At 51.1% G+C, this 57,671-nt stretch carries 51 protein-coding genes and 1 other annotated feature (1 of these 52 running past the window's edge); of the genes, 46 read left to right on the top strand and 5 right to left on the bottom strand.

Features of this window, described 5'->3' with window-relative positions; genetic code table 11:
* The first annotated feature begins 496 nt into the window (after positions 1-496).
* The 9 genes from FS806_RS10835 (at position 497) to FS806_RS25720 (ending at position 11,040) form a co-directional block, all read left to right on the top strand.
* Positions 497-1,486, top strand: coding sequence for an AAA family ATPase (locus FS806_RS10835; RefSeq protein WP_144935766.1), 990 nt, complete (start codon positions 497-499; stop codon positions 1,484-1,486).
* A gap of 54 nt (positions 1,487-1,540) precedes the next feature.
* On the top strand, positions 1,541-2,473 hold the full coding sequence (locus tag FS806_RS10840) for a DUF58 domain-containing protein (protein ID WP_144935769.1): 933 nt from the start codon (positions 1,541-1,543) through the stop codon (positions 2,471-2,473).
* Positions 2,474-2,593: 120 nt separating this feature from the next.
* On the top strand, positions 2,594-4,537 hold the full coding sequence (locus FS806_RS10845; protein WP_144935773.1) for a vWA domain-containing protein: 1,944 nt from the start codon (positions 2,594-2,596) through the stop codon (positions 4,535-4,537).
* Positions 4,521-7,457, top strand: coding sequence for a VWA domain-containing protein (locus FS806_RS10850; protein ID WP_144935776.1), 2,937 nt, complete (start codon positions 4,521-4,523; stop codon positions 7,455-7,457). Before FS806_RS10845 ends, FS806_RS10850 begins: the two co-directional genes overlap by 17 nt.
* Positions 7,458-7,603: 146 nt before the next feature.
* Positions 7,604-8,086, top strand: coding sequence for a hypothetical protein (locus FS806_RS10855; RefSeq protein WP_144935779.1), 483 nt, complete (start codon positions 7,604-7,606; stop codon positions 8,084-8,086).
* Positions 8,087-8,275: 189 nt separating this feature from the next.
* Positions 8,276-10,114, top strand: coding sequence for a translational GTPase TypA (typA, locus tag FS806_RS10860; protein WP_144935782.1), 1,839 nt, complete (start codon positions 8,276-8,278; stop codon positions 10,112-10,114).
* Positions 10,115-10,138: 24 nt separating this feature from the next.
* Positions 10,139-10,417, top strand: coding sequence for a YlaH-like family protein (locus tag FS806_RS10865; RefSeq protein ID WP_144935917.1), 279 nt, complete (start codon positions 10,139-10,141; stop codon positions 10,415-10,417).
* Between the two features lie 97 nt (positions 10,418-10,514).
* Complete coding sequence (locus FS806_RS10870) at positions 10,515-10,820, top strand: hypothetical protein (RefSeq protein ID WP_144935785.1); 306 nt, start codon at positions 10,515-10,517, stop codon at positions 10,818-10,820.
* A 76-nt stretch (positions 10,821-10,896) separates the two neighbouring features.
* Entirely contained in the window at positions 10,897-11,040 is a 144-nt protein-coding gene (locus FS806_RS25720; protein WP_186328316.1) for a hypothetical protein, read from the top strand.
* Positions 11,041-11,147: 107 nt separating this feature from the next.
* On the opposite strand, the gene FS806_RS10875 is transcribed toward FS806_RS25720, so the two are convergent.
* Positions 11,148-11,678: a YhcN/YlaJ family sporulation lipoprotein gene (locus FS806_RS10875; protein WP_144935788.1), complete on the bottom strand. Its 531-nt coding sequence runs from the start codon at positions 11,676-11,678 to the stop codon at positions 11,148-11,150.
* Between the two features lie 105 nt (positions 11,679-11,783).
* Here FS806_RS10875 and FS806_RS10880 point away from each other — a divergent pair, with 105 nt between their 5' ends.
* Positions 11,784-13,115, top strand: a complete 1,332-nt coding sequence (locus FS806_RS10880; protein WP_144935791.1) for a PhoH family protein — start codon at positions 11,784-11,786, stop codon at positions 13,113-13,115.
* Positions 13,116-13,348: 233 nt separating this feature from the next.
* A complete protein-coding gene (locus tag FS806_RS10885) occupies positions 13,349-14,656 on the top strand; it encodes a sugar ABC transporter substrate-binding protein (RefSeq protein ID WP_186328317.1) in 1,308 nt (435 codons plus the stop codon).
* Positions 14,657-14,721: 65 nt separating this feature from the next.
* On the opposite strand, the gene FS806_RS10890 is transcribed toward FS806_RS10885, so the two are convergent.
* Positions 14,722-15,804: a coiled-coil domain-containing protein gene (locus FS806_RS10890; protein ID WP_144935796.1), complete on the bottom strand. Its 1,083-nt coding sequence runs from the start codon at positions 15,802-15,804 to the stop codon at positions 14,722-14,724.
* 117 nt (positions 15,805-15,921) lie between these two features.
* The gene (locus FS806_RS10895) at positions 15,922-16,872 is read right to left on the bottom strand and encodes a hypothetical protein (RefSeq protein ID WP_144935799.1); all 951 of its coding nucleotides are present in this window, start codon (positions 16,870-16,872) and stop codon (positions 15,922-15,924) included.
* Positions 16,873-16,982: 110 nt separating this feature from the next.
* Here FS806_RS10895 and FS806_RS10900 point away from each other — a divergent pair, with 110 nt between their 5' ends.
* Entirely contained in the window at positions 16,983-18,086 is a 1,104-nt protein-coding gene (locus tag FS806_RS10900) for a class I SAM-dependent methyltransferase (protein WP_144935802.1), read from the top strand.
* A 175-nt stretch (positions 18,087-18,261) separates the two neighbouring features.
* On the opposite strand, the gene FS806_RS10905 is transcribed toward FS806_RS10900, so the two are convergent.
* A complete protein-coding gene (locus FS806_RS10905; RefSeq protein WP_144935804.1) occupies positions 18,262-18,492 on the bottom strand; it encodes a DUF2626 domain-containing protein in 231 nt (76 codons plus the stop codon).
* Positions 18,493-18,815: 323 nt separating this feature from the next.
* Between FS806_RS10905 and FS806_RS10910 the strand changes: the two genes are divergently transcribed.
* The 31 genes from FS806_RS10910 to FS806_RS11060 all read left to right on the top strand — a co-directional run bounded on the left by FS806_RS10910 (position 18,816) and on the right by FS806_RS11060 (position 54,593).
* Positions 18,816-19,463, top strand: a complete 648-nt coding sequence (locus tag FS806_RS10910; protein WP_144935807.1) for an RsfA family transcriptional regulator — start codon at positions 18,816-18,818, stop codon at positions 19,461-19,463.
* Positions 19,464-20,024: 561 nt separating this feature from the next.
* Positions 20,025-20,987, top strand: a complete 963-nt coding sequence (locus FS806_RS10915; protein WP_186328318.1) for a ketopantoate reductase family protein — start codon at positions 20,025-20,027, stop codon at positions 20,985-20,987.
* An 88-nt stretch (positions 20,988-21,075) separates the two neighbouring features.
* Positions 21,076-22,701 carry a bacillithiol biosynthesis cysteine-adding enzyme BshC gene (gene bshC, locus FS806_RS10920; RefSeq protein WP_144935813.1) on the top strand — a complete coding sequence of 542 codons (1,626 nt, stop codon included), beginning with the start codon at positions 21,076-21,078 and terminating at the stop codon, positions 22,699-22,701.
* A gap of 67 nt (positions 22,702-22,768) precedes the next feature.
* Positions 22,769-24,034 (top strand): adenosylhomocysteinase, encoded by a 1,266-nt coding sequence (locus FS806_RS10925; protein ID WP_144935816.1) that lies wholly within the window; start codon positions 22,769-22,771, stop codon positions 24,032-24,034.
* 310 nt (positions 24,035-24,344) lie between these two features.
* Positions 24,345-24,782 carry a division/cell wall cluster transcriptional repressor MraZ gene (mraZ, locus tag FS806_RS10930; protein ID WP_144935819.1) on the top strand — a complete coding sequence of 146 codons (438 nt, stop codon included), beginning with the start codon at positions 24,345-24,347 and terminating at the stop codon, positions 24,780-24,782.
* 69 nt (positions 24,783-24,851) lie between these two features.
* Positions 24,852-25,802 (top strand): 16S rRNA (cytosine(1402)-N(4))-methyltransferase RsmH, encoded by a 951-nt coding sequence (rsmH, locus tag FS806_RS10935; protein ID WP_144935823.1) that lies wholly within the window; start codon positions 24,852-24,854, stop codon positions 25,800-25,802.
* Positions 25,803-25,826: 24 nt separating this feature from the next.
* Complete coding sequence (gene ftsL / locus FS806_RS10940; RefSeq protein ID WP_144935827.1) at positions 25,827-26,240, top strand: cell division protein FtsL; 414 nt, start codon at positions 25,827-25,829, stop codon at positions 26,238-26,240.
* 13 nt (positions 26,241-26,253) lie between these two features.
* Positions 26,254-28,686 (top strand): penicillin-binding transpeptidase domain-containing protein, encoded by a 2,433-nt coding sequence (locus FS806_RS10945; protein WP_186328319.1) that lies wholly within the window; start codon positions 26,254-26,256, stop codon positions 28,684-28,686.
* 115 nt (positions 28,687-28,801) lie between these two features.
* Complete coding sequence (locus tag FS806_RS10950) at positions 28,802-30,745, top strand: stage V sporulation protein D (RefSeq protein WP_144935833.1); 1,944 nt, start codon at positions 28,802-28,804, stop codon at positions 30,743-30,745.
* A 104-nt stretch (positions 30,746-30,849) separates the two neighbouring features.
* The gene (locus FS806_RS10955) at positions 30,850-32,340 is read left to right on the top strand and encodes a UDP-N-acetylmuramoyl-L-alanyl-D-glutamate--2,6-diaminopimelate ligase (RefSeq protein WP_144935836.1); all 1,491 of its coding nucleotides are present in this window, start codon (positions 30,850-30,852) and stop codon (positions 32,338-32,340) included.
* Positions 32,333-33,721 carry a UDP-N-acetylmuramoyl-tripeptide--D-alanyl-D-alanine ligase gene (locus FS806_RS10960; RefSeq protein ID WP_144935841.1) on the top strand — a complete coding sequence of 463 codons (1,389 nt, stop codon included), beginning with the start codon at positions 32,333-32,335 and terminating at the stop codon, positions 33,719-33,721. Before FS806_RS10955 ends, FS806_RS10960 begins: the two co-directional genes overlap by 8 nt.
* A 71-nt stretch (positions 33,722-33,792) precedes the next feature.
* The gene (gene mraY, locus FS806_RS10965) at positions 33,793-34,755 is read left to right on the top strand and encodes a phospho-N-acetylmuramoyl-pentapeptide-transferase (RefSeq protein ID WP_144935920.1); all 963 of its coding nucleotides are present in this window, start codon (positions 33,793-33,795) and stop codon (positions 34,753-34,755) included.
* A gap of 3 nt (positions 34,756-34,758) precedes the next feature.
* The gene (gene murD / locus FS806_RS10970) at positions 34,759-36,186 is read left to right on the top strand and encodes a UDP-N-acetylmuramoyl-L-alanine--D-glutamate ligase (protein ID WP_144935843.1); all 1,428 of its coding nucleotides are present in this window, start codon (positions 34,759-34,761) and stop codon (positions 36,184-36,186) included.
* A 55-nt stretch (positions 36,187-36,241) separates the two neighbouring features.
* Complete coding sequence (spoVE, locus tag FS806_RS10975; RefSeq protein WP_144935846.1) at positions 36,242-37,339, top strand: stage V sporulation protein E; 1,098 nt, start codon at positions 36,242-36,244, stop codon at positions 37,337-37,339.
* A 794-nt stretch (positions 37,340-38,133) separates the two neighbouring features.
* Positions 38,134-39,039: a UDP-N-acetylmuramate dehydrogenase gene (murB, locus tag FS806_RS10980; RefSeq protein WP_144935849.1), complete on the top strand. Its 906-nt coding sequence runs from the start codon at positions 38,134-38,136 to the stop codon at positions 39,037-39,039.
* Positions 39,040-39,054: 15 nt separating this feature from the next.
* Complete coding sequence (gene murA / locus FS806_RS10985; protein WP_144935852.1) at positions 39,055-40,335, top strand: UDP-N-acetylglucosamine 1-carboxyvinyltransferase; 1,281 nt, start codon at positions 39,055-39,057, stop codon at positions 40,333-40,335.
* Positions 40,332-41,210, top strand: coding sequence for a cell division protein FtsQ/DivIB (locus FS806_RS10990; protein ID WP_222126639.1), 879 nt, complete (start codon positions 40,332-40,334; stop codon positions 41,208-41,210). The genes murA and FS806_RS10990 overlap by 4 nt, the downstream gene beginning before the upstream one ends.
* A 181-nt stretch (positions 41,211-41,391) precedes the next feature.
* The gene (gene ftsA / locus FS806_RS10995) at positions 41,392-42,627 is read left to right on the top strand and encodes a cell division protein FtsA (RefSeq protein ID WP_144935859.1); all 1,236 of its coding nucleotides are present in this window, start codon (positions 41,392-41,394) and stop codon (positions 42,625-42,627) included.
* An 84-nt stretch (positions 42,628-42,711) separates the two neighbouring features.
* Positions 42,712-43,824 carry a cell division protein FtsZ gene (gene ftsZ / locus FS806_RS11000; protein WP_144935861.1) on the top strand — a complete coding sequence of 371 codons (1,113 nt, stop codon included), beginning with the start codon at positions 42,712-42,714 and terminating at the stop codon, positions 43,822-43,824.
* Between the two features lie 232 nt (positions 43,825-44,056).
* Positions 44,057-45,094 carry a sigma-E processing peptidase SpoIIGA gene (gene spoIIGA / locus FS806_RS11005; RefSeq protein WP_144935864.1) on the top strand — a complete coding sequence of 346 codons (1,038 nt, stop codon included), beginning with the start codon at positions 44,057-44,059 and terminating at the stop codon, positions 45,092-45,094.
* Positions 45,095-45,124: 30 nt separating this feature from the next.
* A complete protein-coding gene (sigE, locus tag FS806_RS11010) occupies positions 45,125-45,847 on the top strand; it encodes an RNA polymerase sporulation sigma factor SigE (RefSeq protein ID WP_144935867.1) in 723 nt (240 codons plus the stop codon).
* A 140-nt stretch (positions 45,848-45,987) separates the two neighbouring features.
* Entirely contained in the window at positions 45,988-46,770 is a 783-nt protein-coding gene (gene sigG / locus FS806_RS11015; RefSeq protein ID WP_144935870.1) for an RNA polymerase sporulation sigma factor SigG, read from the top strand.
* A 146-nt stretch (positions 46,771-46,916) separates the two neighbouring features.
* Positions 46,917-47,219 (top strand): YlmC/YmxH family sporulation protein, encoded by a 303-nt coding sequence (locus FS806_RS11020; RefSeq protein ID WP_144935873.1) that lies wholly within the window; start codon positions 46,917-46,919, stop codon positions 47,217-47,219.
* 35 nt (positions 47,220-47,254) lie between these two features.
* Entirely contained in the window at positions 47,255-48,196 is a 942-nt protein-coding gene (gene pgeF, locus FS806_RS11025) for a peptidoglycan editing factor PgeF (protein ID WP_313960580.1), read from the top strand.
* 23 nt (positions 48,197-48,219) lie between these two features.
* Positions 48,220-48,903, top strand: a complete 684-nt coding sequence (locus FS806_RS11030) for a YggS family pyridoxal phosphate-dependent enzyme (RefSeq protein ID WP_144935876.1) — start codon at positions 48,220-48,222, stop codon at positions 48,901-48,903.
* A 22-nt stretch (positions 48,904-48,925) separates the two neighbouring features.
* Entirely contained in the window at positions 48,926-49,360 is a 435-nt protein-coding gene (locus FS806_RS11035) for a cell division protein SepF (protein WP_144935878.1), read from the top strand.
* An 11-nt stretch (positions 49,361-49,371) separates the two neighbouring features.
* Positions 49,372-49,653, top strand: a complete 282-nt coding sequence (locus FS806_RS11040) for a YggT family protein (RefSeq protein ID WP_225312713.1) — start codon at positions 49,372-49,374, stop codon at positions 49,651-49,653.
* A gap of 8 nt (positions 49,654-49,661) precedes the next feature.
* Entirely contained in the window at positions 49,662-50,441 is a 780-nt protein-coding gene (locus FS806_RS11045; RefSeq protein WP_144935881.1) for a YlmH family RNA-binding protein, read from the top strand.
* Between the two features lie 98 nt (positions 50,442-50,539).
* Positions 50,540-51,019 carry a DivIVA domain-containing protein gene (locus FS806_RS11050; RefSeq protein WP_144935884.1) on the top strand — a complete coding sequence of 160 codons (480 nt, stop codon included), beginning with the start codon at positions 50,540-50,542 and terminating at the stop codon, positions 51,017-51,019.
* 152 nt (positions 51,020-51,171) lie between these two features.
* Positions 51,172-51,417 (top strand) — a binding site (T-box leader).
* A gap of 65 nt (positions 51,418-51,482) precedes the next feature.
* The gene (gene ileS / locus FS806_RS11055) at positions 51,483-54,254 is read left to right on the top strand and encodes an isoleucine--tRNA ligase (RefSeq protein WP_144935887.1); all 2,772 of its coding nucleotides are present in this window, start codon (positions 51,483-51,485) and stop codon (positions 54,252-54,254) included.
* Between the two features lie 21 nt (positions 54,255-54,275).
* Positions 54,276-54,593 carry a DUF5665 domain-containing protein gene (locus FS806_RS11060; protein WP_144935890.1) on the top strand — a complete coding sequence of 106 codons (318 nt, stop codon included), beginning with the start codon at positions 54,276-54,278 and terminating at the stop codon, positions 54,591-54,593.
* A 22-nt stretch (positions 54,594-54,615) separates the two neighbouring features.
* On the opposite strand, the gene FS806_RS11065 is transcribed toward FS806_RS11060, so the two are convergent.
* Entirely contained in the window at positions 54,616-55,350 is a 735-nt protein-coding gene (locus tag FS806_RS11065; RefSeq protein WP_144935892.1) for a TraR/DksA C4-type zinc finger protein, read from the bottom strand.
* Positions 55,351-55,460: 110 nt separating this feature from the next.
* Here FS806_RS11065 and lspA point away from each other — a divergent pair, with 110 nt between their 5' ends.
* From lspA to pyrR, 3 genes are all read left to right on the top strand, one after another.
* Positions 55,461-55,970, top strand: a complete 510-nt coding sequence (gene lspA, locus FS806_RS11070; RefSeq protein ID WP_144935895.1) for a signal peptidase II — start codon at positions 55,461-55,463, stop codon at positions 55,968-55,970.
* A gap of 118 nt (positions 55,971-56,088) precedes the next feature.
* Positions 56,089-57,009 (top strand): RluA family pseudouridine synthase, encoded by a 921-nt coding sequence (locus FS806_RS11075; RefSeq protein ID WP_225312714.1) that lies wholly within the window; start codon positions 56,089-56,091, stop codon positions 57,007-57,009.
* A gap of 413 nt (positions 57,010-57,422) precedes the next feature.
* Positions 57,423-57,671, top strand: the beginning of a protein-coding gene (gene pyrR / locus FS806_RS11080) for a bifunctional pyr operon transcriptional regulator/uracil phosphoribosyltransferase PyrR (RefSeq protein WP_370451774.1). 303 nt of this gene lie beyond the right edge of the window; the window shows 249 of its 552 coding nt (coding positions 1-249); the start codon lies at positions 57,423-57,425; its stop codon lies off the right edge, out of view.

The raw sequence follows: 57,671 nt of genomic DNA on the forward strand, positions 1-57,671 counted from the left end.
GCGCTTATTTCATAGAATTATCCTACTTTCGCCTGCATTTCTTGGGAATAAGGTCATCTAGTTCCGTTAAAATGACCAAAAGGCCCTTTTGGAACGATTAAGGTCATCTGGTTCCGTTAAAACCAAACCGTGCAGGTTTCCATGATCATAATCGTACACTATTAATCGACAGCCTTCTTTTGTACAGGTAGATTCAAGCAAATGGGCGAAAATGATCAAACTACCTTGAAAATCCATCTATTTTCATCATCTGATGGTGCCGCGGCCAGTGGTATGGGGGGGTTAATTGGAATATTTCAGGCTGTTGGAAAATCGCTTCACGGAACTTGTCTGTTCATTTGTACAATATTTCATACAAAAAGCAGGGCCTTCGCTGCATATGTACAGCTGTTTATACGATATTTCTGTGCATGCTGGAGTTGTGGCAGGAAGACCATGAATGTTTTCATACAAAATACCAGGGGGAATTCATAATACGAGCAGAGGAGGATCTGTCATGATTGAAACGAAGCAGCAGCTGGAACAATGGATGGAAACGATCAACGCCATACGTGAGCAGGTGGCTGGCGTCATCGTCGGCCAACGGGATGTGGTCGAGCAAATGCTGTGGTGTATTTTTGCCGGAGGGCATGCGCTAGTGGAGGGGATTCCCGGCTTGGGGAAGACGATGCTCGTTCGTACGATCGCCGACGCGATCGACCTGTCCTTTTCCCGTATTCAGTTTACACCGGATTTGATGCCGGCGGACATTACAGGAACGAATATCATTCAATTCGGGTTAAAAGGTGAAACGTCCTATCAATTCCAGAAGGGCCCGGTCTTCGGCAATTTGGTGCTCGCCGACGAAATTAACAGGGCCACTCCCAAAACACAAAGCGCCCTCCTCGAGGCGATGCAGGAGAAGACCGTCACGGTCGGCTCCGAAACCTACCCGCTTCCCCGCCCCTTCTTCGTTCTTGCTACACAAAACCCGCTGGAAAACGAAGGCACCTACCCGCTTCCGGAAGCCCAGTTGGACCGTTTTATGCTGAAGATTCAGGTATCCTACCCCTCCAGAGAAGAGCTTAAGGAAATTGTCGCGAGAACCACATCGGCGGCGGAGCTGCGGGCTCATAAAGTAGCAGACGGCCCGAGGGTGACCGAGATCCAGAATGGCGTCAAGGAGCTGTTGGTGGCTGACGATGTGCTCGATTATGCGGTCCGCCTCATTATGCTGACCCACCCGCAGGAGGCGGAGGCTCCCGATGCCGTCAAAAAATACGTCAGATTCGGCTCGGGTCCGCGGGGAATCCAGTCTATTATTTCAGTGGCGAAGGTCAGGGCATTGTTTGCCGGTCGGCTGCATGTTTCCCGCAACGACATTGTTCAAGTGGCCATTCCGGCTCTTCGCCATCGGCTGTTTTTGAATTTTGAAGGCCAGGCGATGGGCAAGACGACCGATGAAATTCTGGAGGCCGTTATAGAGGAAGCGGAGCGGGGACAATGAGCGAAGGATTGATCGTGTCGTTACTCGGGACGGACAGGAAGCGGAGGGAAGAACATGAATGAGGCCGGGGCAGGGAACAGTGAAGGCACGAAGAACACAGCGGCCGGTTTGGTTTCCCAGGAGGTGCTTCTTCGGCTGGAGCGTTCCTCCTTATGGGCCAAAGATCGCATACGCGGGACGATGCAGGGCAAACGCCGTTCCAAGCAGATGGGCAGTTCGCTCGATTTTGCCGATTACCGGCTGTATACTCCCGGAGACGATATCCGGCAATTGGACTGGAATGCCTACTGGAGGACAGGCAAGCCTTTCATTAAGCTGTATATGGATGAACAGGAGCTGCAGGTCAGCTTGTATGTGGACGGCTCGGCCTCGATGAAATTCGGCGCTTCCTCCAGAGGAGTCAATAAGTATCTATTTGCGCGTCAACTGGCTGCCTGTATCGGATACACGGCTTTGTGCGGCTACGACCGGGTCGGAATCGGTGTATTCAGCGACCGCTTGTACGCCCGGCTGCCGATGATGCGCGGCAAAGCATCCGCTCAGCGAATATTTGATTTTCTGGCACGGACCGAATCCCGGGAAGCGGGGGATATTGCCGCTGCCTTAAGCCATCCTTCGTCGCTGCCTGTCCGGCCCGGAATGAGCTGGGTCTTCTCCGATTTCCTGTATGAATCCGGAGTGGAGCAGGCGCTTTCCTCTCTGCTGGCCGCCGGTCAGGAGATCGCTGTCGTTCAGGTATTATCGCCGGAGGAGGTAGACCCGGAGCTGTTCGGGGATCTTCGGCTGATCGACGTGGAGTCGGGAAGCGGCAAGGAAGTGGCCATATCCGGTAAAATTATTAAGGAATATAAAGCCGCGGTCCATCAATATACGGAAGCGCTGCGCAAATATTGCCTTGAACGGGGCATTGCCTACCAGCTTGCAATAACGGATTCGCCGCTGTCTGTAACGATTACGGAGTTCAGGCGCAGCGGTTTATTGAAATAATTTGTTCGCGGACAGGGGCTGCCCTTCTGCAAATCGCTGCAGGATCAGGCTCCCTTGGTTTTGATCTGCAGATGAGGAACGGTCCGTTGTAAATCGTATTGAAGCTCGAGGTGAGCCCTTATGTTCTTTGAATCGTTGGCCGGCTTGTGGTTTGCGTTGTCTTTGCCGGCCATCATCGTCATGTATTTGTTCAAAAGAAAATATATCGATACTCCTGTGTCCAGCCATCTGCTATGGAGCCGCGTCCTCAAGGATATCGAAGCGAATCGGCCGTGGCAAAAGCTGAGAAACCGACTGCTGATGCTCATCCAGCTATTGGCGGCGGCGCTTCTTGTGCTTGCATTGATGAAACCGTTCGTCTGGTCGGAACAGGAGGCCCGCGATCATGTCGTCCTCGTTGTCGACAACTCGGCCAGCATGCAGTCGCTCATCCGGAAGCCTTCGCAGGAAGGGGGTCCATATACCCGCTTGCAAGAGGCGAAGGACCGGATAAGGGAATGGGCGAAGCAAGAGGCTCGGGGAAGCCGGTTTACCGTCATTTCCGTTGGCGGCGTTCCTGAAGTGCGGCTTTCCTCGGACGACTCTTTCGCTGCTCTCGATCAAGCCCTTGCCGGAATTGACCCGTTCTATGGCACAGCCGCTTACGAAGAGGCGCTCTCGCTGGCTGCCGCCTTGACCCGTGAGGATCCCGAAGCGGAAATTCGCCTGGTAACCGACGGACAGTGGCCGGAATCGGCTGCGGCCGTTCGTCTGGACGTTCCGTGGACGGTGGATCAGCCAACCCGGTTGGATACGGACAATATTCAGGTTGTGCAATTCGGGGTCCGGGAGGACGGTACGGGGCAACGGACCGTTACTGCGGTGGCTACGGTTAAAAATTGGGGCGCACAGGAAGCCGTATTCGACGTATCCCTGTATGCCTCCGACAGGCTCGCGGAGACGAAGCAACTGCAGCTTGCCGCAGGGGAACAAAGAACCGTCTATTTCCAAGGGCTTCCCTCGGCGGATTACTATCGGTTGGATGCCGAAGCGGATGATGTGCTGCAAGAAGACAACACCGCTTACGCCTTCCTCTCCGGCGGCCGGCATTTAACCGCGGTTCTGGCCGGCGAAGGGAACCTGTTTTTGGAAAAGGCGCTTTCGCTGGCCGGTGTGGATTTGCTCAAGGTGCAGCGGAGCGGAGCGACGTTCGCCATTCCGGAGAGCCCGTTCGACTTCGTAGTCGTTGATGCGGTCGAGAACTCCGCTATTGCGGGGGCGGAATGGCAGGAACTGCTGGCCGACAAGCCGGTCTGGTATGTTCGTACCGGCCTGGAAGGAGCGGAAACCGCGGTCGGGGTTAACGATTATTCCGTGGCTGATCATCCGGTAACTCAATACATCTCTCTTCTCGATACGCATATTGCTTCCGCTCTGGCCGGGGAGCCGCCGGTATGGGCCAAGCCCATTATCACGGCCGGCCAGCTTCCTCTCGTCTATGCCGGGGAGGAGAATGGGCAGGAACGGCTGCTGTTTGCCTTCGACCTGCATGACTCCGATCTGCCGCTGCGTTCGGAATTTCCGATTCTGGTTCAGAATGCGGTAGAGTGGCTGGGCAAATCGCGGACGTCCAGCCTTGGTCTCGCCGCCGCTTCGGAGACGAGGGAGATTCCGGTCTCCCTGAAGGCGGCTCGCGCCCAATGGATAGCCGCGGACGGCGGGCAGGGATGGGACGCAGATATAGTGGATGGCCGGGTCTCCAGCCTGCAGACGGTTCCTCCTGTTCCGGGGCTGTACCGCTTCGTGGAATGGGATGAGAACGGAACGGAGCTGCAATCGAGATGGCTGGCGTCAGTGATGGATTCGCGCGAATCCAATCTGGCGATGCAGCCCGGGCTAACCTTCGGTTCCGGCAGCCAAGAGGAGGCCGGTCCGAAGGAGAGCGGGGCGGATGCCGGTGAATCTCCGGCTGTCCGGCAGGCGGAAGGAAAAGCACCGGTACCGGTCACCTCATGGCTGATCGTTCTGGTTATAATAGTTGTTTTATTGGAATGGGGGGTGTATCAGCGTGGGAATTCAGTTTAGCACCCCTTGGCTGCTGCTGCTCCTGCTTCCGGCCGTGTACTTGTTATACCGTTTCGGACGGGGAACCGTTCGGTTGAGCGGGAACAGGAAGCGACTTGCCATTGCCCTGAGAAGCGCCGTATTGCTGCTGCTCATCCTCGCTTTGGCCGGGATGCAGATCTATTCTGTTCTGGAGCGTAAAGCGGTCGTCTTCGTCCACGACCGTTCGGACAGCATGCCGGAATCCGCGGCTCCACTGCTCGACTGGATGAAACTGGCGGCTGATGCCAAAGGCACGGAGGATGCGGTAGGGGTTGTCGCCGCCGGGCTGGAACCTGCTGTGGAGCGCAAGCCCGATTCGCGGAATCTGGAGGGCTTCCAGTGGACAAGCCAGATCAATCGGCAATTCAGCAATCTGGAAGCGGGCTTGCGAGCGGCAGGCGGATTGCTGTCCGATGAGTATACATCGAGAATCGTTCTCGTCAGCGACGGGGAGGAGAACGCCGGCGATCTCCTGCGGCAAGCAAGGCTGCTTGGCGACAAAAACGTGCCGGTTGACGTCCTGTATGTTCCCAGGGAGAACGGACTGGATGTAGCGGTAGAGAGCATCAAAGTTCCGGAAAAGCTGTATCAGGCCGAGCAGTATACGCTGGAGGTCGTTCTGTCCAGTACGGAGGCCGTACAAGGTGAATTGCGCATCTATGAGGACAACCGGGAAATTTCGATCCAGCAGGTATCGCTGGAGCGGGGAGAGAACCGGTTCGCCCTGCAGAGTCTGGCCAAGGAACCCGGCTTTCACCGTTACCGGGCGGAAATCTATGTTCCCGGGGATACCCAAGCAGCGAACAATTCGGGGGCTGCCTTCAGCAGGGTGACGGGACCGCCGAAGGTGCTGATCGTTGAAGGCGAGCCCGGAACCTCCCAGAACTTGGCCTCGGTATTGGATTCGGGCCTTATCCCCTACGACATCCTCCCGCCGGAGATGCTATCCCGGGAGTTGGCCGGATACACTTCCTATGAGAGTATTCTGTTAAATAATGTTCCTGCCACCCGGATGTCCGAGCTTCAGATGAGCATGATAGAACAGGCGGTTCGTGACTACGGCGTAGGGCTGATCATGTTTGGCGGGGAGAACAGCTTCGGCTTGGGCGGTTATTTTCATACTCCGATCGAGAAAGCCCTGCCGGTTTATATGGATTTGCAAGGGAAGCGGGAGATCCCTTCCCTGGGACTTATTCTGGTGATTGATAAATCCGGCAGCATGTCCGGCGATAAAATAACATTGGCCCAGGAAGCGGCCACCCGAACGGTCGAGCTGCTTCGGGAGAAGGATACGCTCGGCATTCTGGCGTTCGATTCGAGCAACTGGTGGGTCTCCGAGCCGGATAAACTGACGGATAAAGAGAAGGTCATCGGGGAAATCAATTCGATCCCGGCCGATGGCGGAACGGAGATTTATCCTGCGTTGGAAGAGGCCTATGCCAAGCTTAAGCAGGTGGAAGCCCAGCGTAAGCATATCATCCTGCTTACCGACGGGCAATCGGCTACGAGTCAAAGCTACGAGCAGCTCACCGCCGGGATGACGGAAGACAATATTACATTATCCACCGTAGCGATCGGCGACGGGGCGGATACCCAGTTGTTAGAGCGGCTGGCCAACCTGGCCAAGGGAAGATACTACTTTACCAATGACCAGAGCACCGTCCCCGCAATATTCAGCCGCGAAGCGGTCATGGTTTCCCGCACGTATATTGTAGATCAACCCTTCGCACCGATCGTCGGGCAAGCGGCGGACTGGAGCAGTCTGTTCCGCAATGGAGTTCCGATGGTTCAGGCCTACATTGCCGCTACTCCCAAGGAGACGGCAGAAGTGGCCCTCATGAGTCCGGAACCCGATCCGCTGCTTGCCAGATGGCAGTATGGCTCCGGCAGGACGGTTGCCTGGACGAGCGATGTGACGGGCCGTTGGGCGAAGCATTGGATAGCCTGGGAAGGCTTCCCGGAAGCAATGAGTCAAATCATTAAATGGACGTTTCCGCAGTTTAACTCCTCTCCGCTCGAGATATCCACACAATTGAGAGGCAGTCAGCTTGCGTTGGATGTGAAAAGCCTCATGCCGGATTTTCAAGGAGAGCTTAAAGCGACGATAACTGACGAGGCTCTTGAGGCGCAGGAGGTGTCCCTTCATCCGGTTATACCGGGCCAATATACCGGGCAATTTCCGGTGACCCGGCCGGGGGCGTACTTGACTAAAATTGATGTCCTTCAATCGAAGGACGGAGAAGAAGATTCCGAAGTGATCGGAAGCATAACATCGGGCTTCGTCATTCCTTATTCGCCGGAGTACCGGATAACCGCTGGGGACGGCGAACAGAAGCTGCGCCGCCTGGCCGAGCTGACCGGAGGAAGAGTGCTCTCCGTGGATAGCCCGGAGCAGGTATTTGCCGTAGAGGCGGCAAGCAAGAAGCAGTATCGCGATTTGACCTGGCCGTTACTGGCGGCGGCGCTGCTGCTGTGGCTTGCGGATATCGCCGTACGCCGTCTGTCGATTCCGTGGAGTCGTTTGGTTGGCTCCCTGGTGTTCTGGAGAGGAAGCGGCACAGGAAACACAGATCCGTCCGAATCGTCGGAAGGATCGGAGCTATTCCGCCGATTGCAGCAATCGAAGAATAAGGGCGCCGACTCCGGGAAGGAAAGGGCGGACGGCGCTGCAGCTTCCGGAGGAATGATTCGCTCCGCATTAGCTGAAGAGAAGCCGGTACCGGAGCAGCGATCGATCCCGGGGAACACTTTCGGGCATGGAACGAAGGACTCCGGAGAACCCCCGGGTCTTGCGGATTCCGGGAGGGATTCTGCGGCAGCCCGTAAGGAAGAAGCCAAGCACTCGAAGGATGACACCATGAACCGGCTGCTTGCCGCCAAAAAACGCAGAAAATTATAAATGAGTCAGAAAAAAGAATAAAGTCGGAGAAAAAGGCGGTTTCTGGAAAAATATCGCGAGTATTGGCGTGATGACTGGAAATTTTACTCTATTTCCGCTACACTGTTTGTAAGACTTGTCGCATTCTGTCAAGCGGGAGGAAGGCCATGCAAAGAAACAATTTTTCCATCGGTGTATTGTTAATAGGAATTGCCGTTGTTCTGATTTTGGGCAAACTGGGCGTTTTCAGCTTCCTGGGTTACATCTTCTGGCCGTTGATCGTACTTGCGGTCGGCCTCGGGCTGCACTTTCTGTTCTTCAGCAAAGTTTTGCCTTCCGGGGTGCTGGTTCCCGGCGGAATGCTGGTCACCTATTCGGTATTGTTTTTCCTGTGTAATTTGTTCGGCTGGCACTGGATGAAATATTTATGGCCATTCTTTATTTTCGGTGTCGCCGTCGGACTGTACGAGCTGTATCTGTTTGACCGCAACAGTCCGAGGCAGCTGTGGTTGGTTTCCATTGTGCTGGCAGTTATATCGGCTGTGTTCTTTGCGTTAATGTTTATCTTTACCGGGGGTATCTATGTTGTAGCGGCTATTTTGCTTGCAGCGGGATTGTTCATGGTGCTGCGCAGACCCAAGACCTGGTAACCGTTACCGGCATACAGCTCAGCCTTGATTTTTGCAGGGCATAAGCGTATAATAGGTATGATAATGAGGCGTCGGCGCTTAAAGGTCCGACGCTTCTTTCGTGGACGGGACGAACAACGGATTCATCCGGAACAAGCTCGGTGAATTTTTGCTTTCGTTACTCTATTCGTCAGAGAGGACAGACATTTTATGCACGCAAGAGATAAAATTAAGAACATAGCGATTATTGCACACGTAGACCACGGCAAAACAACATTAGTGGACCAATTGCTGAGGCAGTCCGGCACGTTCCGCGAGAACGAAGCGCTGCAGGAACGCGCTATGGATTCCAATGATCTGGAGCGGGAGCGGGGCATTACTATTCTTGCTAAGAATACATCCATCCATTACAAAGATTATCTAATTAATATTGTTGACACTCCGGGCCACGCCGATTTCGGCGGAGAGGTAGAGCGGATTATGAAGATGGTAGACGGAGTGCTTCTGGTTGTCGATTCGTTCGAGGGCTGTATGCCGCAGACCAAATTCGTACTTCGCAAAGCATTGGAGCATCAGCTTCAGCCGATTGTTGTCGTCAACAAAATCGATCGTCCGAACGCACGGCCGACCGAGGTGATCGACGAGGTTCTGGAGCTGTTCATTGAGCTGGAAGCGAATGACGAACAACTGGATTTCCCCGTTGTCTATGCTTCCGGGCTGCAGGGCAAATCGAGCCTGGACCCCGATGTTCAAGGCGACACGATGGAAGCTCTTTACGAAGCTATCGTCCGGCATATCCCATCGCCTACAGAAAGCGTAGAGAAGCCTCTTCAGTTCCAGGTTACATTGATGGACTATAATGAATATCTGGGCCGTATCGCCATCGGCCGCGTGAACCGGGGACAGATCCGGCAAGGCCAGCCGGTGGCGGTTATAACCCGCGAAGGCGGAACCAAGCACGCAAGGGTGGAGAAGCTGTTCGGGTTCCAGGGATTGAAGCGGATTGAAGTCCCGGAAGCGGGAGCCGGGGATATTGTAGCCATTGCCGGGATTAAAGATATCAACATCGGCGAGACGATCGCAGACCCGGCCAACCCGGAGGCGCTGCCCGTTCTGAAAATAGACGAGCCTACCTTGCAGATGACTTTCCTGGTCAACAACAGCCCGTTTGCCGGAAGAGAAGGGAAATGGGTCACCTCCCGTAAGCTTCGCGAACGACTGGACAAGGAACTGGAGACGGATGTCAGCCTGCGGGTGGAAGAAACCGACAGCCCGGATGCGTTCATCGTTTCCGGAAGGGGAGAGCTGCACCTGGGCATTCTGATCGAAAATATGCGCCGGGAAGGCTTCGAGATTCAGGTATCCAAGCCCGAAGTCATTATTAAAACGATCGACGGCCAGAAGATGGAGCCGATTGAGCGGCTCATTATCGATATCCCCGAGGAAAGCATGGGGGCGGTCATGGAAAGTCTCGGCACGCGCAAAGCAGAAATGGTGAATATGACAAATAACGGCGGGCAGGTCCGGTTGGAATTTCTTATTCCGGCACGCGGTCTGATCGGATACCGTACCCATTTTCTTACACTGACCCGCGGATATGGGATTATGAATCACGCCTTTGACAGCTATGGCCCCTACCAAGGAAGCGGGGTCGGCGGAAGACATCAGGGCGTTCTCGTGTCGAGCGAAACCGGTGTAGCGACCTTGTATGGGATTCTATCTATTGAGGACCGTGGAACTCTCTTCCTTGAACCCGGAGCAGAGGTCTACGAAGGAATGATCGTAGGTGAGCATAACCGGGATAATGACATTATAGTCAACATCTGTAAGGAAAAGCAGTTGACCAACGTTCGTTCCGCAACGAAGGAAGATACGGTCAAAATGAAAACGCCGCGGTTATACAGTCTGGAACAGGCTCTGGAGTATTTGAACGATGATGAATATTGCGAAATCACTCCTAAATCGATCCGGCTGCGCAAGAAAATACTAAACAAAAGTGAGAGGGAGCGGGCAGAAAAGCATCGCAAATTGTCCGAAGCCAACAGTTAAGGAGGTCGATCGGCCGTGGGAGGGCTGAACGAATGGTTTTTTAACCATCCGTGGATAACTTATTTCATTATTTATGTTGCTCTTGCCTATGTTTATAATAAAGTGTTCAAGGTGCAGAAGAGGCTTCCGATTCTGAAGGAGATTCTCATTTATATTATTTTGGCCATCGGTTCGTTCATTCTCCTGCTGTTTCAGCTCGATCTGCAGCTCCCGATCATTCCCAGCCTCGCTGTCGCGGTCGGACTTATGTTTATCGTCCGAATCCGCTACTGGATAACGGATCGGCAGAAGAAACAGGAATAAGGCAGGATTAAGCTTTCCGCCGGTATCAATTGTTGAAGAAAGCAAGCTTGCGGCAGTGCCTAGGCAACATTTATCTGATTCGAAAGGGCTGACGTTAATGAATTTGCGGGATGCGCTTTTCAATTGGCTGCAGATCAAAATTGTATCGGACGCCCGTCCGGAAGACGGTGCGGCTAGGAACAGTCTGGAGTTTTTCGAGAAGATCTTAACGGAAGACCATCATTTGACCCGGGTTGAAATGTCGTTGCTGAATGACCATACTTATCGGATACAATATACCGTTAACGGAGTGCAAGAGGAGCAGTTGGCGGAACGGGAAATTGCCGAGCAGCTGCTGGAAGATATTCAATCCAACCCTCAGTATGGCCGGCCCGAGACGTCCCGGCGCTGCGATTCTCCATAGTTGTCAGGTAGTACTTCTTCGTATGCATATGCTATAATAAGAATATGACATTATCGGAGGTAGGGAGGGCGAGTATATGGCTGATGCCATAACCGCTTTGCCGGAGACACAGTATGAGCAGTTTCGGAAGGACAAATTCGTGCTGCCCGAAAATTATGTTCCAAGAGCTGCAGATAAATCGAACGGACAAGATGCAGAAAGCCTAGCTGTGAGTATATAGCTAGGCTTTCTTGCATTTATACTGCCTGGGGTAGTGGAGCCGCTTGAAAAGGGTTGTATAAATCTCCTCATTCCTCCATATATTGCTTTACTAAATAATTTGAGTCTCTACTGTTGATTTTTCTGTTGAGGAGGAGGACTATCGGCCGGAGTTATATCTTGCGGCACCTGCGGCATAATTCTCCCGATAATATCGCCAAGCTCTTCAGCGAAACCGGCCATCGGGCGGCCTTTCTGGATATCTTCGCGCATTTCCCGGATTCGTTGTCCCATATCGAGATCTGCCGTAACCAGTGCATTCACACCGTACTTGTCCTTTCTCAACGCTTCGGCGGCCGAATATTTGATGGAGTCGACACGCGCGCGGTCCAGATCTGGCTTAACGTTAATTCCGACGATCGCCGTATTTCCCATAACGACGCATGTGGCATCCTCGACTTGTGGAATAGATTTAACGATGGTTTCCAGATGAGTAGCTATCGCATCATTGTTCATTGGCTGTTGGTCCGGGTTCGTTTGTTGGCTTTGAACCTGGTTGCCGGATGGTGCTCCTCCTCCCGAAGACGCCCCCGGTTGGCCGGCAGTCTGACAGCCCGACAGCATAACGATAACTAATGCAATAACCAAAAGCATTCTCATGACATGATCGTCCTTTCTTCTAAAATCAAGCTACCGATAGTTTGTCCTTACAGTTTTTTTCTTATGTATTCCGCTCGATTAACCGATAACGTGGAGGGATTCCTTATGAAAAAAATTTATGTACTGGACACCAATGTGCTGTTACAGGATCCTAACGCCGTATTTGCCTTCCAGGATAATGAAGTGATCATTCCCGCAACCGTGTTGGAAGAAATTGACTCTAAGAAGAGGCTTGCGGATGAGATCGGTCGGAATGCCCGCTACGTATCCCGTTTGCTCGATGGATTCCGAAGCCAGGGCAGACTTCACGATGGGGTCACATTGGAGAACGGTGGAAGCTTGAAGGTAGAATTGAACCATCGAAGCTTCCTCAAGATGCAGGATGTCTTTGGAGAAATGACGAACGATAACCGGATTCTCGCCGTGGCCATGAATTATTGGACGGAAGAGCAAAGCAAGCCCAATCCCAGACCGGTTATCCTTGTCAGCAAAGATTCGCTTGTCCGAATCAAGGCGGATGTTCTCGGGTTAATGGCGGAAGATTATTTATCGGATCGGGTAGTCAGCTTATCGGAAATGTATACCGGATGGGTCACCCTGAAGGTTCACCCGTCTATAATCGATGAGTTTTATTCTTTCAGAAAGTTAAATTTAAGCAGTTTGCCGGCATCCTTGACTCTGCTTCCTAATGAATTTGTTATCCTCAAGGATGAGATGGGCACGGCGAAATCGGCCCTTCTGAAGGTGAGTGCGGACGGCAGAAGGCTGGAGTCGCTGCATTTGAGCAATGACCCGGTATGGGGAATTACGGCCCGCAATGCCCAGCAGAGAATGGCTCTGGAATTGCTGCTGAATGACGATATCCCGCTAGTTACATTAACCGGTAGAGCGGGGACGGGGAAGACTCTTCTGACTTTGGCGGCGGGACTGCTTAAAACAGAAGACGAGAACCAATATAAGAAGCTGTTAATTGCCAGACCGGTCGTCCCGATGGGGAAAGACATCGGTTATTTGCCGGGAGAGAAGGAAGAGAAGCTCCGTCCGTGGATGCAGCCGATCTACGATAATCTGGAATACCTGTTCGATACGAAGAAAACGGGAGACATTGATAAAATACTGGCCGGGATGGGCAGCATTCAAGTAGAAGCTCTGACGTATATCCGCGGCCGTTCCATTCCGGGACAATTCATCATTATCGATGAAGCGCAAAATTTATCACGCCATGAAGTGAAGACTATTGTCTCCCGCGTCGGGGAGGGCAGCAAAATCGTACTGCTGGGTGATCCGGAGCAAATCGATCATCCGTATCTCGATTCTTCCAGCAACGGGCTCACTTATGTTGTCGAAAGGTTTAAACAGGAGGCTATAAGCGGACATATTACTTTGCAAAGAGGGGAAAGATCGCGGTTGGCGCAGCTGGCGGCCGATCTGTTATAGGCGGCTGTCGCGGCTTTTCAACTTGGCGTTATAGCATAGGGCCGGATCTTAAGGAAAGCTCCTTAGGTCCGGTTCCTTTTTCTATTCCCCCAAAAATAGGAGGAATCGCGACGTTTTTTTTGCTATGATAGAAAAATAAAGAAATACAACACTGGAATGGATTCTCCGCAATGGGTATGGAGGCACCCGCGCTGCTAGCCTCGTATGAAACAGGAGTAAGGAGAGTTTTGGATGTGACTAGGAAAAAGAGCTTGATCGTACTGTTTATTATTCTTGGATTATCAATACTGCTTATTTCGAGAGTTATGGGCCCGGGCGGAAGTCCCAAGGCCGGATCGGTCTCGGGCAAAGACCTGTTTGCCAAAAATGCGGACGGGCTCTCCGACAGCGAGGAACAGATTATACATTTCGCCGTTTCTCTGAAACCGGAAGAGTATGCAGCATTGGAAAAATGGGTGGGCGACTATTCGGCACACGGAGTGAAGGTGGAATTGACCAACCTGCCCCTGGAGGAAGCTTACGACGTATTGAAGCAGGCCTCCCAATTGGGAGAAGCACCGGACATCATGCTTCTGAATAACGCTTGGGTCAACGAGTTTGCTGCTCTAGGTTATCTGAAGCCTGTTGACGAGCTGTTGGACAGCGACCCGCAAGCCCAGAGATTGTCCGCCGTCATGAATCAGGTGAAGTGGAACGGCTATATCTGGGGAATTCCGAAGGATGTAGATCCTTATATTCTTGCCTGGAACAAGCAGAAGGCTGAAGAAATACAAGCGGAAGAACCGCCCCAAACTGCGGAGGAACTGTTGCAATGGAACTCCCAATTTATGAATCCCGACGAGAAAAAATACGGGGTTTATTATCATCCGGGAGATCCCTATGCGCTTCTTTCGTTGCTGTCCGCTCTCGGGGTACCGTCCATAGACGGAGTCAACCCGCTGGCCAAGCTGGACGATCCGGAGACATTGAAGGCGCTGGAAACCTTCTTTAACCCCCGGAATGCAAGCTGGGATGCGAATCTGCTGCAGATGAATTTCCCGCTCCCGTCCAAAGATTGGGATCCGTGGAAGCAGTTGACCGAAGGGAATCTTGCGGCCATGATTACAACGGTATCGGATTTCAAGCGGAATGAGAATGATCAAATAGCTTTAAGCGCTTTGCCGATGGTGGCGGAGGGAGAGAGACAGACGGGAACATGGCTGAAGGGAAGAAGCTACGCCGTTTCATCCCGGCCCGGGAACGAGGCTGCCGTTAATGATTTGCTGAGGGAGCTGACTTCTCTCAACACGGAAATGAAGCTGTGGGGGGAAGCTAAGGTGCTCCCGGCTCATGTAGCGGCTTATTCCACTCCGGAATTAAGGAATGATCCGTCATACCGCTCCTATACCTGGTTGCTGGAGCAGGGTAATCTGCTGCCGGTACAAATCGACTCCGCCAAGCGGCTCAATGCCCTGGCTGCCGAAATGGGAATGATGTACCGGGGAGAGCAGCCCTTGAGCGAGTTCGCGGCCAAGGCGGCAGCCCTGTGGAAGGACGAGTAACCGCTCTGGGAATAGGCCGTTTGTTCCAAACGGCAGCTGCGAAATATATAAACAAAAAGCTGAAGCTAATTAAGCTTCAGCTTTAATTTTAGGGTGAACATTCCCTTGTCTGTCGTCACTTCCGAGGCGTGAATGAAGGGAACGAACGTTTCCGGGGAAAAGCCGAGAGGAAATTCTTCCTCCAATGCCCGGTTGGTGGTGTCCGGAAGCACAAACCCGTTAAAGGTTAATTGTTCAACCCGGAATTGCAGCCTGTTCTTAGGCTTGTTCTCGATGATATATCGTCCCTGGATGGAAACCTCGACATCATCTTCCTTGCCATCCGCTGTAAATAAGCCGTCTTCGAATGAGAAATCGATGTTTTCGAACAAAGGGTTTTTCTCCCGGAAATAATCGATCAGCTCCTGATCGCTGATTTGAAAAGTAAGTCCGTTTAAATATTTATTAGTTCCGCCATTATTAAACAAATCCGAGATGTCGTTCATTTCGTCAGCGATTGCCTGAAAATAGGTTCGGAACACCGGCAAGCCTTTTTCCTGCCAGGCGGTAGTCAGGTCAACCATTTGCTGAAACACCTCCGCTGCTTCCTCGGAAGCTGCCAATTGGTCGTCCACTTCCTGCTGTAAGGCCAGCACACGCTCTCTTTGCCGGATGAATTCCTCTTTGACCCGCTTGAGCTCGATTTCGTCTTCCTTCAATTGATCGCGGGTTCGTTTCAACTGCTGGTAGGAATCGCTGTATGCATTTAACTTTCGTTTATCGTTCTCCAGAATCATATTTAAATATTGATAGATGGAAATGGCGTCGGAGAACGAATCGGCGTTAAACATGAGCATCCATAGATTGTCGCGTTCCCCCATATAGTAGGCTCTTAATATTTTTCCGGCATGCTCGCGGGTCCGAACGAGACGTTCCTGTTCCGCCCCGATTTCCTTCTCCGTCTCGGTAATCCGCTTGGCGATTTCCGCTTCGCGCCCGGTCAGTCTGGCAATTTCCCGGTCGATTTCATATATGGTCAAGCTTTTCTGCAGCAATTGCTTGATTTCATCGAGTGAAGGCTCGGACTCCGCGAGCAGGAAAGGGGGGCCGGACAAACAGAGAATGAGACAGATGCCTACCAGCAGGGAATTGCGAATAAGCTTGGCCATGACATTCCCCTTCATTTTACTTGTACTCTCTCTATTTTATAAAAATAGATGTTAAATGATGCCAAAAAACTTCCCGCCGCAGAAAGTTTAAGAGCCGCGGCGGGATGCCTCCGTTCCTTATTTGGAGCTGTTCATCATTAATTTCAGAACCTCAGTTAACGGTCTGGTCTTCTCCGGAATTTCTTTCGTGAAGACCGGGGCTTCGTTAATCCGGTCGTAAGCTTGCCTTACATGGATAAGACGTACCGGATCTTCCTGTCCCATTCCTAATTCCGTATGGATCGTCAGCTCCCGGATAAATCCGTCATTGTCCACGGCTACGGAGAGCTTGCCCAATCCCAATTTAATTTCACCCGCCGCTTGTTTCCAAACGGCCGCCTGTTCCTCGGCTAGCAAGCCGTTTTCCTTCAAATCATCAATGATTAAAGGCCATTGTTCCTTTAAGGCTTCGGTCATCGCTTGAGAATTGTCCTCTGTTATGTTCACTTCAATTACGGTGTGCCCATTTGCATTCGGTTGATCCGCCTTGGCGAACCATTTTTCGTCAAGGGCTGCAAACAAGCGGGTAGACAACTGGGACGCTATATTCATAACGTTATGCAGCCGTTCCGGTGATAGCTTGCCGGTTCCTCCCGACATTTCGGACAATGCGTCCAAATCGAGGGAAAAGTATTCATCCTTGGGGTTGATCAATGGTATATTAACATAAATATGATTCTCGTTAAGAATCAGCGGAAGGGTCATCACGGCAGACGAATCAGCCGACGCAAGCTCCAGCTCCGATTCCAGACGAAGAGGATTAACAGAGGCAATGCCCGACCAGCTCCATTTTCCATTAGTCACTAATTGGGCGAGAGATTGCGAGACGGGACTGCTCTGACCGCTGTCTTCCGGCTCTCCCCACTTTATTCTTGCTTCTCCGGCGAAGGAATAGCTGTTGATTTCCTTCTGTTTTTCCAAGGCGCTGATTACTTGTTCTTTCCACTTCGCATTAGATGCTCCGCATCCGCTGAGCACCAACAGCAAGGATAACAATGCCGCGAACGGAATCCATTTGGTTAATCGCAAATAAGGTCTCTCCTTTGTCTAAAATCTTTTACCATTATACCGTTTATATTTAAACTTGTCTTTACGAATCATGGGAAGCAAGCACTTTTGGGAAGGGGACATATTGAAACATGCAGCAAGGAAAAAAGCCATTAATCGACTGGATTCGCCGCCGCCTGGAGGCCAGTCCGGAGAAAGCGGCAACGTTCCGGGATTTCATGGAGTGGTGCCTCTATCAGCCTGATTACGGTTACTATATGAGTGAGAAGAGTAAAGTGGGCAGAGACGGAGATTATTATACAAGCGCTGCTATAGGCGGAGTAATGGGCATCATGGTCGCCCGGTTGATGCTCAAGCTGTCCGAATCGTGGAGAGGCGGGCGGATAGTCTGGGTGGAATGGGGAGGAGGGACCGGACAGTTGGCCAAACAGATATTGGACGAGGTCCGTTCCTCGGACCCCGAAATATATGAGCGGCTGACCTATTTTGTGATTGAAAAAAGCCCGTTTCATCTGCAGCGCCAACGGGAAACGCTGCTTGACCACCAGCAGGCGGTATGTTTTATAGACGAGGAATTATGGGAGAAAGAGGGCAGCCGGCGGACGGTCATTTTTTCCAATGAGCTGCTGGATGCCTTTCCGGTTCATCGTGTCCAATGGTCCGAGGGCAGGCTGAAGGAGCAACGGGTTTACTGGAACGAAGAGGAGGGCCGTTTTGCGAGCCGTTGGACGCCTGCGGAAGATAAGAGGCTTGAGCGCTATTTGGAACGGAACCAAATCACTTTAACGGAAGGACAGACGGCGGAAATTAACTTGTCGGCAGAGGAATGGATCGGCCGCCAGGCCGCCCGGTTGGAGGAAGGGAGTCTGGTGACGGTGGATTACGGGGATGTGGCGGAAGAGCTTTATTCCCAACACCGGATGAACGGCACCCTGATGTGCTACCGGGATCACCTCGCGGGGGATTACCCTCTGGAACATATCGGGGAGCAGGATATGACCTCGCATGTCGATTTCTCGGCCTGCATCCGTGCCGGTCAGGAATCGGGGATCCGGGAGTGGAGTCTGATGACGCAGAAGCAGTTTCTGGTCGAGCAGGGAATTTTCAGCCTGCTTCAGAATCATTCCGGCAGTGATCCGTTCAGTCCGGAAGCGAGACGTAACCGGGCCGTTCGCCAGCTTCTGATAAGCGATGGGATGAGCGAGCTGTTTAAAGTGCTGGTGCAAACCAAATAACTAAACGAATAGATAAGGGGACTTTGCGGCGTATTTTGTCTGCTTAGTCATTGGATTGGCGACTTATTCTACTTCGGTCAAAGCTCCAAGAAATGGCTTCGGAAAATCATTAATACATATGAAAAAAAGGCGGCCGATAACGGTCGCCTTCTGTGGTTTAATGTCAATATTCGCTTTACAGCTCCATCCGGAAGAAGGACCAATACGTAAAGCCGGTAAAAGAGATGAGCATGTACCCCCAAAACATAAGTATGTAGGTACGCTCGGAAAGATTCATGTAGCCCAATAATACGAATAATGCGGTTTGGAAAAAGAAAATCAAAGCCATCGGTACCATGTCGCCGGCCAAAGCCATTAGTCCGATTGCGAGTGTCCAAAAGCCAAGAACGCGATACATGCGTGCCATCCTGACATCCTCCTCTCTAATGCAACGTTCATTATCACTCACTTCATTATACAGTTCAACATTCCGGGTGTAAACGGTAAACGGTGACGAATTCGTAAACTTTTGTGACGAGCTATTACGCGAATAGTTTATCCTTTTCTTTCGAAAAACATGTATGGACGTCAAAAAAAATGGAAATAGCTTTAGTATCAAATAGATTCTATGAACTCTAGTATGGGCATAGAGATAAATTAACGGGGAGACCGCATAGATGGGTCACGATGTTATTATGGTTTGAATCCACTCTTGCAATATCTTTTTATTATTGGTTGGGAGGTATTTAGATGTCGGCAGTTAGACAAGATGCTTGGAGCGAAGAAGACGATCTGATTCTTGCGGAGGTGACGTTAAGGCATATTCGTGACGGCAGCACCCAGTTAACCGCCTTCGAAGAAGTAGGCGAAAAAATCGGCCGGACCGCCGCAGCCTGCGGATTCCGCTGGAATAGCTGTGTTCGGAAAAAATATGAAGCAGCCATTCAAATAGCAAAGGCCCAACGGCAGAAGCGTCATCAAATGAAAAAACAGACGGGAATGCCGGTTTCCAGCGTTTCCTCGGTGGCGGTATTGGAGGGGGAAGCAGGGCTGAAGGGTGATCTTCTGAGTGAAGAGACCCTATCTATCGATGCCGTGATCCGCTTTTTGAAGCAGTGGAAGACATCCTATCAGGAGATGTCCCGCCAGACCAAATCTATGGAAAGAGAGCTTCAAGAGCTTCAGGAGGAGTTCGAGCTGTTAAAGCAGGAGAACGAGAAGCTAAGCAAGCAGGTCAATGAGGTGCAGAGCGATTATCAGGTTGTCAATGACGACTACCGGGCATTGATTCAAATCATGGACCGGGCTCGCAAGATGGCGTTTTTGGTGGAAGAGGATGACGACAAAAAATCGAGATTCAAAATGGATGCCAATGGCAATCTCGAAAGAATTGAATAGCCACGGCTATTCCGGCAGATCCGGCGTTCCTATTATTGGGAGCGGCGGATCTTTTTTTAGAAACGAATGTAAGCGGAATTGACCACTCGCCTCGTTTTTTTCGAAAGCTTTCAAATGGTTTTTGTCGGTTCAGACCGTTTCTCATACAAAGTTCTTACTTAGTTAATGTAATGCAAAACAAGATTCCTATAGCATAAAAAGCATTTCTAATACCGGGCTATTCATCTTCAATTCCGGAGGCTTCCCGTCAACTACCCGGGAATACGCTTCGAAGGCATACGCCCCTTTTGTGAATGGATTTTACAGGGCTCCGTCAGGAGCTTTTTTGATTTTGTCGGGTGTGTATTTTTAAAAAGAAAAGGTTGCGATAAAGCGTGAATAAGAAGTACGATGAAGCTGTAAGATTATTTGCTTATATAAAAGTGGGCCGTTATAAAAAGAGATTACTTTCGATAGAAATCGGAGATAACAACGATTGAAAGCCCGGCATTGTTTCGCAGTACGTGAAGCGGCTGCCAATTATAAATAAGATTGTACAGAAACCGAAAGTGGATGATTTCTATGTATATTCGAGTTGTCGGAGGCGGCTCGGTCGGGCTGCTGCTGGCCGGCAAGCTGGCAGGTGCGGATAGTATAGGGGTTCGTGTGGAGATCGTTTGCCGGACCGCTGTCCAGGCTGCCGAGATCGCACGCTCAGGGCTATCCGTTATTTCGCTGGAAGGAGAACGGCGGATAGTGAAGCCGGAGGTGTCTTCTTTCGAAGAAGAAGCATTTGCGGAGAAATCGAAGCCCGATTGGATTCTTCTGGCCCTCAAGCAGAAGGATTTGGACGAACGCGTATTGAAGTGGCTTTCCCGTCAGGTCGGAACTCATACAGGTGTAGTTGGTTTTCAGAACGGAATAGGGCACGAGGAATTGCTGCCGTCAGCACTTCCTTCGACCGCTATATATTTGGCCGTTACCACCGAGGGCGCCCGCAGAAGATCTTCTGTAGAGGTGGAGCATACGGGAATGGGAGTGACGCGCATCGGCAGAGCATTACGGCGGGGTTCTGCTGCAATGTCGCCCGTACACCGTCCATATGAAGAAAAGCTGGTTCAGATCATGCACCAGGCCGGTTTCGATGCCCGATGGACGGATCATATTGAAAGGTATAGCTGGAATAAGCTGGTCATTAATTCGATTGTCAATCCGTTAACCGCTTTGCTTGGTATACGGAACGGCGCTTTGATTCATAATGCGGAGCTTGTAAAGCTCGCCCAAATTTTGCTGGCGGAAGCCGGAACGGTGGCTGAAAGCAGAGGCATTCAGTTGGATGAAGATTTATGGGAACAGATCATGAACGTATGTGAACGGACCGCTGCCAATCATTCCTCCATGCTGCAGGATGTGTCTGCCGGGCGAAGGACGGAGATTGACTGGATTAACGGAAGCCTGGTCAGGATAGCCCGTGAAGAAGGAATAGACGCACCGACCCATCGGGCTTTATATCATTTAATTAAGGGGATGGAGGCAGAGGAGTGATTTTGACTAAAATAACCGGGATGTGTACAATCAAATTGAACCTGATCACTATCACTTATACATACCTTAATGACAAGGGGGCCGTTCGATGAAGCTGGAACCTTATGAACGGAAAGCCGGCCAGTCATTGGCCGAGGATTATGAGCATCACTTCGAACGGGTGCGTGATATATACGAGTATAACGTATGGGATGAAACAAGCTGGGAAAGAAGGGCCGCTTGGCTCGATCAACCGCGTTTGTCCGCCAACCGGACGGAACTGGTACACAATCTTATCCGTTATAACGACAAGCTCGGGAACGAACCGCAGAGCTTCGAATCGTTAGAGCTGCTCCGCCGTCCGGAAACGCTCGTTATTGTCGGTGGACAGCAGGCGGGCTTGTTCACCGGACCGCTGCTGGTCATTTATAAGGCGGCCACTATTATTCAGGCGGCAAGGCACGCAGCGGAGAGGCTGAATCGTCCAGTTGTCCCGGTATTCTGGATCGCCGGCGAAGATCATGATTTTGATGAAGTCAACCATACTTATGTCCTGACACAGCAGATGCAGGTACAGAAGCTGAAGCTGGACAATCCTTCGGGAGGCCGGACTTCGGTCAGCAGGCTTGTAATCGACAATTGGGAGGATGCGTTGACTCAATTGGATCACAGTCTGATAGATACCGAGTTTAAAGCCCCTCTTCTGGAGAAGCTGATGGAGCTCGCGGGTAAATCGTCTACGCTCAGCGAATTTTTCGGACGAATCATGGCATGGCTGTTCGGCAAGCATGGGCTTGTGCTGCTGGACTCCGATGATCCGGGGATCCGCAAGCTCGAGGGTCCGATGTTTGCCCGCCTGCTGGAGAAGCATGCCGAAGTGAACAAAGCGGCGCTTAGCGGTTCGGAGCAGGTGAAGAACCTCGGGTATATTCCTCAGGCGGAAGCCCATCCGGATAGCGCTCATCTATTTGTGTTCGAGGAGAACGGAGAGAGAGTTCTTCTGTATCGCGGCGGAGACGGTCTCACGGACCGGAAGCAAGAAAGGCGTTACGATCTGGCGCAGCTTGTGGAGCTGGCTTCGCAGAGCCCGGAGCGGTTCAGCAATAATGTAATGACCCGCCCTCTCATGCAGGATTACCTGCTTCCGGTTCTGGGGGCCGTGCTGGGGCCGGGGGAAATTGCCTATTGGGGAATGACCCGCCCCATCTTTGATACAATGGGGATGCAGATGCCGATTCTCCTGCCCCGCAGGGAGCATACCCTGTTAGAGGGGACCATTCAGAAGCATATGGACAAATTCGGACTGACTCTTGATGATGTTCAGCATCGGTTTGAAGAGAAGAAGCAGGAATGGTTGAGGGAGAAAGACGAGCTAAGGCTGGAGGAGCGCTTTGCGGAAGTGAAGGAACAGTTCTCCAAGCTTTATCGGCCGCTGCTCGAAACGGTCGGCTCTATCAATCCCGGAATGGCCAAACTGGGCCAAGCCAATGAGCAGAAAATACTGGAGCAAATCGAGTTTCTCGAGACCCGTTCCACGGAAGCGAGTCTGGCCCAGCATGAAGCCGCTATAAGACAACTGGAGCGAATCCGTCTGACCTTGTTTCCGCTTGGCCGGAGCCAGGAAAGAGTGTATAATATTTTTTCCTATTTGAACAAGTATGGCACGGATTGGCTGGATGAGCTGGTTCGCCAGCCGCTATCGCTTAGGCCGGTTCACTCGATTATTTATTTCTAGACGCCATACGGCTGGAACTGAGCAAGGCCGACTTTTGTCGGAGCATATATATGTTAGGAGGATGTTCATGAATACGAAAGAAAGAAGCATTATCGCCGATCCGTCCTTGGCGCCGGAAGGACATCTAAAGATTGATTGGGTTGACGCACATATGCCGGTATTGAACCGGATCAAAGCGCAGTTCGAGAAGGAGAAGCCTTTTCAAGGACTGAAGGTAGCCATTTCTTTGCATCTGGAAGCCAAAACGGCCTACCTGGCGAAAGTCGTTCAGGCAGGAGGGGCGGAGGTAGCCATTACCGGAAGCAACCCGCTGTCCACCCAGGATGATGTTTGCGCCGCATTGGTGGAAGACGGAATTACCGTCTTTGCCAAATATAATCCCGATCCGAAAGAGTATAAAGAGCTGATGATCAAAACATTGGAGACGGAGCCGGATTTACTGATCGACGACGGCGGCGATCTGGTTTCGATCCTCCATTCCGAACGCAGGGATTTGTTGAAGAACATCCGCGGCGGCGCGGAGGAAACGACGACCGGTATTCTTCGTTTGAAGGCCATGGAGAAAGAAGGCCAGCTTCAGTTCCCGATGGTGGCCGTCAATGATGCATTCTGCAAATATTTGTTTGATAACCGTTATGGGACAGGTCAATCCGTATGGGACGGCATCAACCGCACGACCAACCTTGTAGTCGCGGGCAAAACCGTTGTAGTGGTCGGTTACGGATGGTGCGGCAAGGGAGTGGCCAAGCGTGCTCAGGGACTCGGAGCCAATGTAATTGTTACCGAAATCGATGCAATTAAAGCGGTGGAAGCGTACATGGACGGCTTCCAGGTAATGCCCATGCTGGAGGCGGCCAAGGTAGGCGACTTCTTCGTCACCGTTACCGGTAACCGCGATGTCATTCGCGGCGAGCATTACAAGGTTATGAAGGACGGAGCCATTCTGTCCAACGCGGGACATTTCGACGTCGAAGTGAATAAACCGGAATTGGAGGCACTGGCTGTTTCCAAAAGGACCGTTCGACGCAACATTGAAGAGTATAAGCTGGCCGACGGGCGCAAGTTCTATATTCTGGCGGAAGGCCGGCTGGTGAACCTGGCGGCAGGCGACGGCCACCCCGCTGAAATTATGGATATGACCTTCGCTCTGCAGGCTATGTCTCTGAAATATGTGAATGAAAAGTATAAAGAAATCGGCAATAAGGTAGTAAATGTTCCTTATGAACTGGATGAGCAAGTTGCCCGGTTCAAACTGGAATCGCTCGGAATCTCGATTGATCGACTATCTCAGGAGCAGATCGATTACTTGGACAGCTGGGCGGCCCACGAATAATCGAAACCGGCCCCGGGACGGCAGTCAAGCTTAAGGTTTGGGACGAAAGAAGCCGGGTCTTAAGCCGAGTGTCTTATTGGAAATAATAAGAATAGCATTTTTGGACCGTACTTAATCGTGCGGTCCTTTTTATTTTTTCGAATTGCCTAATTATGGAGTGAATGGAATTTGTTTAAATCAAAGGGACATTTCACCTCAAAAAGTTTTGGATAACTTGCTTGGATTAGCAGGATTTTTTGCTATAATAGAGAATATTCCTTTTTAAGTGGGGGAAAGTGGGGCAAAGTGGTGGGAAAGGGGGAGCCAGCTCATGTTTATGGGGGAATACCAGCACAGCATAGATGAGAAGGGGCGAATGATTATTCCCGCCAAATTTCGTGAAGCCCTCGGCTCTACATTCGTTGTTACCCGCGGATTGGACAATTGTTTGTTCGTCTACCCCATGCAGGAATGGGCAGTGTTGGAGAGTAAGCTCAAATCGCTGCCTCTGATGAAATCCGATGCCCGGGCGTTTACCCGTTTTTTCTTCTCTGGAGCGACCGAATGCGAGCTTGACAAACAGGGAAGGGTAAACTTGCCGAACATATTGGTCGAATACGCCAAACTCAAGAAGGACTGCGTCGTGTTGGGCGTATCGAACCGCGTGGAGATTTGGAGCAAGGACCTTTGGGAAAACTACTTCCAGCAGTCGGAAGAATCATTTAACGAAATCGCCGAGAAGCTGGTCGACTTTAATTTTGATCTGTAGCCACGTCGAGCCGGTCGGCACGCCCTTTGGATTCGTGCATCCTAATTTCAGACCCGGGAGGATCATAAGGTGTTTCATCATATCACTGTACTGTTGGAAGAAGCTGTGGAAGGATTACATATTAAACCGGACGGGATCTACGTCGATTGCACTCTGGGAGGAGCGGGGCACAGCGAGCTGATCGCATCCCGACTCGGACCTCAAGGGCGGTTGATTGCTTTCGATCAGGATGATCAGGCCATCCTCCATGCAAGGAAGAGGCTGGAGCGTTATGAAGATAAGCTGACGATCGTCAAGAGCAACTTCCGCCATTTAAGGGAGGTCCTTAGCGGACTCGCCGTTCCGATGAACGGGGATAACCCTCAAGTCGATGGAATACTGTTCGATTTGGGCGTTTCCTCCCCACAATTGGACGAAGCAGACCGCGGCTTCAGCTACAACCAGGATGCGGAGCTGGATATGCGTATGGATAAATCGTCCGAGCTTACCGCCAAAGACATAGTTAACGGCTGGAGTGAATCCGAGATCGCCCGCATTTTGTTTGAATATGGCGAAGAGAAATTTTCGAGAAGAATTGCCGCACGAATCGTGCAGGCCCGGGAGAAGGAGCCGATCCGTACTACTTCCCAATTGGCGGAGCTGATTAAGGAGGGCATTCCCGCTGCAGCCCGAAGAACCGGACCGCACCCGGCCAAACGCAGCTTTCAAGCATTGCGGATAGCGGTTAATGATGAGCTGGGCGCATTCCGGGATGCTTTGGAGCAGGCTGTGGACTGTCTTGCTCCGGGAGGAAGAATTTCCGTTATCACCTTCCATTCGTTGGAAGATCGCATTTGCAAGCAATGGTTTGCTCAACTGACGAACCGCTGCACCTGCCCGCCGGATCTGCCGGTCTGTGTGTGTCACAGAGAGCCTGTGGTGCGCCTTGTTCACCGCAAGCCTGTACTGCCGTCTGAAGAAGAACTAGCGAATAATCCCAGGGCACGATCCGCCAAGCTGAGGGTGGCGGAGAAGATATAAACCGCAGAGAAGGAGGAGGAGAGATTGGCGTCCTATATGCACGGCAGCTCGGCATTGAAGCAGGAGCGAGAAAATCAGGTTAGGGTTAAACCTAACCGCAAAGCGGTATACCGCGCCAAAACGATTCCAATCAAGGAAAAGTTGTTCTATTTGTTCATCATTTCGTTATTGGTAACTGTGGCGGGAATCGTACTTTGGCGCTATGCGCTGATTTATCAGCTCAACAGCGAAATTCATAAAGTAGAAACTCAAATCAGGGAGCTTGAAATCTCCAACAACAGCCTTAAACAGCAGATTGATAAAATGAACGATTTAACCCGGATTAAGCTGGAAGCGGAAAAGAACGGCTTGACTTCCCCTAAGCCGGAGCAAATTGTGCGCGTCCCCTTGACGGTTGCTCCGTCGGGTAATGACGCCGGATCACAAACTAACCCGTAAGCAGAGGACCGCTATGACAAAAAAAGTAAAAGTCAGATCTTTGCTCATCGGGTTGGTTTTTTCACTGCTGTTTATCGGTTTGATTGGCAGAGTCTACTGGATACAGGTGGTCGAAGCTTCATGGCTGCAAAGCGAGGCGGAAATCCGTTGGAAGGAAAGCGAGGTTCTTCGGGCCAAGCGGGGGATGATTATAGACCGCAACGGAAAGGCTCTGGCCGAAGATTCCGCCGCTTACAACGTGACGGTTAATCCCCAGATAATAAACGAACGGGGAATCGCCAGGGAAGTGGCCGCAGGCCTTGCCAAAATATTGAACGTTTCGGAGAAAGAAGGGAGTCTTGCCAAGCTGGAAGAGAAAATTTACGGCTTGGTCACCAAGAAAAACAAAGACGGAACCGCCTTCCTGCGGGAAGTCGAAATACGCAATGAGGGCTACAAAGTAGATGCCGATAAGAAGGATGAGCTGGAGGCCTTTATTGATGAATTGAAAAGAATTACCGACAAAAACAGTGTCGGAATTTACTTGAGAGAAACGCAGAAGCGTTATTATCCGAACAACCGGCTGGCCTCGCATATTCTCGGTTACATCGATTTGGAAGGAGAGGCCAAGAGCGGTCTCGAAATAATGTTCAACGAGCAGTTGATGGGTACCGATGGCGATATAACCCGCAAGCGGGATCGGACTGGTGTCGAGCTGCCGGACGGGAAAGTTTCCTATACGCCGCCGGTTAATGGCATGAATCTCCGTCTAACGATTGATCAGAATATTCAGTTCTACACGGAGAGCGCCATGCGCAAAGCGTATGACAAATGGAAGCCGAAAAATATGACGGCCATTGCGGTAGATCCGGCAACGATGGAAATCTTGGCCATGGCAAGCTTGCCGGATTTCAATCCGAATCGGTACTGGGAGATCGACAGCCAGAAGGATTTGATCAACCACGCCGTCTCGTCCCAGTTCGAACCGGGATCGACCTTTAAGCTGGTTACGCTGGCCGGTGCTATCGAGGAAGGGTTGTTCAAGCCGAATGACTGGTTTCAATCGGGTCAGCTGGCCGTTCCGGGTTATCCGGTGCATGACCACAATCGCGTAGGCTGGGGGCCTATCACTTATCTGGACGGACTCTTGCGGTCGAGTAACGTTGCTTTCGCCAAGCTGGGGTACGAGAAGATGGGTAAGGATAAGCTTCAGGAATATATCGATCGGTTCGGCTTCGGGCAGAAGACCGGAATTGAACTTCCGAACGAAGCTTCCGGCGGAATTCACATGCAATATCCTTCCGACGTAGCCCGCGCCACCTTCGGCCAGGGGCAGGTAACCGCCACCGCTTTGCAGCAGACGGCGGCTTATGCGGCCGTTGCCAATGGCGGAATACTATTGAAGCCATATCTGGTAAAGGAAATTATTGATCCGGTAACCGGGGAGGTCGTACAATCCTTCGGGCCGCAGCAGATTGGCCGCGTCGTCAGCGAAGAAACCGCCAGGCTGACCGGATTTTATCTGGAACAGACGATATCGAATCAGGAGAAAGGCTCGGGCCGCCATGCTTATATTGAAGGCTATAAGGTGGCCGGGAAGACGGGGACCGCGAACATCGTTCCTGAGGGAGAGAAGCAATATTCGAATGATACTTGGCTCGTTTCTTTCGTCGGATATGCACCCTTGGACAATCCCCGCATTTTGATTACGGTTCTGGTCAATCAGCCTAACCTGAAAGGGGACTACCGTCTGGGCGGAGAGGTGGCCACTTCGGTCTTCAAAGAGATTGCCGTCCAGACACTCAATTATTTAAATGTCCCGGCAGATACTTCGTTGGAGTCCAGTTCCGCCGGAACGTCCTCGCTGGTCGTTCCTAACGTCACCGGCCAGACGCTGGCCGATGCGAAAACCATTCTCGGCCAATCCGGCCTGACCGCGGAAGTCATTGGAGAAGGCGAAACAGTCGTTAAGCAGTACCCGGAGCCCCGACGCGAAGTTTCCCGTTCCCAAGTTGTCTATCTGGCTTCCAAAAGTATTGGGGAACTGCAGGTACCCGATCTGACAGGAAAATCGATGCGGGAAGCGATGGAGATCTGTACATTTCTCGAAGCCGATTGCCAATTCAAAGGTTCGGGCTACGTAACGGCTCAATCCGCTGCGGAGAGCGGGGGAGCCAAATCGGTTGTTCTGGAATTAAAGCCGCTCAATCCGAATGCGGATGTCCAGGAGGAAACGGAGGAGCAGGAGAAGGAGGGAGAAGAATCAGGGAATGAAGCTTCTTCGCCTTCAGCGGACGATTCCGGTGTCTCATCCGGTCAATCTCGGGAAGATACCGGTCAGGATAAGGCCGGGGATAAACCGGATGACAAATCCGATCGTAAATCCGATGACAAAACGGACAAGTCCGATAATTCATCGGATGAACCGGTTCCTTCGAAGAATGCCGATCCATCGAAAAATTCCTAGATAAAAACAGATGAGATCTGCCCGAAGTCTCGAGACAAGTTGTTCTAACCCCTGGTTGTCCCGAATAGTCTGGATTATGAACGATCTTGACGGGACAAAGGGGGTTATTTCGTCCATGCGAGTTTCCAGTGTAACCGTCAGGCGGAGGCTGTGGATAGCCATGCTTGCCGGAATATTGATTTTTTTAGCATTAGTGATACGATTGGCATATGTTCAGCTGTGGAAAGGTTCGGAATTGGCCGAAATGGCAGAGGATTCATGGAGAAGGAACATTCCCTTTGCCGCGAAACGGGGAGAAATTTGGGACCGCAACGGGGTGCGGTTAACCTATAACGTCAGTTCCCCTTCGGTCATGGCCATCCCCGCGCAGATTAAGGATCCCAAAATGACCGCATCCCGGTTGGCGGCAGCGCTGCAGGGCTCGGAGGAGAAAATTTACGAGCAAATTACGAAAAGGCAGTCCATCCAGAAAATTCAGCCTGCCGGACGGAAGATTACGGAGGAGAAAGCTCAGGAAATTCGCGCCATGAATCTCCCGGGTATTGTTGTTGCCGAGGATAACAAACGGTATTATCCGTTCGGATCCCTCGCCGCCCATATTCTCGGAGTTACGGGAATAGACAATCAGGGGCTAACGGGATTGGAAGCGAGGTACGATAAACTGCTGACCGGCCAGGCCGGGAATATTTCCTATCTGTCCGACGCTGCAGGACGCGAAATGCCGAACACTTCGGATGAATTTGTGAATCCCAGAGATGGACTCAATCTGCAGTTAACGATCGACCATTACCTGCAATCGGTCTTGGAGCGGGAATTGGATCAAGCGATGCTGCAATTGCAGGCGGATCATATTATCGGGCTGATGATGGACCCGAATACCGGAGAAATCCTGGCTATGTCCGGACGGCCTACTTATGAGCCCGACCGGTTTCGCGAATACCCGTCCGAGGTGTATAATCGGAATCTGCCCATCTGGATGACTTATGAACCGGGATCGACCTTTAAAATCATTACGCTCGCCGCCGCTTTGGAGGAAGGAAAGGTCGATCTTCATAACGAGCATTTTTTCGATCCGGGCCATATTGAAGTATCCGGCTCCCGGTTGCGATGCTGGAAACGGGGAGGACATGGAAGCGAAACCTTCCTTGAGGTGGTGGAAAATTCATGCAACCCCGGATTCGTTGTCATGGGCCAGCGGCTCGGCAAAGATTTGCTGTTTGATTATATTAAACGGTTCGGCTTCGGACAGAAGACCGGAATTGATTTGAGCGGGGAAGAGAACGGGATATTATTTAAGCCCTCGCGAGTAGGGCCGGTAGAATTGGCCACGACATCATTCGGGCAAGGAGTTTCTGTTACCCCCATTCAGCAGGTGGCCGCCGTGTCGGCAGCTATTAACGGAGGCAAGCTGTATAAGCCCCATCTGGCTAAAGCGTGGTATAATCCGGAGACGGGCGAGGTCGTCGAAACCATACAGCCCGAGCTGGTAGGCAATGTAATCTCAGAAAATACGTCGAAATTGGTCAGGGAAGCTCTGGAAAGTGTAGTGGCCAAAGGGACCGGGCGCAATGCATTCGTAGAAGGCTATCGGGTCGGCGGGAAGACGGGAACCGCCCAGAAGGTGGTCAACGGCCGCTATTCTCCTAATGAACATATCGTGTCGTTCATTGGCTTCGCGCCCGCAGACGATCCGAAAGTGGTTGTCTATATTGCGGTAGACAACCCTCAGGGAATCCAGTTCGGAGGTTTGATCGCTGCGCCGATTGTCAAAAATATAATGAGCGATGCTCTGCGGTATATGCAAATAGAGCCTCGCAAAGACCAAATAGAGAAAGAATATCGTTATGGCGAACCCAAGATGGTTGAGGTTCCTAATATGATAGGAGCTACTGTACAAGAGATTTACGAAGATATCCGTTCCGACTTGAACATCGCCAAATCCGGCAGCGGGAATTATGTCATCAGTCAGGCTCCCAAACCGGGAACGAAGGTGGATCAAGGAGCGACGGTGAGGATCTTCTTGTCCGATCAGGATCCGGGGCCCCCGGCACAAAAGTGATCGTAATTTGCAGTTCGCTCCATATATATTTAATCAAGATGTTATTCGATCCGGTGCTGCCGGATCGATATAGACAGAGTCAGTCAAACCGAGGAGGATATCCGATGCAGCTTAAAGAACTTGCATCTCTCATCGTTGGCTCCCGCATAACCGGAGCAGAAGAAACGGAGATAACCGGCATCCAGACGGATTCGCGCAAGGTGAAGCCTGGGGATTTGTTTATTTGTCTGCCGGGGACCGCGCAGGACGGTCACGAGTATGCCGGGCAGGCAATAACCCAAGGGGCTGCGGCGCTGGTGGCGGAACGTCCGTTGGACATTGCCGCCCCGGTGCTGTATGTCAAAGATTCAAGAACCGCGATGGCGATTATCTCCGACCATTTCTACGGTTATCCCAGCCATGAAATGAAGGTTATAGGAGTAACGGGCACGAACGGCAAGACAACGACTACCTTTATTATTGACAAAATTTTGTCCGATTATGGCCAGATTACCGGGTTGCTGGGGACCATCGGGATGAGAATCGGAGACAAAACCTACCCTACCCAAAATACGACCCCGGATGCGGCCGATCTGCAGGCTGCTTTCAGACGGATGCGGGATGTCGGAACCGGGTACTGCATTATGGAAGTTTCCAGTCACGCCTTGGCTATGGGCCGGGTGAAGGGCTGCCGCTTCCGCACTGCGCTGTTTACCAATCTGACGCAGGATCATTTGGATTATCATCAGACGATGGACCGTTATTTGGCGGCCAAAGGCTTGTTCTTCTCCAGACTGGGCAACGAGTACTCCCCTCATGAATCCGACAGGAAATATGCCGTGCTTAATGTTGATGATCCGGCATCCGCCGAGCTTGCCGCCATGACCTCCGCGCAGGTTGTCACCTATGGCATTCATCAGGAAGCGGATGTGCGAGCCAGCGGCATTCAGTTTACCTCTGCCGGCACTTCCTTTATGCTGTCCACTTTTTGCGGAGATGTTCCCGTCCACTTGAAACTTATAGGCAAATTTAACGTATATAACGCCTTGGGGGCGGTTGCCGCAACTTTGTTGGAAGGTGTACCGCTTCAACAAGTGAAGAATAGCTTAGAAGAGATGGAAATCGTGCAGGGGCGGATGGAGCCGGTGAACGAAGGACAGAATTTCCTCGTACTGGTTGATTATGCCCATTCCCCCGACGGACTGGAGAACGCATTAAAAACGATTAGCGAGTTTGTGGAGGGCCGGGTGATTACCGTTTTTGGCTGCGGTGGCGACAGAGACCGCGGTAAACGGCCGTTAATGGGGGAAATTGCCGCCCGATACAGCGACTTTGTCTTTATGACATCGGATAATCCGCGATCGGAAGATCCGGAGCGTATTCTGGACGATATTGAGCCGGGCTTGCTGAAAGCGGGTCTTGCGTCATCGGAATACAGCAAAATCGCTGACCGGAAGGATGCCATCTATCAAGCAATCGAGATGGCTCGGCCCAATGATGTTGTTCTAATAGCCGGCAAAGGGCACGAAACCTATCAGATCATTAACGGGACCGTCCTTCATTTCGATGACAGGGAGGTCGCTGGTGAAGCGATAAGGGGATTGAATCGTGATTAATCGTTCTTTTTCTCAAATTGATCAAATGGTTAACGGAACAGGCCATATGAACGGTTCGGAGAGTCTGCAAATCTGCGGAGTCTCCACCGACAGCCGTTCCATCCAGCCAGGCAATTTATTTGTTCCCATCGTAGGGGACAATTTCAATGGTCATGCATACGCGGAAGAAGCTTTTAACAAGGGAGCGGCGGCGGCGCTATGGCAGCAGGACCAAGGACAGCCCCCGGCAGGGCGCCCGGTAATAATGGTTGAAGATACGATCGCTGCCCTTCAGCGGCTGGCCAAGGCTTACCGCGATCAGCTGCCCGTCCGCATTGTCGGGGTTACGGGCAGCAACGGCAAAACGACGACGAAGGACATTACAGCTTCCATTCTGTCAACCACTTATCGTGTTCATAAGACCAAAGGAAACCTGAATAATCATATCGGGCTACCATTGACTCTCCTGCAGCTGGCCGAGGATACCGAAATGGCCGTTATCGAGATGGGGATGAGCGGACGCGGAGAGATTGAGCTGCTGTCCAGGCTGGCGGAGCCGGAGGCCGTTATTATTACCAATATCGGCGATGCGCATTTGCTGCAATTGGGAAGCCGGGAGGAAATTGCGAAGGCCAAGACCGAGATTTTAAGCGGTTTGAAGAAGGATGGTTTTTTTGTCTACAACGGCGATGAACCTTTGATTGAACGTACTTATCCGAATATGCCGCATCCGGATTCGATGCTTCGTTACCGGTTCGGGCTCTCCGAGAGCAATGACATTTACCCGACCGCTATTCTGCAGGATACCGATGGGATGCATTTTCATATTAATTGGCCGGACTCACCGGGCTATTACCTTCCGCTGCTGGGAGAACATAACGTCATTAATGCGCTGGCGGCAATCGCAGTTTCCAAATACATGGGAGTGCAAGATAAAGACATAGTTGAAGGTCTGAAGAAGGTAGAAATGTCCGGAATGCGGATCGAAATCGTTCGCTCGGCATCCGGCGCCTTGCTGCTGAATGATGCCTACAACGCCAATCCTGCAGCTATGAAGGCGGCTATTCGCCTGCTTCATTCTTTAAAGGGACACCAGAGGAAAATGATCGTACTTGGAGACATGCTGGAGCTGGGCCCGGAAGAGGAAGAATTTCACCGGGAGGTAGGCCGGCTGCTGGATCCCGAGGAGATTAACCGGGTATTCGCCTATGGTCCTTTATCTTATTATATTGCGGAAGAAGCCGGGCGGAAGCTTGGCCATGAACGGGTGCAGTGGTTTAATGACCGCCAGCAGCTGATCGAGGCGCTTACTTCCGCCATACTCCCCGGAGATGCCGTTCTGTTCAAAGCATCCAGAGGTATGAAGCTGGAGGAAGTTGTGCAGGCCGTCCAACAATCATAACTTGCGCAAAAATTAATTTATAATCTTACTCAATAGATCTAACGGGACTGGATTCAGGAGGGTTTATCGTGATTGATTTTAAAGAAATAATGTTTCCTCTCGGCGCCGCCTTCGTGTTGGCTTTGTTGGCAGGCCCGCTGCTTATCCCGGTATTGCGGGCATTGAAGTTTGGCCAGCAAATCCGCAAGGAAGGCCCGCAGGCTCATCAGAAAAAAGCAGGAACTCCCACGATGGGGGGAACTATCATTCTGCTGGCTCTTGCGATTGCGGCGCTTCGTTTTGCCGATAAAACCCCCGAGCTTGTCATATTATTGGTTGCTGCACTAGGCTTTGGACTGGTAGGCTTCCTGGATGACTATATTAAGATCGTATTCAAACGTTCGCTAGGGCTGACGGCCAAGCAGAAATTAGCCGGCCAGCTGATTGTTTCGGGGATCGTCTGCTTTCTGTTATACCGGATCGATCATCCGACGGAGGTACAAATTCCTTTCTTCGATGCGGCTATTCCGCTTGGCTGGTTCTATTACATTTTCGTTATCCTTCTGATGATGGGCATGTCCAACGCCGTCAACTTCACGGATGGATTGGACGGCTTGCTTGCGGGAACGAGCGCAATTGCTTTCGGGGCCTTTGTCATTATAGCCATGAAGCTGCATAGTCCGGATATCGCAGTGTTCAATGCGGCGATGGTCGGCGCGGTGCTTGGCTTCCTGGTCTACAATGCGCATCCTGCGAAAGTGTTCATGGGCGACACCGGATCTCTCGGGATCGGAGGAGGGTTGGTCGCCGCGGCCGTGTTAACCCATACCGAACTGCTGCTGCTCATTATCGGAGGGGTGTTCGTGATCGAAATATTGTCGGTCATCATTCAAGTGATTTCGTTCAAAACGACCGGTAAACGGGTTTTCAAGATGAGCCCGATCCATCATCATTTTGAATTGGTCGGCTGGTCCGAGTGGAGGGTCGTCACGACATTCTGGGTGGTCGGATTTCTGCTTGCCGCGTTCGGACTTTATCTAAATGAGGTGTTCTAGCATATGAAGCATCCAAGAGAGTATAAGAATCAAGAAGTGATTGTGCTGGGCCTGGCCAAGAGCGGAATGGCTGCAGCCGTTCGATTTCATGAGCTTGGAGCCAAGGTAACGGTTAATGACCGTAAAGATCGTAATCAATGCCCGGAGGCCGACCCGTTGGAGGCGCTGGGTATTTCTGTTGTTTGCGGAGGCCATCCGGATTCCTTGATTCATGAAGGTGTAGCTCTGGTTGTCAAGAACCCGGGCATTCCTTATGGGGCGGAGCCGGTTAGGAAAGCTCTGGAGCTTGGAATAGAAGTAGTGACTGAAGTTGAGGTCGCTTATCAGTTAAGTGAAGCCCCGATCATCGGCATTACCGGTTCCAACGGGAAGACAACTACGACGACATGGGTCGGAGAAATGCTGGCTAAGGCAGGCAAGTCTCCGATCGTTGCCGGCAATATTGGACGGGCCTTGTGTGATGCCGCTAATGATGCTACTAAAGATCATTGGCTTGTGGCGGAACTGAGCAGCTTTCAATTGAAGGGTACCGATCAGTTCCGTCCGCGCATAGCTTGCTTGCTGAATGTTTATGAGACGCATCTGGATTACCACGGCACCATGTCGGATTATACGGCCTCTAAAGCGAAGCTCTTTGCGAATCAATATAAAGAGGATATTGCCGTATTGAATTGGGACGATACCGAATGCCGCCTCCTCAGCTCTAAAGTGCAGGCAAGGGTATTCCCCTTCTCCATGAAAGAAGAGTTGGAGGAAGGGGTATACCTGCGCAGACACGCGGAAACCGGAAGGCTGGAGAGGGATATAGTCTACCGGGATTCAGAAGGAACGGTTCATCCCATAATCCGGGCGGAGGAGATTGGTATCCCCGGAGATTTTAACGTAGGGAACGGTTTGGCCGCAGCGGCTATTGCTATCGCCGCGGGCGTGCCCTTGCCTTATATTACCGAGTCGCTGCGTGAATTTCGCGGCGTAGAGCACCGCCTGGAATATGTTAGGACTTGCCGGAACATTGCCTACTACAATAATTCCAAGGCGACCAATCCGGCGGCTACGATCAAGGCGCTCGAAGTATTTGATCAACCTATCGTGCTGATTGCCGGGGGGATGGACAGACAGGGGACCGATAAGGAGATGGATTATCGGGAATTGGAGCCTTATCTGCGGGATAAGGTAAAGGCGGCTGTTTTTCTCGGGGAAACCCGTGACAAATTAGCCAACGTGGCCCGATCGGCAGGAATGACCCGGGTTCGTTTGGTTGATAATGGGAGTAGCCCGTCCGAAACGTTGGCGCAGGCGGTCAAGTATGCGGAAGAGCTGGCGGAACCCGGGGATGTGGTCCTTTTATCACCGGCATGCGCAAGTTGGGACATGTTTCCCTCATTCGAAGAACGGGGACGAATGTTTAAAGAGTCCGTGCATAACCTTTAACAAGGGATAACCAAGCCTTGGCTGTCCCCACATTGATGGTGAGAGGTGTGAGGACATGGGAAAAGCACGGTCCGCCCCCGATGCGCTGATGATGCTTGCGACTTTGCTGCTGCTGGCCATTGGAGTGGTGATGGTCTACAGTGCGAGCTCGGTACTATCATTTCATGATTTCGGCGACTCTTATTACTATGTAAAGAGGCAGCTTTTGTTTGCAGTGCTGGGCATCCTGGCGATGTTCGCCATGATGAACATCGACTATTGGGTATGGAAAAAATATGCGAAAATCGGCTTGATTGTTTGTTTTGTGCTCCTGCTTGTCGTGCTAATACCGGGACTAGGAGTGGTGCGCGGAGGAGCGAGAAGCTGGCTTGGAATCGGCTCTTTCGGTATTCAGCCCTCCGAGTTTATGAAAATAGGGATGATTCTCTTTTTGGCAAAGCTTCTGTCGGAGGAACAGAACAAGATTACACAATTTACTAAAGGATTAATGCCTCCCTTGCTAATTATGGGAACGGCTTTCGGGTTGATTATGCTGCAGCCGGATCTGGGTACGGGCGCGGTGCTGGTAGGGGCCTCTCTGTTGATTATTTATACGGCCGGTGCCCGCATAGCTCATCTATCTATGCTGGCACTGATCGGGGTGGCCGGTTTGGTAGGGTTGATACTCGCTGCCCCATACCGGTTGCAGAGAATCACTGCGTTCCTGGATCCCTGGCAGGATCCGCTGGGAGCCGGCTATCAATCCATCCAATCGATGTACGCCATTGGGCCGGGCAGACTTAGCGGCCTCGGCTTTGGCAACAGCTTGCAGAAGTATAATTATTTGCCGGAGCCGCAGACGGACTTTATTTTCTCTATCATCGGCGAGGAGCTGGGATTCATAGGCGGAGCGACAGTGCTTATTCTGTTCGCAATCCTGGTCTGGAGAGGGCTGAGAACGGCCATAGCGGCTCCGGATACTTTCGGAAGTTTGTTGGCGGTCGGAGTAGCCGGTATGGTAGCCGTACAGGTCATTATCAATATCGGCGTAGTCATCGGCATGATGCCGGTTACCGGAATAACTCTTCCATTGATCAGCTATGGGGGCTCTTCGTTGACGTTGATGCTTACATCCATTGGAATCTTGTTGAATATCTCGCGTTATTCCCGATAAATTCACGGCAGGAGTCAGGTGAGCTTGAAGGGCCGTGGCACTGCAACAGTCGGGCCCTTAGAAGGCTAACCCGGTTTACCGGCTTGAATAGAAGCTAGGGAAAGCAGATGGAGGTCTAGTTTTTATCGGAAAGCAGCGATAATCTTTATCGTATCGTTATTTCCACGATTTCCATAGGCCTGGTGACAGAGTGGCAAAGAGGTGGAACGGGAAGCGGAGGCACTCTATTCCGGGAGGTTTGGGCCAATATTAAATGCTTCCATAGTGGCTGCTCTTTATCGATGCCCGCCTCTCCCGGCACGCGTTCCCGGAACTGCATGGCAGATGATCGGTTCCCATGTCGGCCTCGGCCCGCTTGGCGGAATGCGCTAAGTTAGTTCACCAGGTCCAGTCCCGGCATACGGAAGGCGGTCATCTCTTCTAAACGATGACGGGCTTTTCATGTATAGAGTTGGAAATGGTGTGAATAACGATAGATGGTTTTCATATGGATGACTTTTTTGCTTGGAATTGTTAGGGACAAGCCTGTCAGGACGGTATTTGCACGTTTGGGTTCGCATAAGCGAAGCTTTCGATACTATACGGATGTTTTGATACAACCGAAATTGGCAACATTGAAACTTTCACAGGGCAGAAAAGCAATGATTGGGCTGTTGTCACACTCTCTGTAAATTTACATAAGATACACTATAACCGTGACAAACACCCGGACCAGTCGGCAGCTAAAAAGAGGCCCATATTCGCTCGACCGACTGGTTTTTTGCCCACGATCTTGTTAAGGAGGGTATATCCCAGTGCTACAGGTTATAACTGATTTACGGGCTGCCGGCGTCAACGATATTCAATGTGATGAGCCAATGGCGCCTCACACTTATTGGAAAATCGGCGGACCTGCCGATGTGTTCGTCCAACCCGAGAATAAGGAACAGCTGATGGAGACGATCCGGATAATCCAACAACATCGTGTGCCCTGGTTTGTACTGGGCAGAGGCTCTAATCTTCTTGTCACCGACAAGGGGATACGCGGGGTCGTCATCAAGCTGGGGGAAGCTTTGGATTATGCCCGCTTTGAAGGAACTACGGTATATGCGGGGGGAGCGTATTCTCTCATCAAGCTGTCTGCCATAGCGTCAAAGAACGGGTTGGCCGGACTCGAATTCGCTGGAGGCATACCGGGTAGCATCGGGGGAGCTGTCTACATGAATGCAGGGGCACACGGGTCGGAGATGTCGCGCATTCTCAAGCAAGCTGAAGTCCTGTTCGATAACGGAGAATTGGTAACCATGCGAAATGAAGAGCTTTGTTACTCATACCGCACGTCTATTCTGCAGACTAAGCGGGGCATAGTGACGGAAGCGGTGCTGGAGCTGAAACAAGGAGACTGTAAGGAGCTGGCGCACGCGTTTGCGGCGCATAAAGAAAGACGGCTCCGGACGCAGCCCTTGCAATTGGCTTGCGCAGGAAGCGTATTTCGCAATCCCGCAAATCAGTATGCGGCCAAATTAATTGAAGAAGCAGGCCTTAAAGGAATGCGCGTGGGAGGAGCGGAAATATCGACGCTTCATGCCAATTTTATCGTTAATACCGGGCAGGCGACAGCTCAAGACGTGCTCACCCTCATTGATAAGATTAGAGCCATAATCGTGGAAAAATACAATGTGGAGCTGGTTCCTGAAGTTATGGTGGTGGGTGAACGGTAATTCGGAGGTGAAACATTGGAAAAGTTGGTGATCGAAGGCGGGAAACCTCTCTCGGGAACCATACGGATTCACGGCGCGAAAAACGCAGCATTGCCCGTTCTTGCCGCAAGCATCATGGCAGAAGGAACACATACCATTGAGAACGTACCTGATCTGCTGGATATCCACGTTATGCTGGACATTTTACGCGCCCTGGGCTGTAGGGCGGAGCTTAGGGGCGACACCGTGACCGTGGATACGTCGTCGGCCAATTCTTCTCATATCCCGGAAGAATTAATGAAACAAATGAGATCGTCTGTTTTTCTTATGGGCCCGCTGTTGGCGAGGTTCGGTAAAGTACAGATTTATCAGCCGGGAGGCTGCGCCATCGGTGAACGGAAAATCAATCTCCATCTGCAAGGGCTTCAGGCACTTGGGGCCGTAGTGGAAGAGTCGGGCCATACGATCGTTTGTTGGGCCAAACGGTTGAAGGGCGCTGATATCGTGCTGGATTTTCCTAGCGTTGGAGCTACAGAGAATATTATGATGGCGGCCGCCATGGCGGAAGGCATTACGACGATTTACAATGCGGCCAGGGAACCGGAAATTGTAGATCTGCAAAATTATTTGATCACCATGGGTGCCAAAATGATCGGTGCCGGAACGGATACCATCACGATAGAAGGGGTCCCGAAACTGACTCCGACGACCTATAAAGTCATTCCGGACCGGATAGTGACGGGGACGATGATGATGGCGGCCGCGGTTACAAGAGGCAATGTGACTCTGGAGAACGTAAATCCCGCTCATTTGACATCCGTTACCCATGTGCTTAAGCGGGCAGGTGTTCAAGTGACTACGGACGATGATATAATAAATGTAACCTGCCATACGCGGCCGAAAGCAGTCGAACGGGTAGTAACGGCGCCTTATCCTGGCTTCCCTACCGATTTACAGCCCCAAATGATGGTTCTGCTATCTTTGGCGGAAGGTATTAGTATAATTAAAGAAACGATATTCGACGGTAGATTCAAACACGTTGACGAATTATCCAGAATGGGGGCCGATATTCGCACTGATTTGAACTCCGCCTTTATTCGCGGTGTGCCGCGGGTATATGGCGCAACTGTCGAATCAACCGATTTGAGGGCCGGTGCGGCACTGGTGATAGCCGGTCTGGCTGCGCGCGGCACGACGGTCGTCGAGCAGGTGCATCATATTGATAGAGGCTATGATAGAATTGAACTGTTGCTCGGCCAACTGGGAGCCAAGGTAAGCCGGTATACAGAGGTTCCCAGCAAATCCCTCTTATCTTGACCATCAAGGCTGCTCCGAGTCCCTTCCTGACTGTAGGAAGGGATGAGGACGTTTTGCAGCCGGAGAACCAGGAAGGTGTTAAGTTGTCTGTGGAACTCAAAGTGCCCGCGATCAAACCCGAAAGGCCCCGCAGAAGCGGGGGCCGGAGGCTGATTGCTCTTCTAGTCGTTTTTTTTCTGACGGTGTTGGCCATTCTGTTTTTTCAATCTTCCATAAGCAAAATTTCGGTTATCGAAATTTCCGGCAACGAGATGGTGCCCTCCGAGCAAATTGGACAAGCCTCCAATATTCAGATAGGCGACAGCTTTTTTCTGATAGATACTCATAGAACCGCAGAACTTATCCGCTCACTCGATATGATTGAAGAGGTCGAGATCACCAAGAATTTCCCCGGGGAAGTTACGATCAAGGTGAAGGAATACAAAAGGGTAGCCTATCAAATCAACGCTGACGGCGAGAGGGAAGCTTTGCTGGCTGACGGCAGTGCCTTTCCGATCCAGGATCGGCCTATTCCTCTGGATAAACCCATTCTGAGCGGCTGGGCGAACGATAATCCGATGAAGCTTAAGCTATGCGCCGTATTAGCCGACATTCCCGATCCTTTGCTCGCAGATATTTCCGAGATCGTCCCAGAGCCGACAGCTGCCTATGAGGATAAGATCAGAATCTATACAAAGTCGCAATATGAGGTATCCACACGAATCCAATATTTGCAGGATAAGCTGCAATATTTGGGGGTTCTGATCGCCGAATGGAGGGAGCAGGGTGTTCTGTCCGGAGAGCTGATTTTAATGGAGCAAGACAGGGGAATTCCTTTTGACAACAACGAAAACTCCAAGGCTTCCAAAGGACAAAAAGATGCTAAAAAAAGATAAAAATAGACTACTCTTTGGTAGTCAATAATGATAAAATTGATATTATGGAATTTCTGTGACGATAGGAATAATTTACTATATAAAAAATCGCTAAAAAAAGAGGGAATACAAGAACCATGTTGAATATGTACAGAGGTCTAAATAGACTGCAATACGGACAAGCAACAGGAGGTGCCTAGGATTGAGCAACAATGACGTCATAGTCAGTTTGGACATTGGTACTTCCAAGGTTCGAGTCATCATCGGGGAAGTAGCGAACGGATCGATCAATATCATTGGAGTCGGCTCCTCGGAATCCGAAGGCATTCGCAAAGGTTCCATTGTCGATATTGATCAAACCGTACAGTCAATACGCAATGCGGTCGACCATGCGGAGCGCATGGTGGGCATCCAAATATCAGACGTTTATGTCGGCATATCCGGCAACCATATCGGCTTGCAAACTAGTCACGGCGTAGTTGCTGTCAGCAACGAGGATCGTGAGATCGGAGAGGAAGATATCGAACGGGTGCTTCAGGCGGCGAGAGTAATTGCCCTTCCTCCGGAAAGGGAGATCATCGGAGTCGTTCCCCAGCAGTATCTGGTCGATGGCCTGGAAGGGATTCAGGATCCCAGGGGAATGATTGGTGTACGCCTGGAAGTGGAAGCTACGATTATCACCGGTGCCAAGACGGCTATACATAATCTGCGTCGTGTCGTGGAGAAAGCGGGTCTTAACGTGGCTGATCTCGTTCTCATGTCCTTGGGAGCGGGGACAATGACGCTGTCCAAGGACGAGAAGATGATCGGGACAGTACTTGCTGATATCGGAGCGGGTGCTACGACGATTTCCGTATTTGAGAATGGTACCCTGGCAGCGACTTCCACACTTCCTATCGGGGGAGAATTCATCTCGAACGATATTTCCATCGGTCTTCACACACAATTGGAGAATGCGGAGAAGATCAAGCTTAAATTCGCCTGTGCCGCCGTGAAAGATTCGGCAGCGGATCAGGTCTTTAAGGTGCCGAGGATCGGCAGTAATACGGAGAAGGAATTCTCCCAAGTAGATCTAGCCAACATTATAGAGCCTAGAGTTCGAGAGATGCTGCAATTAATCCGCGCCGAAGCGGCCCGCATGGGTTACAGCGATCCTCTCGGCGGATTTGTGCTCACCGGCGGAACGATGTCCATGCCGGGAATGTTGTCGGTAGCCCAGGAGGAGTTGGCCACATCGGTAAGAATTGCCGCACCCGATTATATTGGCGTGCGCGATCCATCCTATACCAGCGGCGTCGGCATTATTATATTCCTCACTAGATCGTTCCGTACACGCAGTGCTGCAGCAGCCCCCAAGAAAACAGTCCCCAAGAAAAGCCAGTCCAAACAACCGGGGTGGTTTGAAAGATTCAAAAACTGGTTAAGCGAACTTATCTAGTACTAATTCTATAAGATTGCAGCAGCCGGTGTTAGGCCTTATTCAAGTGTTTCAACAGTATGGGTGAGGAGGATAATAAGCGCTATGTTTGAATTTGATTTGGAATTGGATCAAATGGCCACTATTAAAGTAATCGGTGTTGGCGGCGGTGGAAGCAACGCTGTCAATCGAATGATAGAGAACGGAATTCAAGGTGTAGAATTTATAACGGTCAATACGGATGCGCAGGCTCTAAATCTTGCGAAATCCGAAACCAAGCTGAAGATTGGCGAGAAACTGACTCGCGGCTTGGGTGCGGGTGCGAATCCGGAGGTCGGTAAGAAGGCGGCTGAGGAATCCCGCGAAGCGATTACCCAGGTGCTGAAAGGGGCCGATCTTGTTTTCGTTACTGCAGGAATGGGAGGCGGAACGGGTACGGGGGCAGCTCCGGTTATTGCCGAGATCGCCAAGGAATGCGGTGCGTTGACAGTCGGCGTTGTTACCCGTCCGTTCACTTTCGAAGGGCGCAAGCGTCAAGCCCAGGCGGAGCTCGGAATTTCTACCCTTAAGGAAAAGGTCGACACTCTGATTGTCATTCCTAATGACCGCCTGTTGGAGATGGTAGACAAGAAGACTCCTATGATAGAGGCATTCCGCGAAGCGGACAACGTTCTTCGTCAAGGGGTTCAAGGGATTTCCGACTTGATCATGGTACCAGGTTTGATAAACCTGGATTTTGCCGACGTTAAGACCATCATGACCGAGAGAGGCTCAGCTTTAATGGGAATCGGCATGGGAACCGGCGAGAACCGCGCTGCGGAAGCCGCCAAGAAAGCAATTATGAGTCCTTTGCTTGAAACGTCCATCGAAGGGGCCCGCGGGGTTATCATGAATATTACCGGCGGTTCCAACCTGAGCTTATATGAGGTCAATGAGGCTGCGGAAATTGTATTTGCCGCTTCTGATCCTGAAGTGAATGTCATTTTCGGAGCGATCATTGACGAGAGCTATAAAGAAGAAATTAAAGTAACGGTTATTGCGACCGGCTTCGAAACGAAGCCTCATTCTTCGTCGCCGCGCAAGCAGCCGGGACAATCCGATGCAGCTCCAGAGCCGACTCGGACGCCGAATATCCGTCCTTTCGGGACTCAGCCAAGCAGCGATCATCTGGATATTCCGACCTTCTTGCGCAACCGGGGTAAGAATAACCTTGAATAGTTTATTTGCCGACCAGCCTCTTTTGTTTCCAAGTGAAGCAAGAGAGGCTTTGTTGTTGTTTTCGTTTGGAGCTTTTTTTATTTCAGCTTGGGTTATTTCCTTGCAATTTTCGCATATACTTTTCTAACTTCGACAAAAAAACTGTGGATGGTACATCACAGTTAGACAGACTTTGGAGGGGGAAAGGATTATACTGGGGTCATCCGTCGCGATAAGGTAGGAGGATAGGAGAGTGGTAGTTTATGTGGATCTTATTTTCCTATTTAATTTCATCATTGACGGGGCTCTGCTGCTGACGACAGCTTGGACAAGAAAGCTGGATATCCGATGGCACCGGCTGGCAGGTGCAGCCGCTATCGGGGCGTCCTATACCGTCTTTATGCTGATCCCCGAACTCTCCGTGATGTATACCTTTATAGCTAAAGTCCTTTTTTCCGCCGGGATGATTACAACCGCTTTCTCTTACCGCGGACTGCTTCCGTTCCTTCGGAATCTCGGAATGTTCTATGTCGTCAATTTCGTAGCTGCCGGAGGACTTTACGGATTACATTATTTCTTCCTCCCCTCGTTAGACGTAATGAACGGGATTCTGGTCACTTCATCCGGGGGGCTGATATTTCCCTTCCAAACCCATTTATGGATAGTCGGACTGGGTTTGGCCTTTATTCTTTTTTTCTATTTGCGTGTGTTTCAAGGGGCGAAACGGAAAGAGGAATTGACTGCTTATATAGCCGAAGTGGTCATCAAGCTGGATGATCTGACCCTGACCTGCAAGGGACTGATCGATACCGGTAACCGCCTCTACGATCCGCTGACGAAAACCCCGGTAATGGTTGTAGAGACATCCCTATGGGGAGACCGGCTGCCGGAGAAATGGGTGCGCCATATTCGCCGTTCTGAAGTGGACCGGATGGTGGCGGCCATGCAGGAGGAGGATTTTGAGTGGCCGGACCGGATACGTCTCGTTCCTTACCGCGGAGTCAACAAAGCAACGCAATTCATGCTGGCGGTGAAGCCGGATGAGGTCTCGCTTAGCTACAACGATAAGCATCTGGTAACCAGCAAGGTACTGATCGGATTGGATGCGGGCAAGCTGAGCGCTGACGGTTCATATGAGGCGATTATTCATCCGGATCTTGTCGTCTCCCGGGAAGAGGGAGGAAGTTTGAAGGTAAGAGAGCAGGGAAGCCTTAGCCCGGCAACGAAGATGGATGGGAAATTAGCGACGGAAGCTGAAGTCAAAAAGCCGCTTAACCTGCCGATGGATTAAGGAAGCAAGCTCTGGAGGAGGATGTGCCCAATGCTTTACAAATGGAAGCTGACGCTGCAAATTTACTATTACCGGTTATTGCTGATGATCGGTTTGAAAGGCGACGAAATTTATTACATTGGCGGAAGTGAAGCGCTGCCCCCACCTCTGACTCGCGAGGAAGAAGAGTTTCTGCTGCAGAAGCTGCCATCCGGAGACGCTGCCATCCGGGCGATGCTGATTGAACGAAATTTGCGCCTTGTCGTATATATTGCAAGGAAATTCGAGAACACCGGAATCAATATCGAGGATTTGGTTTCGATCGGGGCGATCGGACTGATCAAGGCCGTGAATACCTTCGATCCGGAGAAAAAGATCAAGCTGGCCACCTACGCCTCCCGCTGCATCGAGAATGAGATTCTTATGTATCTTCGCCGCAACAGCAAGGTCCGCACCGAGGTTTCCTTCGATGAGCCTCTGAATATTGATTGGGATGGGAATGAATTGCTACTATCCGATGTGCTCGGCACTGAGAATGATACCATATACCGAAACATTGAAGAGCAGGTGGACCGCAAGCTTCTGCATAAAGCTCTGGATAAATTGTCCGAGAGGGAGCGGGTCATTATGGAGCTTCGCTTTGGCCTGCAGGACGGCGAGGAGAAAACGCAGAAGGATGTGGCCGATTTGTTGGGAATTTCCCAATCTTATATTTCACGGTTGGAAAAGCGGATCATCAAACGGCTGCGTAAAGAATTTAACAAAATGGTTTGAGCTTACAAACGGCTCCGTTGGGCCGTTTTTGACTGCTGTGGCACAGCCTTATGCCCATTTAAGGGCTCGTTCATACGCGCATAAAAAATGATCCCAAGGAGATAATTAACATTAATGTTGCTCCTTGGGAGGTAATCACGGTGACACGAAATAAAGTCGAAATCTGTGGTGTGGATACATCAAAACTTCCTGTGCTTACAAATACGGAGATGCGGGAGCTTTTTGTCCAACTGCAAACACACAATGATCATACTGCAAGGGAGAAGCTGGTCAATGGCAATTTGAGATTGGTTCTGAGCGTTATCCAGCGATTCAACAACCGCGGAGAATTCGTGGACGATCTGTTCCAGGTAGGATGCATCGGCCTTATGAAAGCCATTGATAATTTCGACTTAAGCCAAAATGTGAAATTTTCAACCTATGCCGTCCCGATGATTATCGGCGAAATCAGGCGCTATTTACGGGATAATAACCCGATCCGAGTGTCGCGTTCCCTCCGCGATATTGCCTACAAGGCTCTGCAGGTACGCGATAATCTGACAAATATGAATTCGCGGGAGCCGACGATTTACGAAATTTCCGAAGCTCTGAATGTTCCTAAAGAAGACGTAGTGTTCGCTCTGGATGCTATTCAGGACCCGGTCTCGCTGTTTGAGCCGATTTATCATGACGGGGGAGATCCGATATACGTCATGGACCAAATCAGTGATGATCGCAACAAGGATGTAACCTGGATCGAAGGGATTGCCCTCCGGGAAGGAATGCGCAAGCTCAATGACCGGGAGAAAATGATCTTGTCCATGCGGTTTTACGATGGCAAGACGCAAATGGAGGTCGCAGAAGAAATCGGTATTTCTCAAGCTCAGGTGTCCAGACTTGAGAAGTCAGCCATATCGCAAATGCAAAAGCATGTTAAAACCTAAGAGGTTTAAACAAAACCGGCCTTCCCTGGAGGAGGCCGGTATTTTATTTTCCCGCAAACAGGACATTTTCCCCAGGCAGCACATATATTTAAATAGTGGCAGCTTCAATCCGAACCGTAAAATGACAAGGATCGTGGTGAGGCGAAGTGAAGATTTCCGATTTTCAATCGAAGGACGTAATCAACATTGTAGACGGCAAAAAGCTGGGGGTCATCAGCGATCTGGAGCTGGATCTCCGGCAAGGCCGTATCGAGTCGATTGTCGTTCCGAACAACAGCAAATTTTTCGGATTATTCGGCGGAGGGACCGATGTAGTCATTCCGTGGCGAAATATCGTCAAGATCGGCATGGATGTCGTACTGGTCAAGCTGGATGAATCCCGACCGTACCGGGTGGCGGATGAGGGAGACCCTCAGGCCGAATACCGGCCTGCCTACAGGGAAAGATAAGCAGGCTTGTGCGGGGCGCCCTGGAGAAAGGTATTATGCCTGTTCTGCGGGGCTTCGTTCCGGACGGAACCTGTGATACTATGGATAGAGGGATTAACGATTGGACAGGGGGAGAGGGTATGGAGCCTTTTCAATGGATTTCAGAAGAACCGGACAAGCCGAAATTGTGGTCAATCCAGTCTTGGACGGACCGGTATCCGGAGCTGACTGCCGGATTCACTTCGCGTTTGGGCGGAGTAAGTGAAGGGGTCTTTGCCTCTCTCAACTTGGGACTTCACGTGGATGACCGTCCCGAAGACGTTATACATAACCGGAGCCGGGTAGCGGCTGCGGTCGGTGTTCCATTGGAACGCTGGACATACGGCGAGCAGGTGCACGGGACGGAGGTTGCGGTCATAACGGAAGAAGATGCGGGCAGGGGGACAAGAGACCGGGAGAGCGCCCTACAGGAAACCGACGCATTCATAACCGACCGCAGGGGAATCGTGATGGCCGCATTGTTTGCCGATTGCGTTCCTCTATACTTCTATGATCCCGAGCATCAGATTACAGGAATCGCTCATGCCGGCTGGAAGGGCACCGTTGGCCGGATAGCTTGGCATACCGTACACAAGATGAAGGAAACGTTCGGCAGCAAGCCTGAGCAGATACTGGCTTGTATTGGGCCTTCTATCGGCCCCTGCTGCTATGAGGTGGACGAACGGGTGGCTGAACGCGTTCGGGGGCTTCTCGCCTGGTTGGAGAACGGAAAACTAATCGAACAACAGGATAATCTGCTGCGGGAAACGCAGAAAACAAATAAATTCATGCTGGACTTGCAACAAATCAACCGACAAATTATGATAAAAGCAGGAATATTGCCATCTTGTATCGAAATATCTAAGTTATGTACCAGTTGCCGAACGGATCTTTTATTTTCCCATCGTAAAGAACAGGGACTAACCGGCAGAATGATCGCTTGGATTGGATTAAGATGAGACGAAGACAGAGGTGAATCCAGATGAATCTGCAGGAAAGAGCCGAACAGGTTCGTTTCCGGATTGCAGAAGCTTGCCGGAGAAGCGGCCGGGATAGGGACAGCGTGGAAATAATAGCGGTAACGAAATACGTATCCCTCGATACCGCCCGCGCCGTCGTCGATCTTGGGTTTGATAAGATTGGAGAAAACCGGTGGCAGGATGTCAAGCCGAAATGGGAAGCTCTAGGTTCCCGGGTCGAATGGCATTTTATCGGACATCTGCAGACGAATAAGGTTAAAGATGTAGTTGGTAAGTTTCGTTATATCCATTCATTGGACAGGCTTTCCCTGGCGAAGGAAATCAATAAGCGGGGAGAGGCGATGGACACCGTTGTGGATTGCTTGATCCAGGTCAATATTTCCGGCGAGGAAAGCAAATACGGACTGAGTCCGGAACAATTTTTTCCTTTCATAGAGCAGGTTAGGTCGTTTCCGTTCATACGTGTTGCCGGATTGATGACTATGGCTCCCTATGAGAGCGAACCGGAGGACACCCGTCCGGTGTTCCGCGGGCTGCGCCAGCTGCGGGATGAATGCAATCAACGAGCACTTCTGAAGGAAGAGATCCGGCATCTCTCGATGGGGATGTCTAACGATTTTGAAGTAGCGATAGAGGAAGGAGCGACATGGGTTCGTTTAGGTTCGATTCTTGTCGGCAAGGAATAATAGGAGCAGGGAGGGAATTTGTATGGGAGTCATGAACAAATTTTTGAACTTTATCGGACTGCAGGAAGAGGAAGAGGTCGTAGAGAAGGAAAGGGGTGCGGATTCGACCCCCGATCCCGAACCGAATATGTTCGACGGACGTAAGAATAAAAACAATATCGTCAGCATCCACTCGCAGAAGAACATCCGCGTTATTCTTAGCGAGCCCCGTTCGTATGACGAAACCCAAGACATTGCAGATCATCTCCGCTCACGCAGGCCTGTCGTCGTTAATTTGCAGAGGCTCCGCTCCGATCAGGCGATACGGATCGTGGACTTTCTGAGCGGGACAGTCTATGCGCTGAATGGCTCCATATCCAAGATCGGTCCGAGCATCTTTCTATGTACCCCCGATACCGTGGAAATCCAGGGATCGATTAAAGACTCGATAGAAGATGAGGCGGACTACAACAAATAGAGGTGAACAGTTTGAATCTTTCTGATATAAACAGTTTAATTGGCACGCTTATTCAGATCTACACGTATCTAATTATTGCTTACGTACTCTTGTCGTGGCTGCCTAATGCGCGTGAAAGCTTCATTGGAGAGCTGCTCGGTAAGATAGTGGAGCCCTATCTGTCGATCTTCCGCAAGTTTATTCCTCCGATTGGCGGCATGCTTGACCTGTCTCCTATCATCGCCCTTATTGCCCTGAGGTTTGTCGGCTACGGGATTTTTGCAATCATTGAGATGATTGTAGGAGGATTTTAGGAGCATCTATGGTTAATTCGTTGTTTGCACATTTTCATCCGGATGAGCATCCCTTCGTAGATAGAGCATTGGAATGGGTGGATAAGGCAGATAACCGCCATACGGCGAAGTTAACGGACTTTCTCGACCCGAGGCAGATTCATATTCTCCGGACACTTGTGAACCGTTCGTCGAATACGGCTCTTCATATGAATGGAGGATATGCGGAAGCCGAACGTCAAAGGGCGATCATCGCTCCGGACTATCAGGTCATTGAGCAGGATGAATTCGGTTTGGCTGTCCTATCCGTTGATTCCGGCAAGGGAGGCGGCGGATTGGACCACGGAGATTATATGGGAGCGATTCTCGGTCTGGGGATCAAACGGGATAAGATCGGAGATATCCATGTGCATGAGCATGGCTGCCATTGTGTCGTCGCCGAAGAAATAAGCGATTATATGCGCCTGCATCTCCACCAAGTACATCGTGTCCATGTTCAGACGGAAATTATTCCGATAAGCCGGTTGGAACCTGCCCGGACCGTCCTGGAAGAAATGGAATTCACGGTGGCTTCTTTACGTTTGGACGGGATTGTTGGAGATGCCTTCCGCTTAAGCCGGGCTAAAGCATTGGTTCCGATCAAAGCAGGACGATGCCGGGTCAACTGGAAGGTGATTGAGGATCCCAGCCAGGTGCTTAAAGCCGGAGATGTCGTCTCGCTGCAGGGATTCGGCCGTTTTCGGGTGCTGGATATTGAAGGATGGACGAAAAAAGGCAGGCTGAGGATCCGAATTGGCAAGTATCGCTAATTTTTTTGGCCTCAGTGCAGGATTTTCGCCAGTTCTGTCGAATACTCTACGATGAATATCAAGCCGTGTTTAGAACGTACATATTGTGGAGGTGCAGTATGCCGTTAACGCCTTTGGACATACATAACAAGGAATTCAAGAGAGCTTTTAGAGGATATGATGAGGACGAGGTCAATGAATTTCTGGATCAGGTTATTAAAGATTACGAGGCCTTGATTCGTGAAAATAAAGAATTGATGCAGCAAGCTCAAGCTTTGCAAGAAAAGTTAGACCACTTCGCCAATATCGAAGAATCGCTCAGCAAGACGATCATAGTTGCCCAGGAGGCGGCGGATGAAGTCAAGACGAACTCCAAGAAGGAAGCGGAGCTGATTATTCGGGAGGCGCAGAAGAACGCGGACCGGATCATCAACGAGTCCCTGGTCAAGTCCGGCAAGGTCGCTCTGGAGATTGAGGAGCTGAAGAAGCAGGCCGCCGTCTACAGAACGAGATTCCGCACACTGCTGGAGGCGCAGCTAGAGCTGCTGAATGGCGATAGCTGGGATGTTCTCGAGGGCAAGACGGGAACGGAGGAATAAACCGGCCAGAGTAAACCGGCCAAGAGTCCGACGACTTCGGCTTGCCGTTTTTCAATGGCCGGCAGCCGGCTTCTTCATCAACTCGATGAAACTCTCCTCAAGTTGACTGGCTTATCGAATTTCGTTATACTCCATAATAATACTAACATTTGCCGAAAACGATGACTGGAACGAGTACGGCGCAGGAGCGGAAACAGCGAATTAGGGGATGGTGCGAGCCTAATATTCGTGAAGCGTCGGAATATCATCCAGGAGTATTCTCTTGAAAGGTTCAGTAGAGAGCGTCGGGTGATTCCGTTATCAATCCCTGAGTGAGTTCCGGATAGAATGGCTGTATAATTGAGCCTATTAATTCGGAGCTTAAGAGGGTGGTACCGCGAGCATCTCTCGTCCCTTTGGGGATGGGAGTTTTTTTGTTTTTTCGATATAGACAAATATTTTCGTTAAGGAGTGCACATTAGCAATGGATTATGGCAAAACATTAAACCTTCCCAAAACGGACTTTCCGATGAGGGGCAACTTGCCCCAAGCGGAGCCCAAGGTTCAGCAATGGTGGGATGAAATCGACATTTACCGTAAAGTACAGGACAACGCGAAAGGGAAGCCGAAATTTATTCTGCATGACGGACCTCCCTATGCAAATGGAGATATTCATATCGGTCATGCCTTGAATAAAATTTTGAAAGATATTATTGTTCGATACAAATCTCTTCGCGGCTTCGATGCTCCGTATGTGCCGGGTTGGGATACCCATGGTTTGCCGATCGAACAGGCGATTGCCAACAGCGGTAAGGCGGACCGCAAGAAGATGTCCGTATCCGAATTCCGGGAGGCTTGCAAGGCCTATGCTCTGGATTGGGTGGATAAGCAGCGGACGCAGTTTAAGCGGTTAGGGGTGCGCGGAGATTGGGACAATCCGTACATCACCTTGAAGCCCGAGTACGAGGCGCAGCAGATCCGTGTTTTTGGTGAAATGGTCCGCAAAGGATACATCTATAAAGGGCTTAAACCCGTCTACTGGTCTCCTTCGTCGGAGAGCGCCCTCGCGGAAGCGGAGATTGAATATCGGGAGAAGACTTCACCATCCATATATGTTGCTTTTCAGGTAAAGGACGGTAAAGGCAAATTACCGGCTCAAGCGGAAATCGTTATCTGGACGACGACTCCATGGACATTGCCTGCGAACCTGGGAATCAGCGTGCATCCTGAATTCGATTATGTGCTTGTCGAAGCGGACGGCCGTCAGTTTGTCCTGGCCGAAGGCTTGCTGGAAGCAGCGGCCAAGGAAATCGGCTGGACGGATGTGAAGGTGAAGGACAAGTTCAAAGGAGCAGAATTGGAATACATTGTCTGCCGGCACCCGTTCTATGACCGGGATTCCCTCGTTATGACGGGAGAGCATGTCACGCTTGAGGCAGGGACCGGTTGCGTCCATACGGCTCCTGGCCACGGGGAGGATGACTTCTACATTTCGCAGCGCTATGGACTCGGTGTATTGTGCCCCATTAACGACCAAGGGAAGTTTACCGGGGAAGCCCCCGGCTATGAAGGAATGTTCTATGAAAAAGCCAATGAGCCTATTATGGAGCTGCTGGCGCAAAAAGGAAGCCTGCTGAAGCAAGGGACCATTCAGCACCAATATGCCCATGACTGGCGTACAAAGAAGCCTGTCATCTATCGGGCAACGGAGCAATGGTTCGCCTCCGTGGACCGTTTCCGCGAGGCCATGCTGGAGGAAATCAAAAACATTAAGTGGACGCCGAATTGGGGAGAAATCCGCCTCCATAATATGATAGCGGAACGCGGAGACTGGTGTATCTCGAGACAGCGGACATGGGGAGTTCCGATTCCGATCCTCTACTGTACGAAATGCAACCATCCGATCGTTAACGAACAAACCATTGAGCATGTAGCTGCGATTTTTGAACAGGAAGGCTCCAATGCCTGGTTTGAAAAGAATGCTTCGGAGCTTCATCCGGAGGGGATGGCTTGTCCGGAGTGCGGCCATGCGGAATTCCGCAAAGAAACGGACATCATGGATGTATGGTTCGATTCCGGGTCCAGCCATGCAGCGGTTCTGGAAATCCGTCCGGAGCTGCAATGGCCGGCGGACCTATACCTGGAAGGGTCCGATCAATACCGCGGCTGGTACAATTCCTCGCTGATTACTGCGACAGCCGTTAGAGGGAAGGCTCCTTACCGGGGCATTCTAAGCCACGGCTTTACTCTGGATGGCGAAGGAAGGAAAATGTCCAAGTCATTGGGCAACACGGTAGATCCCAAGAAAGTTTGCGACCGGCTTGGGGCAGATATATTGCGGCTATGGGTCTCTTCTGTGGATTATCAGGCGGATGTTCGCATCTCAGATAATATTCTTAACCAGATTACCGAGGTGTACCGTAAAATCCGGAATACGCTTCGCTTCTTCCTCGGCAATCTGAACGGTTTCGATCCTGCCCGCGACAAAGTAAGCCCGAGTGATATGAATGAGCTTGACCGCTTTGCGCTTATTCACTTAAATCGCTTGAACGAACGGGTAATACGGGCTTATGACCAATATGACTTTCACATTGTATATCAAGCCGTGCACCATTTCTGCGCCGTAGAGATGAGCGCGTTCTATCTGGATATTGTGAAAGACCGGCTGTACGTCAGCGCTCCGGATGATTTGGGCCGCAGAGCCGCCCAAACCGTATTATATGAGGCCCTAACGGTAATAACTAAATTGATTGCTCCTCTGCTTCCGCATACCGCAGATGAAGTTTGGAAGCATATTCCAGGGGTGCAGGAAGAAAGCGTCCAATTATCGGAAATACCGGATCCGGATACTTCCTTGTTCGATCCTTCCCTGGAAGCAAAATGGTCCGCATTCATGGAAATCCGGGATGAAGTCTTCAAGGCGTTGGAAGAAGCAAGAAACCAGAAAGTGATTGGCAACTCTCTGGGGGCTTCCCTTCATCTTTATCCGGATGAGGAAACAGCTAAGCTCTTATCCCAATTCGATCGTCTGGACCTGTTATTTATCGTTTCCGACGTTCAGCTTCACACTGGGGCAGACATCCCGGAAGAAGCCATGAAATTCGGTCATCTGGCTGTTCAGGTAGCTTCAGCGGAAGGGGAGAAATGCGAGCGCTGCTGGATCGTGACCCCCGAAGTCGGCCGGAACGAGGCTCACCCGACGCTGTGCCCACGCTGTGCGGAAGTGGTCGATACCCATTACAAGCAGCAGCCGTAAGCCGTAAGGAGAGATAGCGAGATGTCCAACCCCAACGATGAACAGAATCAAATCCTCCGGGAGCTCAATGAACGGATAGAGCAGTTGGCCTTGAATATGGAGAAGGCCAGATTCGCCGAATATGTCCAGTTGCTCGAACGGCCGCGCAAGCTGCTGTGGAACCATCTGGTGGGCGGAATTGCCAGAGGAGTAGGAATAGCGATCGGATTTACCGTGCTGACCTCGACTCTTCTGTACGTTTTGCAGGCGCTGGGAGCATTGGATCTACCCATCGTTGGGGATTATATCGCGCAAATTGTCAAGCATGTTCAAGCACAATTGGAAGGCAGAACCTATTAAACACAGGTTCCGGCGGACTTCCCTAGTCCAATTCATCGCTGGGAGGCTCGTCTTCCAATAAAGGCTCGCCTTCACCTTGGTGCATATAATTTCGGTAAGCTTTGTTCCGAATAATCGTAACGTCCTTGCCATAGATATCCGTGGCTATGAAGCTTTCGTAATCCTCGACATAGCCATCGTTCTCATTAGCTTCGATTTCCATTTCGTCATAGCTGTCGATATACCGGTCTTCAGCCATGGCAGGACTGTTCGAAGTTCCCCAGCTTTCGACTATCTGCCAGGCGTCCTCGCCATCGAGCTGGTTTTGGCTTGGTAATTCGTCCAGGCTGGTTCTGCCGAAGGGGGGAGACAGGATTTCTTCCTCTATGGGCCTGCGCTGAGATATGGTTTTCTGAGGAACGTGAGCTTTACAATACAAGGTGGTTGGGACGGCCAACAGCCGGTCATAAGGGATAGGTTCGCCGCAAACGCTGCAGGTGCCATACTGCCCGGAGTTTAATCTATCCAGAGCGTCACGGACATCGCCTAAATATTTCTCCGCTTTATCGTTCAAGGCGACGTCCTTGCCGCGTTCGAAAACTTCCGTGCCAATGTCTGCCGGATGATTGTCATAGGAGGAAAGCTCTCCTGTTGAATCGCCCAGCGACCCGCCCAATCCGTAGTGGGAGTTTTCGGTGACTTGTTTATTGAACTCTTCTAATTCCTGCTTCAGCAATTGCTGAATTTGTTGTTTCTGTTCTTCCGTTAAGGTGTGCATTATGACGGCTCCCTTCAAGGTATTCCGCCATATTGTGCGCCGAAAGAACATGTTTTACGAAGGTAATTCCTTGTACGCAAGGAAATCATGGGTTCGGGGAGGTTGACTATTTGATCTATTATCTGATTTCTTTGCTTATCATCGCTTTGGATCAATGGACCAAGCGGCTTATTGTCAAACATATGGAGCTGAGGGAGTCTTTCTCGGTCATCGGCGATTTTTTTCATATTACTTCTCACCGCAATACCGGGGCTGCCTTTGGAATTTTGCCGAACCAACGATGGTTTTTTCTCATTGCTACCGTGATAGTCGTTGTCGGGATTTCGATTTATATGAGGAAGGTCATCCGTGAGAACAAGCGGCTGTTGCCCTTTGCCCTAAGCCTTCTTCTGGGCGGTGCCCTCGGCAATTTTATTGACCGTGCCGTATCCGGAGAGGTCGTCGATTTTCTCGATTTCACCTTTCGTTTCAACTGGTTCGGAAATCCGGTCGTCTATCCGTTTCCTATATTCAATGTAGCGGATTCCGCAATCGTTATTGGAGTTATTCTTATTTTGCTGGATTCCCTGCTGGAGTGGAGAAGAGAAAGGAAAGGTCAAACCGATGAAGTTCAATCATGACGATCTGCGGCCTTCCGATGAAATAAAGACAATCGGTAAGGAAGAAGCGAATGATAGCAGCATGAAGGATGAACCCGGTTTGCCGGGAGCCTCCGTCTTAACTGACTCCGATGACGATATGGATGGGGAAACGTTCGAGTGGACGATCGAGGCTCAGGAAGCGGGAATCCGTATTGATAAATTTCTGGCCGATGCCTTGCCCGAAGATATTTCGCGGACGCAGGTGCAGCAGTGGATCAAGGGCGGGGCGGTTCAGGTTAATGGCTCGTCGGTCAAGCCAAACTATAAGCTTCAGCCAGAGGATGCTGTTGTGCTGGACGTTCCCGAGGCGGAGGAAGCGGCTATCGTGCCGGAAGCGATTCCGCTTGAGGTTCTTTATGAAGACGCGGATGTTATCGTCATTAATAAGCCTAGAGGAATGGTGGTTCATCCGGCGCCGGGACATACTTCGGGAACCGTGGTGAATGCGCTGCTGGCTCATTGCCGGGATTTGTCCGGAATCAACGGAGTGATGCGACCCGGAATAGTTCATCGAATAGACAAGGACACTTCCGGCCTGCTGATGGCCGCCAAGAATGATCTGGCCCATCTTTCGCTATCCAAGCAGCTTAAGGACCACTCGGTGATTCGCAAATATATCGCGTTGGTGCACGGCCGGGTTCCCCACGATCAAGGAACGGTGGATGCTCCGATCGGCCGCGATCCGAACCATCGCAAACAGTTTATGGTAACAAGCCATAACAGCAAGCATGCCGTGACCCATTTTGCGGTCCTGGAGAGGATGGGTTCTTATACATTGCTGGAATTGAAGCTGGAAACCGGCCGAACACACCAAATTCGCGTTCATATGAAATATATCGGCCATCCTCTGGTCGGCGATCCGGTCTACAGCAGCAGTAAACGGGCAGGGATCGAGGGCCAGGCTCTTCATGCCGCGGTGCTTGGCTTCGTACATCCCCGTACGGGCCGGCAGCTTGTCTTCGAGGCTCCTTTACCGGAAGATATGAATCATCTTCTTCAGCGTGTGCGGCAGCTTTAAAAAGGTGTCTGATAAACCGGAGATGAATCAGGAGGTCCGCTAGTCCGTGGATGGCTCCTGAATTTTTTGTCGCAATCGGACAGCTTGAACCGAATCAATATTTTTCTCTTGACATCTTTTGTCGGGATGTGGGATAATTCTTTTAGTTAAATAGCGCCTTTAAATTCAGTCCCGTGAGGCTGGCAAGGTGATCGTTACAATGTCATTCAGAGTGCAGTAAGTATCTCTGTGTTTCTTGGTGAACTCTAAACACAGTTATCGCGCGTACCCGCCGATGAGATGCTTCCTGCCTGACCCTTGCCTACGGGCAAGGGTTTTTTTGTGGACTTTCCTCTCCGGAATCGTTGCGGATAAGGTCTTCCGGAAGCGGAGCGGTAGTAACGAAGGCGCAGAACAGGAGGCAGCGAAACGAAGTGATTACCCAGGATAGACGGATTTTGCTGGACGATACGGCTATTCGCCGGGCTCTCACCCGGATTGCCCATGAAATTTTGGAGAGGAACAAGGGTGTCGACGATTGCGTTCTGATCGGAATTCGGACGAGGGGAGTATACCTTGCCGAGCGGATTGCCAGACGAATAAGGGAGATCGAGGGTGTTCCTATACCGGCTGCAGCGATCGATGTGACCTCATACCGCGACGATGTGTCCCGGCAAAGCAGA

Origin of the sequence: Paenibacillus sp. 32O-W, assembly GCF_007679495.1 — a bacterium.
Taxonomy (GTDB): domain Bacteria; phylum Bacillota; class Bacilli; order Paenibacillales; family NBRC-103111; genus Paenibacillus_L; species Paenibacillus_L residui.

What these genes read in the sequence shown, in the direction of transcription:
- FS806_RS10835 (WP_144935766.1), top strand. Translation starts at nt 497, where the DNA reads ATGATTGAAACGAAGCAGCAGCTGGAACAATGGATGGAAACGATCAAC.
- FS806_RS10840 (WP_144935769.1), top strand. Translation starts at nt 1,541, where the DNA reads ATGAATGAGGCCGGGGCAGGGAACAGTGAAGGCACGAAGAACACAGCG.
- FS806_RS10845 (WP_144935773.1), top strand. Translation starts at nt 2,594, where the DNA reads ATGTTCTTTGAATCGTTGGCCGGCTTGTGGTTTGCGTTGTCTTTGCCG.
- FS806_RS10855 (WP_144935779.1), top strand. Translation starts at nt 7,604, where the DNA reads ATGCAAAGAAACAATTTTTCCATCGGTGTATTGTTAATAGGAATTGCC.
- typA (WP_144935782.1), top strand. Translation starts at nt 8,276, where the DNA reads ATGCACGCAAGAGATAAAATTAAGAACATAGCGATTATTGCACACGTA.
- FS806_RS10870 (WP_144935785.1), top strand. Translation starts at nt 10,515, where the DNA reads ATGAATTTGCGGGATGCGCTTTTCAATTGGCTGCAGATCAAAATTGTA.
- FS806_RS25720 (WP_186328316.1), top strand. Translation starts at nt 10,897, where the DNA reads ATGGCTGATGCCATAACCGCTTTGCCGGAGACACAGTATGAGCAGTTT.
- FS806_RS10875 (WP_144935788.1), bottom strand. Translation starts at nt 11,678, where the DNA reads ATGAGAATGCTTTTGGTTATTGCATTAGTTATCGTTATGCTGTCGGGC.
- FS806_RS10880 (WP_144935791.1), top strand. Translation starts at nt 11,784, where the DNA reads ATGAAAAAAATTTATGTACTGGACACCAATGTGCTGTTACAGGATCCT.
- FS806_RS10890 (WP_144935796.1), bottom strand. Translation starts at nt 15,804, where the DNA reads ATGGCCAAGCTTATTCGCAATTCCCTGCTGGTAGGCATCTGTCTCATT.
- FS806_RS10900 (WP_144935802.1), top strand. Translation starts at nt 16,983, where the DNA reads ATGCAGCAAGGAAAAAAGCCATTAATCGACTGGATTCGCCGCCGCCTG.
- FS806_RS10905 (WP_144935804.1), bottom strand. Translation starts at nt 18,492, where the DNA reads ATGGCACGCATGTATCGCGTTCTTGGCTTTTGGACACTCGCAATCGGA.
- FS806_RS10910 (WP_144935807.1), top strand. Translation starts at nt 18,816, where the DNA reads ATGTCGGCAGTTAGACAAGATGCTTGGAGCGAAGAAGACGATCTGATT.
- FS806_RS10915 (WP_186328318.1), top strand. Translation starts at nt 20,025, where the DNA reads ATGTATATTCGAGTTGTCGGAGGCGGCTCGGTCGGGCTGCTGCTGGCC.
- bshC (WP_144935813.1), top strand. Translation starts at nt 21,076, where the DNA reads ATGAAGCTGGAACCTTATGAACGGAAAGCCGGCCAGTCATTGGCCGAG.
- FS806_RS10925 (WP_144935816.1), top strand. Translation starts at nt 22,769, where the DNA reads ATGAATACGAAAGAAAGAAGCATTATCGCCGATCCGTCCTTGGCGCCG.
- mraZ (WP_144935819.1), top strand. Translation starts at nt 24,345, where the DNA reads ATGTTTATGGGGGAATACCAGCACAGCATAGATGAGAAGGGGCGAATG.
- FS806_RS10945 (WP_186328319.1), top strand. Translation starts at nt 26,254, where the DNA reads ATGACAAAAAAAGTAAAAGTCAGATCTTTGCTCATCGGGTTGGTTTTT.
- FS806_RS10950 (WP_144935833.1), top strand. Translation starts at nt 28,802, where the DNA reads ATGCGAGTTTCCAGTGTAACCGTCAGGCGGAGGCTGTGGATAGCCATG.
- FS806_RS10955 (WP_144935836.1), top strand. Translation starts at nt 30,850, where the DNA reads ATGCAGCTTAAAGAACTTGCATCTCTCATCGTTGGCTCCCGCATAACC.
- murD (WP_144935843.1), top strand. Translation starts at nt 34,759, where the DNA reads ATGAAGCATCCAAGAGAGTATAAGAATCAAGAAGTGATTGTGCTGGGC.
- spoVE (WP_144935846.1), top strand. Translation starts at nt 36,242, where the DNA reads ATGGGAAAAGCACGGTCCGCCCCCGATGCGCTGATGATGCTTGCGACT.
- ftsZ (WP_144935861.1), top strand. Translation starts at nt 42,712, where the DNA reads ATGTTTGAATTTGATTTGGAATTGGATCAAATGGCCACTATTAAAGTA.
- sigE (WP_144935867.1), top strand. Translation starts at nt 45,125, where the DNA reads ATGCTTTACAAATGGAAGCTGACGCTGCAAATTTACTATTACCGGTTA.
- pgeF (WP_313960580.1), top strand. Translation starts at nt 47,255, where the DNA reads ATGCCTGTTCTGCGGGGCTTCGTTCCGGACGGAACCTGTGATACTATG.
- FS806_RS11030 (WP_144935876.1), top strand. Translation starts at nt 48,220, where the DNA reads ATGAATCTGCAGGAAAGAGCCGAACAGGTTCGTTTCCGGATTGCAGAA.
- FS806_RS11035 (WP_144935878.1), top strand. Translation starts at nt 48,926, where the DNA reads ATGGGAGTCATGAACAAATTTTTGAACTTTATCGGACTGCAGGAAGAG.
- FS806_RS11045 (WP_144935881.1), top strand. Translation starts at nt 49,662, where the DNA reads ATGGTTAATTCGTTGTTTGCACATTTTCATCCGGATGAGCATCCCTTC.
- FS806_RS11050 (WP_144935884.1), top strand. Translation starts at nt 50,540, where the DNA reads ATGCCGTTAACGCCTTTGGACATACATAACAAGGAATTCAAGAGAGCT.
- ileS (WP_144935887.1), top strand. Translation starts at nt 51,483, where the DNA reads ATGGATTATGGCAAAACATTAAACCTTCCCAAAACGGACTTTCCGATG.
- FS806_RS11060 (WP_144935890.1), top strand. Translation starts at nt 54,276, where the DNA reads ATGTCCAACCCCAACGATGAACAGAATCAAATCCTCCGGGAGCTCAAT.
- FS806_RS11065 (WP_144935892.1), bottom strand. Translation starts at nt 55,350, where the DNA reads ATGCACACCTTAACGGAAGAACAGAAACAACAAATTCAGCAATTGCTG.
- FS806_RS11075 (WP_225312714.1), top strand. Translation starts at nt 56,089, where the DNA reads ATGGATGGGGAAACGTTCGAGTGGACGATCGAGGCTCAGGAAGCGGGA.